The sequence below is a fragment of the Paenibacillus sp. J14 genome (assembly GCF_000518465.1).
Taxonomy (GTDB): Bacteria; Bacillota; Bacilli; order Paenibacillales; family Paenibacillaceae; genus Fontibacillus; species Fontibacillus barengoltzii.
On the sequence record NZ_JADQ01000028.1, the window covers coordinates 1 to 57,671 of the forward strand.

Here is a 57,671-nt window from a genome sequence, read left to right on the forward strand (position 1 = left end):
TGATCCAGCGATAGGTTTCGTAACCCGTGGGTCCTGCCTCGTAGCAAAACGATAGCGTTTCGGCCGGTCCCAGCTCTTTGATAAGCTTGCGTAACGCTGCCGGTGTGTGGGGAATGCTCCCGTAATAGCGTGGAGCTTCCCCGCTCACATCTGCAATNGCAACCGAAATTTTTTCTTTGGATACATCTAAACCGACGAATTTTGTGGTAGACTGCATAGTATCAGCTCTCCTTTGCTATGTAGCTCTGAAATGGTTTGGTTTATACTACACTATCCATTTTAACCTACGAGATGTAGCAATTTGGAGGGCTGTCTTTGTTTTACGTTCATCTTAGCTAGAACGGGAAATGACGCGGGAAATCGAAAATAAGGTCTTTTGGGTCCGTTAGAACTCTGCGGAAAGGAGCAGAGCAGGGAGCACGGTGCACAGTGTACGGAGTAGGGAGCGGGGCACAGGGCACGCCTTTTATACGCATGGTTCGAGCCATCGCAGGGCAAACCAGCTGCTGGTAGTTGTCCCAACCCCGCTTTTTTCAACGTACTAGACAGTAGGTCCGATAACGTTCCCTTCCACTGGCAACCAATAGATGCTGTTTTTGAACTAATTTGTGCAAAACACGTCTAGCGTGTCGATCTGAGATCCGCAAATGCTCTGACAGTTCCATTGGACTAAAGGGTCGCAACAGTCGTCTCGCAAAACGTACTGTTTCTGCCTCCAGCCAATCTAAATTTGGTTGTACCGCTAGGGTTATGAATTTGCCGACCAAAGACAGGACCAGCTGTTGGCATTGCTTGGGTTCCTCTACGATTGACAAGTAAGCGACAGGGAGTAACGTCCAGCCATCCAAGGCCAATAAACTGTGACGCCAACACAAATCCTTAAAACGCCGGACGTCTAAATCTCTTGCATGGGGGCCGTATCCTTGAATCTCAATCGCCCCCTTAGCTATGCCTGCCCCTGGAAGATAAGCGAGGTCCAAGTATCGATAACCGTTGTTAAAGTCACGCACCTCCCATTCCGGATACAAATGATCAAATTGCCCAATGGCCGGGAACCAAACGAACCTCAAAAACTCCATAGTGCCGTGCCCTAACCCCTTTTTGAGGAGCTCCAATCGTCTAGGATTCTTCTCTTCCTCCATTTGTTGTGTCATCCACGCATCAAACGCTTGGTCAAATTTCATCCCAATTACCCCTTCCTCCATTTAAAAATAAAAACGCCGTCCCGATACCTCCCTGCCCAATCAGGGTCGAGGTATCAAGACGGCGTGTGCTTCACGTCCGATTTAAGAAATAGTTTATCGTGTTAATCACATTCAAGCAATGGTTTCTCTATGAGGTCCCTGCAGCATGATCCTTCTAACGGACCGAGAGGACCTTATTTCATCCATAGTCTTACGCGATAATTGTTAACGGACACCAGTGACGTTATTTGGTGCAAAATCGGGCATAGCCGACGAGAAACCAGTCAATAAGGGCTCTCTGGTCCGTTAGCCCGGGAAATCGTCCGGGAAATAGCAAATAGCGTCTTTGTGGTCCGTTAGAGCCAGCGTACAACAAGAGACACTCTACTCCTGCAACTGCCGCAATACTGTGATTTCCACCCGGCGATTTTTTGAGCGGCCTTCGGGTGTGTCGTTGTCGGCGGCGGGGCGGGTGTCGGCGTAACCGGCGTATTGGAAATGCTGCGGATCTAACTTCTCCTTGTCCACGAAAAACCTCAGCACCGACAGCGCTCTGGCTCCTGACAGCTCCCAGTTGTCCTTGTACTTCGAGGCGTACACAATCGGGAGATTGTCCGTATGGCCTTCAATGCTGATGACCGTGTCAAGCTGTCGGAACAAGCTGGCGAGCTTGGCGAGTGTTTTGGTGGAGCCGCTTTTGAGATCAGCCTTACCGGTGTCGAACAGAAACCGGTCGTCTAATGTGATCGAGATGCCTTGGGGCAGGTCAGCCACATGGATTTGATCCTCCAGCGAATTGTCTTTGATGTAACTCTCAATGAGCATCATCAAATTGGCGAGATCTTCCTCCTGCTTGCGAAAAGCAAGCTCCCGTTCTGTCAACGGAGCCTGCCCGCTGCTGTCCGCTTGACCTGTCGTGCCTTGTCCTTCGCCTTGCTTACTGCCATTTTCGGCTGAAGCCGGCGGATTTTTGTGAGTGTACCGGTCGGCCGTCCCTGTAATTCCACTGCCTAACTCCAGGATGGAATCGCCGCCTTTGAACGTGTGCTGGAGGGAGGAGGTCACGACCTCATATTTTTCCACGTCTAACCGGCTCATGGCGTACATCATCACGAAAAAAATCAACAACAGCGTAATCAAATCCGCATAGGTGATCATCCAGCGGTCCTTCGCATCGCTCCGCACTGAGCGGCGTGCACGTCGGCGAGATTCACGCGTCGAAACGTCCGGCTCGTTCATTTTTTCCGATTTACTGGAAAATCTCATAATTCATTCTCCTCGGAGGCTTGAATGCGAGAGCTGCTTCCGAAGCTGACCGGTTTCTCTGCCGGACCGTTATCCGACAGAAGACGCGCGGTTTCCGCAGTATAGGATTCCAGCTTTCGCCGGACAAGCAGTGGATGGTCGCCGTTTTGGATCGACAAGATTCCTTCCAGCATCATTTCCATCCGGTCGATTTCGTCATCGCCGCGCGCTTTAATTTTGGAGGCGATCGGTAGAAAGATCAGGTTGGCACTAGCTACCCCATACAACGTTGCCGTAAAAGCAAGCGCAATCGAAGGCCCCAATGCGGTTGGTTCGGATAAGCTGCCAAGGACGTGGATAAGCCCCATCACCGTACCGATGATCCCCATTGTTGGGGCGTATCCGCCGGCCGATTCGAAGATTTTGGCGTAGCCGTCATATTTTTTTGATACCGCATCGATTTCCAGCTCCATGATTTGCCGTACCATTGACCGATCTGTTCCATCCACCACCAGTTGAATCCCCTCGCGCAAAAAAGGATCCTGATGCTCCGCCGCCTTCTTCTCCAAAGCCAATACGCCTTCGCGGCGGGAAGTGGAGGACATGTCCACGATATCCTCGATCACGTCGTCCTGTGCCGGGGATTTGCTCATGAACGCCAGTGCCAGTGCCTTCGGCACCGTTCGCAGCTTGGCAACCGGGAAGCTGATCAACACGGCAGCAAAGGTGCCGCCAAACACAATTAAAGCGGCTGTAACCTGCAACAGACCGCCTAGCTGACCGCCTTCGAGCGTAAATCCGCCAACAAGGGCGGCGAGACCAACAATGATGCCTACCAACGTTGCAATATCCATGAAATATGAACAACTCCTATCTTCGACTTACCGTTTGCATCTATAGGATGAAAAAGGTATAATACATGGGAACACCTATTCCTATTTTGATAAATTTAGGAAGGGCGCAGGCGTTAAGCTTGGTTTATTCATCGGAAGGATGACGATCCTAGTTTATATGTAGAAACAAACTTCTTGAGTAACCAAACTCATGTCATAAATAAAAATAATGTCAAATGACGCCTCTAGTATTCCATTTTAGACGATAGGGTGATGTTGGACAATGAGTGAAATCGTGGTTAGCGACAATAAATTCGAGCTGATCTCCGAATATACGCTGCAAGGCGACCAGCCGGAGGCGGTGCGTCAATTGGTGGAAGGCGTGCTGGCTGGGAAAAAGCACCAAACACTGCTCGGGGCCACGGGGACGGGTAAAACGTTTACGATCGCGAATACGATAGCGAAGCTCGGACGACCCACCCTCGTCATTGCGCACAACAAGACGTTGGCAGCGCAGCTGGCCAGCGAATTTCGTGAATTTTTCCCCAAAAACTCTGTTGATTACTTCGTCAGTTACTACGACTACTACCAACCGGAAGCCTACATCCCTTCCTCCGACACCTACATTGAGAAAGATTCCAGCATTAATGAAGAAATCGATAAACTGCGGCACTCGGCGACCAGCGCGCTGTTCGAGCGGCGGGATGTCATCATTGTGGCGAGTGTGTCGTGTATTTACGGTCTCGGTTCGCCGATGGAGTACCGTAATTTGGTGCTGTCTCTGCGGGTAGGGATGGAGAAGCCGCGTAATCAAATTTTAAGCCGGCTGGTGGATATCCAATATCAACGGAACGATATCAATTTCGTACGCGGTACGTTTCGGGTGCGCGGCGATGTGCTCGAGATCTTCCCGGCTTCCCATGGGGAGAAGGCGATCCGCGTGGAGTTTTTTGGCGATGAGATTGAGCGGATTACGGAGATCGACGTGCTGACCGGCGAATTGGTTGGGGAGCGGGAGCATGTGGCGATTTTCCCGGCGTCTCACTTCGTGACCCAGGAAGAAACGATGAAGATTGCCCTCCAGAACATCGAACGTGAGCTGGAAGAGCGGTTGGCGGAACTCCGCGCGCAAGGCAAGTTGCTGGAGGCGCAGCGGCTGGAGCAGCGGACGCGGTACGACATCGAGATGATGAGAGAGGTCGGCTTCTGCTCCGGGATCGAGAACTACTCCGGTCCGTTAACATTCCGTGAGCGGGGGGCGACGCCGTATACGTTGCTGGATTATTTTCCGGACGATATGTTGATTGTCATCGATGAGTCTCACGTCACACTGCCGCAGATCCGGGCAATGTACAATGGTGACCAGGCGCGTAAAAATGTGCTGGTTGAACACGGATTCCGCTTGCCGTCGGCGCTGGATAACCGGCCCCTAAGATTCGAGGAGTTCGAGGAGAAGGCGACGCAGCTGATTTATGTCTCGGCGACGCCAGGCCCTTACGAATTGGAGCATTGCGATACGATGGTCGAGCAGATTATTCGTCCGACTGGCCTGCTGGATCCGGTCATTGAGGTGCGGCCAACGAAGGGGCAAATCGATGATCTGATCGGAGAAATCCGTGACCGCATCGCTAAAGACGAACGCGTGCTGGTAACGACGTTAACGAAGAAGATGGCTGAGGACTTGACCGATTACCTCAAGGAAGTTGGTATCAAGGTAAGGTATCTTCACTCTGATATTAAAACGCTGGAGCGGATGAGTATTTTGCGCGACCTGCGGTTGGGAACGTTCCATGTTCTGATCGGGATCAACCTGCTGCGGGAAGGTCTGGATTTGCCAGAGGTTTCGCTGGTGGCGATTTTGGATGCCGACAAGGAAGGCTTCCTCCGTTCAGAGCGCTCGCTGATTCAGACGATTGGCCGGGCTGCGCGGAACGCGGATGGCCGCGTGCTGATGTACGCTGACACGATCACGGAGTCGATGGATAAGGCGATCAAGGAAACCGAGCGGCGGCGCAGCATCCAGATCGCGTACAACGAGAAGCACGGCATCACGCCGCAGACGATTCGCAAGAAAGTCCGCGATGTGATCGAGGCAACCAAGGTCGCAGAGAGCAAAGCGGATTATCTGGCCGATGCCAAAGGCAAGATGTCCAAGCGCGACCGCGAAGCGATGATCGCTCGTCTCGAAGCCGAGATGAAAGAAGCGGCCAAGAACCTGCAATTCGAGCGCGCGGCCGAGCTGCGTGATGCGATCCTCGAACTGCGGGCGGAGGCATAAGCGTAGGCGAGCTGGCGCCGTTTAGCAATATGAGCCAGCCATAGGTTAGTCAAACAAGATTGCTGACCTATGGCCCTGGTTTGGGGCGGCTCATATGGGACTCTTAGGTTGTAAGTTGCTGTAACGGAACGGAGAGACCTTATTTGCTCTAGAGAGCAAGGTTTCTCGTTCTAACGGAACGAGGAGACGCTATTTTGCTTGATAATGCACTAAACGTCGTTATAGCTGGTGAATAAGGTCTCTGGGTTCCGTTAGGACGGGAAATATCCAGGAAATCAACGAATAACGTCGCTACGTTCCGTTAGAATCCGGGCGCCCTGGGAGTGGGGCGTCGGCAAACCAACCCTATGTGAATAGCATCGTGATGGGAAGCCGATTTTTGGAGAAGAAAAGTTAAATCAAGTTTAAAAATCGGGTTTTCAGCACCGAGAAGGTTGGATGAAGGAGGGAGTGAGTAGCGGAGCGTAGGCGGGACTACGTGAGCAACGGAGCGACCGACTGAATTCAAGATTCGACGTCGAAATACTCCTATGAAATAGCCTCGTGATGGGAAGCCGATTTTTAAACAACCTATTAATAAGGGAGATGAAGTTGTTGGGTCGCGAGAACATAGTCATCAAAGGCGCCAGAGCGCACAATCTGAAAAACATAGATGTCACAATACCGCGCGACAAGTTTGTCGTGCTTACGGGGTTGAGCGGCTCCGGCAAGTCATCGCTTGCCTTCGATACGATTTATGCCGAAGGGCAACGCCGTTACGTGGAGTCGTTGTCTGCGTACGCCCGACAGTTTTTGGGGCAAATGGATAAGCCGGATGTGGATTCGATCGAAGGATTGTCCCCAGCCATCTCCATCGACCAGAAGACGACGAGCCGCAACCCGCGTTCGACGGTAGGGACCGTTACGGAAATCTATGACTATCTGCGTCTGTTGTACGCCCGGATCGGGCATCCGCATTGCCCGGAGCACGGTATTGAGATTACGTCGCAGACCGTTGAGCAGATGGTGGACCGTATTATGCAATATCCGGAGCGAACGAGATTGCAGATCTTAGCTCCTGTCATTTCCGGCAAAAAGGGCGAGCACAAAAGCTTGTTCAGCGAAATCGCCAAGCAAGGCTTCGTTCGGGTTCGTGTGGATGGTGAGCAGCGCGATTTGTCGGAAAATATTGAACTGGAAAAGAACAAGAAGCATACCATCGAGGTCATTGTCGACCGGATCGTAGTGAAGGAAGATGCACGCAGCCGGCTGGCCGATTCCATCGAAACGGCGCTGAAAATGTCCGGCGGACAAATCCTCGTGGACATTATTGGCCAAGAGGAGCTTCGTTTTAGCTCGAACTATGCTTGCCCGATTTGCGGATTCAGCATCGAAGAGCTGTCGCCGCGGATGTTCTCGTTTAACAGTCCGTACGGGGCTTGCCCAGAGTGCGACGGACTTGGCGTGAAAATGATCATCGACAAGGACTTGCTCATCACGGATCCTTCCAAATCGATTGAGGAAGGCGCATTTGAGGCTTGGGCGGGCGGCACCTCCAACTACTATCCACAGTTTTTGAGATCGGTATGTGAGCATTTTAATATCCCGCAAAATGTACCGGTTTCCGAATTAACGGAAGATCAGATGGACAAGTTGCTCTATGGCACAGGTGATGTGAAGGTAAGGTTCCGCTATGAGAACGATTTTGGCATGACCCGGGATGCCTATGTCACGTTTGAAGGGATTATCCCTAACTTGGAACGGCGTTACCGGGAAACGGCTTCAGAGGGGATCCGCGAGTTCATCGAGCAGTTTATGGGATCCAAGCCTTGTGGTACCTGTCATGGTCACCGTCTGAAGAAAGAGGTTCTGGCCGTAACGGTAAATGATCAGAACATCGCCCACGTGACGTCATTGTCGATCGGCGAAGCCCAAGAGTTCTTTGGGAACTTGGAGCTGACGGATAAGGAAAAATCCATTGCCAACCTGATCCTGAAGGAAATCAATAACCGACTTGGGTTCCTGGTGAACGTCGGCTTGGACTATTTGACGCTTAGTCGTGCAGCTGGAACCTTGTCCGGCGGCGAAGCGCAACGCATCCGGCTGGCGACGCAAATCGGCTCTAGCCTGATGGGCGTCCTGTACATCCTGGACGAGCCTAGTATCGGGCTGCATCAACGGGATAACGATAAGCTGATCTCGGCGTTAACCCACATGCGCGATCTCGGCAATACATTGATCGTCGTTGAGCATGACGAGGATACGATGCTAGCCGCGGACCATATCATCGATATCGGGCCGGGGGCAGGGATTCACGGGGGGCAAGTGATCTCGCAAGGGACACCTCAGGAAATCATGAACGATCCGCGTTCCTTAACGGGTCAATATTTGAGCGGCAAGAAGTTTATCCCGGTACCTTTGTCTCGGCGGAAGCCGGATGGCCGTTGGTTGGAGATCAAAGGGGCGAAGGAAAACAACCTGAAGAACATCAACGTGAAATTCCCAATCGGTGTGTTTACGGCGGTGACCGGGGTATCCGGCTCCGGTAAGTCGACCCTGGTCAACGAGATTTTGTATAAAACGTTGGCTCGCGACTTGAACCGGGCGAGAGTGCGTCCAGGCCAATACAAGGAGATCAAAGGCCTTGAGCATGTGGAGAAGGTCGTCGACATCGACCAGTCTCCAATTGGGCGCACGCCGCGATCCAATCCGGCAACGTACACCGGAGTGTTTGACGATATTCGCGATCTGTTCTCGCAGACGAACGAAGCGAAGGTACGCGGCTACAAGAAAGGCCGATTCAGCTTCAACATTAAAGGTGGTCGCTGCGAAGCCTGCAAAGGTGACGGGATCATCAAAATTGAAATGCACTTCCTGCCGGACGTTTACGTTCCTTGCGAAGTTTGCAAAGGCAAGCGATACAATCGCGAGACGCTGGAAGTCAAATATAAAAACAAGAGCATTGCCGATGTGCTGGAGATGACGATCGAGAATGCTACGGAGTTCTTCCAAAACATTCCGAAAATTCATCGCAAGCTGCAAACGCTGATGGATGTTGGTTTGGGGTATGTGACCCTGGGGCAACCGGCAACGACGTTGTCCGGCGGGGAAGCCCAACGCGTGAAGTTGGCATCGGAATTGTATCGCCGCAGCACCGGCAAAACGATTTACATTCTCGACGAACCTACCACGGGCTTACACGTCGACGATATCGACCGGTTGCTTAAGGTGCTTCATCGCCTGGTTGACTCCGGTGAAACAGTGCTTGTAATTGAGCATAACCTGGACGTAATCAAGACGGCCGACTATTTGATCGACCTGGGGCCGGAAGGCGGCAGCGGAGGAGGAACGGTGATCGCTACCGGCACGCCGGAGGACATCGTGAAGGTGGATAAATCCTATACCGGCCGATACCTGGCGCCGATCCTCAAGCGGGATACGAAACGCACCGCCGAACTTAATCAAGTCGAAGAGAAAGATCGGGAAGTCGTATAGTAGAGAAAAGAGCAGCCTCTATTGAGAGGTTGCTCTTTTTTTTTGGTGCGGCCGGAGCCTCTTTTTGCCCCTCTTTTTGAGGATTATCCCGTTGCATCAGATGGGAACGATCTCTGAACGAAAGGGATAATTGTGGAAAAGAGGCCACAAAGATAAAAAGAAGGCCGGCCCCATAGGGGACCGGCATTTTTTTTCAATGATATCGAATGAAGCTGTTAATGTCCCTCCGCTTACGAGGCGATTCCCGCAGCTAGAATTTGGTTCAGCTGTTCTTGGAACGCCGGAACTCCGACGCGTCGAACGAAATCATGGAACGATTCGGAAGCATTGCGATTCGTTTTGTAGAATAATAGCAACTGCTCGAGGACATAGGCGACCTGGTCGCCTTTGACGCGACCTTTAAGCGCTTGGTTAAACTGGGCTTGCGGCCCGTTAGCTCCACCGCCTAATGTCCCGCCTACAGCAATATCAAATGCGTCAACCATACCTTCCGGCGTCTTGATCAGCGAACCCTGCAAGCCGATATCGGCGATATGTTTTTGGCCGCAAGCATTCGGGCAGCCGATAAAGTGGATGCGAACCTTTTCGTCCAGTTCAACATGTTCATCCAGATATTCTGCAACTTCAGCTGCGCGCCGTTTGGTTTCGACGATGGCCAAGTTGCAAAATTCATTGCCTGTGCAGGAAACGGTCCGGCTCATAAAATGCTTCGGAAACGGCGTTAACCGCTGAAGAACCGGCGCTTGGAGCGCTTCTTCCACTTTGTCGTCCGGAATACCGCTGATCAAAATATTTTGCGACATCGTAGTACGGATTTTGCCCTCGCCGTATTGGTCAGCCACATCGGCCAGCTGCTCCAGCTCATCGGCGTTCAAACGACCCACGGGTACGTTAAGGCCAATATAGTTCAGCCCTTCTTGCTTTTGCGGATGCACTCCGTCGAAATAGGCGGCTTGCCAGCCGACGGTCTTGTCTTCCCCGCGCGACTCCAGCTCACCTACCAGCTCGATTAATTTCTCTTTAAATTTCTCCGGCCCCCAGTCTGCGACAAGAAATTTCAAGCGAGCGTGGTGGCGTTTCTCCCGATAGCCATAATCACGGAATATCGTGGTGACCCCAATGGCCACTTTCAGCACTTCCTCAGGTCTAACGAAAATGTCGAGCGGCTTCGCCAAATGTGGCTTTGCGGATAAACCACCGCCGACCATGACATGAAACCCGATCGTCTCTTTTCCGTCAATCACCTTAACCGCGGGGGTAAAGGCCAAGTCATTGATTTCCGCTTGCGCATTATTGTAAATGTTTGCGGAGATCGACATTTTATATTTTCGCGGCAGGTTGGAGAAGTCACGGTTCAGCAGGAAGAATCGGTTCACTTCCTCCACGATCTCCGTCGTATCGATTAATTCGTCCTTGTCGATCCCGGCCAGCGGATTCCCTACAATGGTACGCGGGCAGTCACCGCAGGCTTCGAACGAATACAGCCCCACCTGATCTAGACGCTCGAAAATATCCGGCAAGTTCTCCACCCGCAGCCAGTGGAACTGGATGGCTTGCCGTGTAGTTACGTCCACCAGGTCACGGCCATACAAGCGAGAAATTTCCGCCAGCGCACGTGCTTGCTTCGTGGTCATGATCCCGGTGTTGATGCGCACGCGCATCATGAAGTGACCGTCTTTTGGCTTTTGTTGATATACGCCGGCCCATTTGAAGCGATCCATATCGTCAGCAGGAATCGAGTCGTAACCTTTCACTGCGTATTCCTCAATGATGGTGCGGATGACGTCCAGCCCGTCTTTTTCCAGTTTAACGAACTCGAATTTGTTTAATTTCTCCGGCTCTTTGGTCCATATCGGTTCATAAGCCATGCGATAACCTCCCTATGTTACGTTTGGGTAAAGAATCCTCAATGGATTCCGTTTATTAATTCCGACAATAAAACTCTGAATAAGGTTATTTTTCATGGTACCATAGAAGCCTAAGAGCGTAAACAAAGAAAAGAATTTTCTGGCATAAGACTTCCTTATGAGCAACTAAAGATCTGGTGATAATGTATTTGTCAATGATATCCTGCATAAAATAAGGCTTAAATCTGGCAGCAAACACGTAAATTCAGCGAAAACTTTGACAAAATCTTGTCTTTCCTCTTGCATCCGAACCGGAGGGAAGATAACATAGAAGAAGAGTTGTGATTTCGTGGATTTCAAGAGGAGGTTTCGCGATGTTGCTCCAAGCAGCGGAAGAAACAGCAAAAACAACGAATTTTAACGGGTTCGATATTTTTATGATTTTGTTTACGATCGTGATTTTTATTGGCGTGATCCGTCTGTTGAGAGAGCGTCCGAAGAAGAACCTGTTCGCGATCGCTTTCGGGATCATTAGCTTGCTGGTCTTTTTGGCATCGGATGCAATTATGATTAAGACCTGGTTTAGTTAAGCAAAGCAAGCGATACATATTTCCTTATGTGAAATAAGCCAAGGCACTTTATTCTTGATAAAGGAATAAGGTGTCTTTTCAATTTACAGGATCTGGATTATAATAAGAGCCAGGTGAAGCACACCTTGACATCTTTTGGATGGCGAGGTGTGTTTTTTATTTGCAACAAATGGATGAATTTATCAGAAAAGCAAGAAGAAAGGAGGTTTTTGGGGAGTGGAAGCGAATATGTGAAGATACATATTTTTCCTTTGAGGGAAAGTTGAAGACTAGGTGTGGGAGTGATGAATGTGAAAAAGATGCTGGTGATAGGGCTGGTTGGATTGATGTTGGTCAGCTTGATTCCGGGTAAGCCTCATCTTCATGCCGCTTCCGGAGGGTTCCCAGATGTTAAGGAAGGGCACTGGGCTAAAGCGGCGATTGAGTCGGCTGTAGCTAAAGGTTATTTTAAAGGCTATGCAGATGGAACCTTTAAACCAAATGGAACCGTAACTCGAGCTGAGTTTGCTGCCTTATTAGCACGGGTAGCTAAAGCAAAGGAATCGGAGGAATCAGAGGCGTCAGGGCACTCGTTTTCAGATTTAGCGGGGCATTGGAGCGAACCTGAGGTCGAACGTGCAGTAGCCCTTGGTTTTATTCAGCCTAGCGACTATCCAAATGGGTTTCAGCCGAATACGCCGATCACCCGCTTTGAAATGGCCAAGTGGATGACATCAGGCCTGGCAGCCAACAGCGATGACTTTAAACAGGCGTTGGAGGACACTAAAACAACGGTAATCCCGGTAAGAGAATATTTTAAACCGGGGATCCCTGAGTCGAAGTCTTCCTATGTTGCCGTTGCCTTAGGGACTAAGTTGATGAGCGGGTATCCGGACGGTACCTTTGGATTGGATAAGAAAGCAACCCGCGCGGAGACCGCCATCATTCTGCAGAATTATGAGCAGGTGAGTAGTAGAGAAGCGGGGAGTTTTTTGGGATTAAATGAATTACGAGAAGTCGGAACTCAACGCACAAATATGGAAACGATCAGTCCATTTACGACAGGGAATAATCCCTTGACCAATGTAGTAGATAAAACGCTGACGTTCCGTAACCATGCTGGCAGTGTTAAACTTCGCAACTATATCATTACGGATAGTGAGGACTTTAAGGATATTAAAAGTATTTACGCACCATTATTTATTGATCAAACCGATTATGACGCCCGTTTGGATCGACCGGGAAGGTACAGAGCCTACATTCAAATTACTATCTATCCAAAAACAAAGGATTTTGATTTGGGCCATTATATGAACGGTTCAATTTATGGGCTGGTCAATGGGAGTAGAATTGCAAATACGAAACTAACGGAAAAATACGGGTATCTTACATTGCCTAATATGTACACAAAGGAATTTTTTAAAGAGCATAATTCCAGTGACGGGATAACATTATGGGTAGAGACTATTCTCAATATTAAAACATCTCCGGGTGATCAACTTACTACAGACGACGGTTCTTTTTCCTCATTAAGACTTAAATAAGGGGCGAAAATGAATGAAAAAATGGAGTGTCTGGTTTTTATTACTCACTCTATTGGTCTTGCCCTGGAATTTCGCAAACGCTGCATTTGAAAATGGTTATCCTGCTTTAGGTATTGAGGTTTCACCTGTTGGGCCAGCACAAATGCAAACTGTTAGAGTAGAGGTAAGTGGTGATGCTACAGCTCGACCAAAGGTAGTTTGGGTGCAAAGCGATACAGATATTTGGACGGCTACCTTTGATGATGGAACTCGCGTAGATACGGGTACACATGGTCGAGGCACCAGTGCAGAGCCCTTAAGACAACGAATTGATTTCACTCTCGACTTATCATCGTATGCACCAGATTCTTTGGAAGACGTTCTAGGAAATAAGTTCTTGAAATCATTCATTAAAGATTTGTCTATTGATGATATGGAATGGAGAGAAGAAAAAAGCTATGAGCCAGTCGGAGCCAAGCCAGTTTTTCAAAAGGGAAGCACTAATGCTACAATCAAAGTTTGGACTGGATATCCGTTAATCGTTAGTAACAAGTATAAATATTCGACCCGGTATGATGGTGAAGATAAGTTTATGGCCGAGTATTACGTTCCTATGAAAGTTATATTTAGTGGCTACGTGGTTGAGAAAAAGAGAATGCGTGTGCTGGATAACGCTACGTTGGCGGTAGGCCAAACCAAGGACTTGAAGGCTCAAGTTAATACCTTAGAGTACAACATGTCCGACTGGGGCGATAAATGGTTTGATGTTACTTCAGCTAGCGAGACCTCTTGGTCTTCTAGTAACACTAGTGTGGTAACAGTTGATGGGAACGGAAAAGTGACAGCGAAATCACAAGGAACCGCCATTATCACTGCCCAATGGAAAAAGGGACCATACTGGTTATACGGGTCAGCTACCATAACTGTAGGAACCGGCGGGGGAGGTCCGGGCATTCCCACAGACCCGACACCACCTCAATGCACACAACCCACCCCCAGCGGCAATGTCATCGATGTACCGTTAAATGACCCTGCAGTGAGTGCGGTCATTAAGGCGGATAGTCGGGGGGCGGAGCGATTTAACGTGCTGGATGGGATTCCTACATCCGAAAGCTTATATGGGAATGTCTTTGCCAAAAGCTACTTGTCAAAGAATCGATTCGTGGAGATGGCCGGGAAGTGTACTTTTGAGATTACGGTAAACCGGGAGTATACGTTAACGTGGGACCCTGGCAAAGAGGTGGAAGGGCCGGATGGCACAACCCATAAGGAGCCGGATCCCCAAACGGATACGGAAACCGTAACGAAAACATACACCATCGAACGTCAATATTCCTATTGGGTTATTGATAACCTCGAGGTATACAAAATTAATGAGGCAGCTTTGCAGAACTATGCGTTTGAAGGCAATGGCATTCGAATACAGCCTACAGGGTATACTCCACCGTCATACTCGACGAGTTTAACGCACGGGTTCACGCCGCCGAATCCAGAAAATCCGGTAGAAGCGCCTCCCGGAAGTAAATCTGGGGGAACGGAAAGACCGGATGTGAGCGGGGAGGACTTGAAGTCTTTTGCTGAGAGTGCCGTGGAAGAAGTGAAGGTCAAGAATGATACCTTGATCTTTAACGGAAGTACCATTATGAATGGCGCTGAAACGAGTCGATCGGGGGCGCGGCCCGGCCAGATTCCCTCAGCACCGCAAATCAACGAAAATGTGCTGTATAGTCCAGGTCATGTGATCCCGACTAGCAAGACGAATAAGGCGAACCAGCCTAGTACCGGCACGATCTATTACGGGCTGATGAGCGGCAACATCAATGGCGGCGCGGACAAAAGCTTCCCTATTAACGGGATCAACAGTGTAACTGTACATACGCCCGTAGTGATATACCCCGGTGTCTCCGACGACAAGGCGCATAATCAGAAGACGACGCCGGCGGCGGGGCGGTCGGCGGTGATTTTGGATCGGCCGTTTACCGTCACCATGCCTAACAGTGGCCAACATACCAACTACTTGGGATATGGAAACAGGGACTATTTGAAGTATATCGGCAGCAAGCAGGTTCGCTTCCCGTTTGATGTTTATGAGGGAGCGAAAGCGAGATTTTATCCGAAAAATACCTGGATCGAAGTGGACAAGACCCGGGAGCAGTTTGACTTCTATCTGCCTGTTTGGGTGGATGAAGGGTTTTATACCGTGGAATTCCGCACCATTGCACACAATGCGCCAGCCGGGGCGACGGAGCAAACGAATGCCAACTTGAACCTCACGCATCATATCGCTTACGGCACCGTGCCGGTTGATGTGATTGGGCGGGTGTTCGATTTCAAAATGACGGATATTGCCGATTACAACTGGGAAGGCGTGTTTCGGACGGCTCCGGGAAGCCCGGTGCCCACCGGGGCTGCTTACTGGGTTGGACTCAACGGGATTGATGGAGCCCCAAGAGGCAATACGCCGCAGTATACGCTGCCGATCCGACCTGGCAGTCATCCGCTTTACAAAAACGCAGTCATCAAAACGGGTTATCACTTCAAATTTGATCTAAAAACCAAAGGAAATATGTTTGGGCCCTTAGATCAAATCGTGATCACGCCCACGTTTGATTTCATCGATGCCGAAAGCGGGAAGCGCCAGCCCGTCGATCTGTATTACCATACCGGCAACCGGAGTTATGTTCGGATCGGATCTGCCTTAGATCAGGTGCAGCGCTATGTGATTCTTAACGAACGCCTGCGGAATGTGCCGATCGAGGAACTGACGGATACCGCGCTCTATAAATACGATCACGACTACACCTTTGACCAGGTGGCCGGGATCGGACGAAGCCAGTTCGTGCAGTGGTTCATCCAGAAGCAATCGATGCAAAAAACACCCGTCGGCAGCCTGAGCCTGCTGCGGTTACCGGAAGGCGTTCGCACGCTGATCGGTCCGAAGTCAGGAATCCCTGCAGGCGTTGATCCTGCTCGGGTGAATGCCGCAGTACAACGATGGTACGGCGAGTACAGCCTGCCAGCTGAGCTGTACGCGGTCCCGGCGGGGACGAACGTAGCGGAGTATGGACGGACGCATAGCGGGTTGACGGATCGATCGGAGATCTTTTTGAAAAAAGGCTACATCGTGGTGAACTTCAACATCGAGACGGTGCGAAACGGGGAGCTGGGGAAGCCGTATCTTCAATACATCCAAGCGCCGCTGATGAACCAGTGGACGGGCATGGAAGGTTTTGCGCGGAGTGTGGTAGACCCTTACGGTCGGCGCTTCACGTTGAAGGATGGGGATGTGGCGTTTTACCATGCGGACCTGTCGAGTCGGGATGATTTCAGACCATTGGTGACGCATTAGCTGAAGGGATAATGAGTTAGGGAGCCGGGTTGCTCTGAGATCGAACGGTTTTTTCGATGCAGGGCTTCACGGTTCTCTTATTTTCGGCAAGTTCTGCCCACGATTTTGTGCAATCTATGATACAATATTCTAGTCTATTTTCAGGCAAGTGAGATGTGGGAGGACCATGAAGTGAAGAAGCCATGCCCGTTTATCGCCGTGGAGGGCGCCATCGGAGCCGGAAAAACCACGCTGGCCACGATGCTCGCTGAGCGGTTTGACTTTCCGCTGTTGAAGGAGATCGTGGAGGAAAATCCGTTCCTGGACAAGTTTTATCAAAATATCGAGGAATGGGCGTTTCAGCTGGAAATGTTCTTTTTGTGCAACCGGTACAAGCAATTGGAGGATACGGTAAAAAACTACGTGTCCCGAGGGCTGCCGGTCGTGTCGGACTATCATATTTATAAAAACTGGATTTTTGCCCAGCGGACGCTGCAAGGGGACAAACGGGAGAAGTACCGGCAGATTTATCATCTGCTGACCGACGATCTGCCAAAACCGAATGTAATTGTGTATATCCAGGCGGAACTGGCGACCTTGTTAAAGAGAATCGAAAAACGCGGCCGCAGCTTTGAGCAGGACATCGATCCCGGCTACCTGGAGCGGCTGATCGAGGATTATGAAACGGCGATTACACAGATTAAAGCGCGTGAACCGGAGACGGTCGTGATTACGATTGATGGCAATACGCTGGATTTTGTGGAGCATCCGGAGCATTTTGAGCAGATCGTTGCGCAGATAAAGGAGCACTTATAAAAAATGAGTCATGAATTGTACATCCCCAAAGACGCCTTAATCACGGTAGCGGGTACCGTTGGCGTTGGCAAATCCACGTTGACGACTGCGTTGGCAGCTCGGCTTGGCTTTCGCACTTCGATGGAGAAGGTTGATAATAACCCGTATCTGGAGAAGTTCTATCAAGATTTCGAGCGATGGAGCTTTCATCTGCAGATTTATTTTCTAGCAGAGCGGTTTAAAGAGCAGAAGGCGATCGTTGAAGCGGGCGGCGGGTTCGTTCAGGACCGTTCGATTTATGAGGACACCGGGATTTTTGCCAAAATGCATGCTGATCAAGGCACGATGTCCAAGACAGATTACGAGACGTACACGAGTCTGTTTGAGGCGATGGTGATGACGCCGTATTTTCCGCATCCGGACGTGCTCATTTATCTTGAAGGGAATCTGTCCTCCATTCTGAAGCGGATCCAGCTGCGGGGCCGGGAAATGGAGATTCAGACGGACGTCTCCTACTGGGAGCATATGCATGAACGGTATGCGAAGTGGATCGAGGAGTTTGATGCCTGCCCGGTGCTGCGGCTGAATATCGATGAGTACGATGCAACAGATGAAGCGTCGTTGGACGAAATTATCCGCCAAGCGGCAGAAATCATTCATGCGTCGCGGGCGAAGCGAAACGGTTAAATATATATCATGAGGTCAATGGGAGCTGAGGCTACTGTTGGCTTCTTTTTTTTGGTGAGACAAGGGTGGGCTTGGCTTCGGATAGGAGAGGTGCGTTTGGGGGGGCTTTTTGATGATTATCCCGTTGCATCAGAGCTTGGGGACAGAGAATGCTGGCGATAAAAGAATAGCTTGCGAACCAGGCTTCCTCATGTCACTCCCTCTCCTGATATCCCTCTTTCTGAACGAAAGGGATAATGGCGTAAAAAGGGGCGTCAGAAGGGGGATAAAGGCTCTGAAGGCGGGCGCCATGTTTTTCCTTGCGAATGGATGGAAAAGCTAGAGTGCACGGGCAATGTCTGCTAGAATATATAAGTTGATAATTCGCTTAAATTTTGAATTTTTGCAATCAAGTAGAATAGACGCCGGCTGCGGCCGGATTGGGAGGACATACATGAGCAAGACGACGTTAACGCGGCAGGATGTGGAGCTGCTGGCGCCGGCCGGCGATTGGGATTGCATGCGGGCGGCGGTGGCGAACGGGGCGGACGCGATCTTTTTTGGCGTAGAGAAGTTTAATGCCCGGGCGCGGGCGAACAATTTCCGGATGGACGAGCTGCCGGAGATTATGGCTTTTTTGCATAGTTATGGGGTTAAGGGGTTCCTGACCTTCAATATTCTTGTGTTCGAGGACGAGCTGCGGGATGCGCAAGAGTTGGTTGAGGCGTGCATCAACGCGGGGGTGGATGCGGTTATTGTGCAGGACCTCGGGTTGGTGAAGCTGATCCGCGAGTTGTCGCCGGATTTTCCGATTCATGGCTCGACGCAGATGACGATTACGTCGCCAGAAGCGGTGGAGTTCGTGAAGCCGTGGAATCTGGAGCGCGTGGTGCTGGGCCGGGAAAACAACCTCAAGCAAATCAAAGTCATCGGGGAGCAAGCCAAGCTGCCGATGGAGGTATTCGTGCACGGGGCGCTGTGCGTGTCCTACTCCGGTCAATGCTTGACGTCGGAAATGTGGGGCGGACGCTCGGCGAATCGCGGCGAATGCGCGCAAGCGTGCCGGCTGCCGTACGACCTGATCGTCGACGGGGAACAGAAGCCGATGGGCGATGTGGCTTACCTCTTGTCGCCAAAGGATTTGGCGGCCATCGACATCATGCCGGAGTTGATTGAGGCGGGCGTGACGTCTTTTAAAATTGAAGGGCGACTGAAAAGTCCGGAGTACGTTGCCAACGTGGTGAGCAAGTATCGGAAGGCGATTGACCGTTATTTTGACGGGGATGATACGCGTCCGTCGAAGGAGGAGATTCGTGAGCTGCAGCAGAGCTTTTCGCGCGGCTTTACGCATGGCTTCCTGGAGGGGACGAACAATAAGAAGCTGGTCGACGGGACGTTCCCGAAAAGCCGGGGCGTTTACCTCGGCCGCGTAGAGAAAGTGCTGCGCGACGGCGTTGTCTGTAAGCTGGAGGCGCCGCTGAAACGCGGGGACGGGATTGTGTTTGATGCCGGAGATCCGACGCAAAAAGAAGAAGGCGGCCGCGTCTACGACCTGCGCCGTCAAGGCGTGAAGCAGGAAGGTGAAGCCGGAGAGGGTTGGATCGTCGATATCGTGCCGGGACGTAATGACGTGGATTTGCGCCGCGTGCACGTCGGGGATCGCATCTGGAAGACGAACGACCCGGCGCTCGACAAGCGGCTGCGCCAGACGTACGAGACCGAGAAGCCGTACCGCGTCTTCCCGGTGCATGTGCGGGCCGTGGGCCACGCCGGCGGGCTGCTGAACACCTTCTGGACGGATGTCCAGAAGGGAACGACGGTGCAAGTCGACTCGGAGCTGGAGCTCGAGGTCGCGCAAAAACGGCCGATGGACGCCGCCCTGCTCGAAGAGCAGTTCGGGCGTCTCGGCGGCACGGTGTTTCAGCTCGAGAAGCTGGATGCGGAGCTGTATGGCGACGTCATCCTGCCGATCCGAGAGCTGAACAGCATCCGCCGGCGGGCGGTGGAGCTGCTCGCCGCCGAGCGGCCGAAGCCGCCCGTGTGGACGCGCACACGGGCGGCGGGGGTGTTGGACGCCCCAGCCGTGGGCGGGGCGTCTTCGGCGCCGCTGGCGCCGGCGGCGGCAGCCGCTGCGGTTGCGGGGCAACCGCAGCAGGCGCAGGGCCGCGGGCCCGCGGCGCCCGTGAAGCACGGCGAAGCGCAGCTCGCCGCGCTGTGCCGCAGCCTGCCGCAGGTGCAGGCTGCCTTGGAAGCCGGCGTATCGTTCATCTACGCCGACTTCGAGTTTATCAAGCAATTCCCGGCAGCAGTTGAAGTCGTTCGCGCAGCCGGAGCTAGAATCGCGCTGGCGACGCCGCGCATCCACATGCCGGGCGAAAACGGCTACCACAACAACATCCTGCGTCTCCAACCCGACGCGGTGCTGGTGCGCAACACCGGGGCGCTGTATTACTACCTGCGCCACCGGCAAGAGAACCCGTCGGCCGTGCATCCGCGGTTGATCGGCGATTTCTCGCTGAACATCGCCAACCACCTGACGGCCGAGCTGTTCCTGGAGGTCGGATGCGACGTGGTCACGCCGTCCTACGATTTGAACATCCAGCAGATGGTCGATTTGCTCCGGGTCAGCCCGACGGCTGACATGGAGATTGTGATCCATCAGCATCTGCCGATGTTCCATACGGAGCACTGCGTGTACTGCACCTTCCTCAGTGAAGGAACGGACTACACCAACTGCGGGCGCCCGTGTGAAAAGCACCGCGCTTCCCTGCAGGACCGGATCGGCATGTCCCACCCTGTCCGCGTGGACGAAGGCTGCCGCAACACGGTGTACAACGCCATCGAACAGTCGGGCGCGGAGTATCTGAATCATTTTCTCGAGCTGGGCGTGTCCAAATACCGTGTTGAGTTCCTCGAAGAAACGCCGGAGCAGGTGCATGAGGTCATCGACCTCTACAACAAAGCGTTGCGTGGAGAAATCAGCGGCACCCAGGTATGGAAAACCCTCAAAGCGACCAACCAGCTTGGTGTCACGCGCGGACAGTTGGTAAAATAAAAAACGAAGGGAGTCCCCGTAGTTCGCGGTAGTTATACCGTAGGGGGCTCCCTTTTTGCTGTAACACGAGAAAATACCATTACTTAACAAGTATGGTATAATATTAGATAAGCAATAGAATAGGCTTGCAAGGGCGGTCGGCTACCTCTCATTCTCTAGGAAGGGAGGGATGCCAAATGGAAGTTTATCAAGCATTAACGCTAATGATCTCATTCGCGACATTAATGGTCCTGATACTTTCCTTCCATAAACACAAATAGACCGCCCTCGGCAAAGGAATCGGTCTATTTGTACTGAGATCCTACACAGCCTGCCGCCCTTAAAAGCGGCTATTGCCCGGAGCCGTGCCCTGTAAGCACGGCTCCTAAATAATTACTTTCATTGTATCACAATCGATACAAAATATACACGTTTGCGAACTTTTTTGCAGAGGAGCCCAACATTACTCGTACTCATCCGATTCGCTCCTATCTTCCAAGGTTTGCGAGATTTAAGGGGTGGAAGGATGTCGGACAAGCTCATCTGTATCGGTGAGTACTTCCGTGAGGAGGGAGGCGCCAAGCCTGAAACCGTATTTAAACACTGCCATCGAATGCATGTCGTTAGCTTGTGCCTGCAGATCCATCAGGTATTCCAGTTCGCTAAATTCTTCTTCGGTCAGCTTCTTACGCCATGATTCCGTAAGCTCCGAGATTTGCCGGCATAGAGGACGATACTTCGGATCTCGGGAGACAATCATTTCGTCCGGCAAAATATGCCCGGTATAAAGCTCTTCAATCAGACTACTCATACGCATCCTCCTTATTGATAGAGAGGCAGCGCCTTGAAAGGGAGGGCAGCACATGGTAGCATATTTATGCGGCCTTCCTTTGGAGGGTTGCCTCTGGGGGGAAGTGGCGTCGTTCTTTGTGGGATGGGCGCCGCTTCCTTTTACTTTTGTTCGGACAAAAGCAGTTTCAATCCCCGCCGAATTGCTTCTGCTTTAGTGACATTATGCTTGTCGCAATATGCAATCAAAGCGTTGTTCATGTCTTCCTCAAAGCGCACCTTGATACTGACATTCTTGGGATTGTCCTTCTTTGGCCGTCCTGTTCGTGGACTCAGAATGCTCACCTCACTTTCCGTACTCCACAAATTAATACTACTTTTTGCACCCCTAAAAGTCAAACAGAAAATTCCAGAATATTGAAGAAAAACACCCTGCAAAGACACCTGTTTTCCTATCAAATACAACTTGTGGAAGGTTTGTGAACTCGCCCGCCAAAGGGGTGATAACCGATCTTTATCAATGATCAAAAAATCGCTGATATGCTATAATGAAAGCGTGAACAAATGAGGTGCAGCACGGGGTTGATAGAGGTTAAGGAACTGCGCAGCACCTCGTTTTCCAATCTTCGCTCACAAACTTTTAGGAGGGTGAAAGTGATGTTTGAAGGTTTCCTCGAGATGCAGTCTGTCGTGACTCGTGTACACGGACAATTGGAAATCGACGGCGAACACGAATACCGCAAAATCGAGTTCGGCACCGAACGTCTCCTGCACACCCCGGAGCCGGGCAATCGCATCCGCAACGAGGAACAACTTCCTCAGCGCTTCACATGGCGGAAATTTTGGATCCAATAATTCCATACTAAAATCTGCAACAATCAATATTCGTATAACTTAAGTTGGACTCGGGGGAATCCCTGGGTCCTTTTTGCTAACGGTCTATTTGGGATATGGTATAATGACACTAGTTAAATCATTTATGTACGAGGGAGCCATCATTTTATGAAAATCCGGAAAGCCATTATTCCCGCAGCCGGGCTGGGAACGCGTTTCCTGCCTGCCACGAAAGCCATGCCCAAAGAAATGCTGCCCATCGTCGATAAGCCGACGATTCAATATATTGTAGAGGAAGCCGTGGCTTCGGGGATCGAGGATATTATTATTGTAACCGGTAAAGGGAAACGGGCGATTGAGGACCACTTTGACGCTTCATTTGAACTAGAGTATAACCTTAACGAGAAGGGCAAGTACCAATTGCTTGAAGAGGTCCGCAAATCATCGGAAATGGCGGATATTCATTACATTCGTCAGAAGGAACCAAAAGGTCTTGGACATGCCATTTGGTGTGCGCGCAAGTTCGTCGGTGACGAGCCCTTCGCGGTATTGCTTGGCGATGATATTGTGGAGTCGGAAGTCCCTTGCCTGAAGCAGATGATCGATGTATATAGTGAACATCAGGCTTCCATCGTAGGGGTTCAACCGGTGAGCTGGGATGAGGTATCCCGTTACGGGATCGTTGATCCGGCGGCGGTTCGGGATCGCGTCTACGAGGCGAAGCAACTGGTGGAAAAGCCAGAGGTTGGCCAAGCCCCATCCAATCTGGCGATTATGGGACGTTATATTTTAACACCCGCGATTTTTGACATCCTGGACAACCAGCGTATTGGAGTTAACGGAGAAATCCAATTAACCGACGCCATTTCACGGCTCGGCGAAACTGAACGAGTATTGGCCTACCACTTCGAAGGCACCCGCCACGATGTCGGCGAGAAGTTGGGCTTCATCAAGACTTCGATCCACTACGCCCTCGAAAATCCGGAGCTCCGCGATGAGTTGATTAAATATATGTCAGAGATTATCTTGGATAGCTTAAACTAACAAAAAGCCGGCCTTTCCTTAAGGAGAGACCGGTTTTTTGCTGTAAGTATTTAGAATGTTAGGTTAGCTAACTGCTCAATCGATGCCTTTTCGGATGGATCAACCTTCAGCAATCGGTCGTACACCGCTTGGTCGGTAGCTCCTGTCTTCTGCAAAGCAGCTAGGTACCAACGGGCAATTTCGCGGTTTGTACTATCGGACAAATCATCCTTAATTCCAACTTTGAAGATTTCAGCTGCCTTGGCCGGTTCATTCATCATAAATTGCATTTTACCAGCATTTAGGACCATCGGCTGCGTAATCTCAAACGGATTCCCCTGCATTTGCCCCTTAGGCAACGTCTTCAGATGCTCTACACCATCGACAACATGCTGATAGGCGGCTAATCCGGTTTGGAAATATTGCTCTTTCTGAGCGACATCCTGTTCGCCAAGCTTTTGATATCCAAGCTCATAGGATTGGACGATCAGGGTTTCGTACCAGCTCATATCATAAGCATAACGATCTGCATTATCGCGGTAAACCTCATAAGCCTTGTCGTATTCGCCTTTGGACTGGTACAGCTTAATCAGTTGTTTGTACATATCCTTGTTGAAAGGCTCTTTTTTCAGCGCATTCGTGAGGAGAGTTTGTTCCTGATTGTAGAATGCCTCGTCTTTCGTCTGATCAAACCCGGCTTGCAACAGAGAGCTTAAGTACAGTACCGCATCGGGTTGGCCGCTGCGTTTCTTGAGCGCTTTATCCAAAGGAGCCTTGATCTCCTGGAAATCTGTGCTGGTCGCGATCAATTCTTTGCCTTTGGCCGCAGCACCGACGGCTTGAATATTCCGGATCGATACAAAGATCAAGATCAGGGAAGCGACCACCATGATCGTACTGTACAACCCGCGCATCATTCCCGGTTTAACGGTGAATTTTTCGACCGGTCGGCTGTCCATCGCTGCTGCCATCCCTGCAAGCCCCAGGAATACTAAGATGCCCAGGAACACATAGCTCATGTTAAAGTCCATCAAGCTGTGCATCAGGATCGAAAGGACAATAATAAAGTAAACGAAATAGGATTCTTGTTTCTGCTCATCTGCTTGAATATATCCGCGAATATACTTATAGAAAATAAAAGCCAAAAATGCGATCAACACAAGGAAGCCTAAGAGGCCTACCTCAACCAAGTACTGCATCACAAAGCTGTGTGCTTGACGGCTGGTGTATGGGTTGTTCTGGTATTTTTCATAGATCGACGCCCAGGCACCGCCGCCGGCCCCAATAATCGGATAGTCTTTGACAACCTTCGCTGCATCCTTATAGAAAGTCATCCGTTCCAGGAAGCTGTGCTGCTGCAGGTTAAGGTTCTCCAGGCGTTCCCCGATATTCCCCGGCAATATATGCTTCAGGTTCGTCCCGAGGAATAACGCAGCTAAAACAGCAACCGCAAGTACCGAAACGAGAGGCAGCCACAAGCTGGCAAGTTTCTTGCTTGCCCATTTGCGAGTTCCGTTCTCCAATCGAGGAGCGACAAAGCGTTGAATCAAGCAAGCGATGGCAGCCAACACGATGGAAGCGGCCAGGACGTAAAACCAGCCCTTGGCCGGGTCGCCGATTTGTCCCAGATGGAATTGTTGCCCCAGCTCTGTGACAGGCTTGGCAATGACCAGCGTGCCCACTCCGGCAATGAGACAGTAGACGATCCAGAGAATCTGCTTAGCTGGTTTCAAGAACAACAGTAAGATGATAAATACGATCGGCAAGAAAACCAAGCCGCCCCGGGATAACGTGAGTAGAATCGAGAGGGCCATCGGCACAAGCATGAATGCATGAATAGCTTGGCTATACCATTTTTTTGATCGTGTAATCGCGAAGACAGCAACAAAGAAAAATGCCATCAAAAACGCCGCATATGTATTCGGGTATTGGAATACGGAAGCGAGCCGTGGGCCATTCGCATCCACCCAAATGGCTTGGGTATATTGCCCGTTTGCGACTGTACCTGAAAACCAGCCGACGAGGGCCGACACAGTTTTCCCTTGTCCCAGCCAGTTGAACAGGCCAAACAGCACAATGATATATCCAACGGTGATCACCGTCGTTTCAATGACAAGGTTCGACTTGCGATTTTGCAGCAAATACAATGAAATGACAAACATAAAGGCATAAAGCGACTGAATCAGCACCATATTGGAAGCAAAGTACTGGCTTGCTGCTGAAATTAGTGCGATAATGTAAGTTATGGGAATAAGCAGAACGAACAGAGCCGTCCAATCCCGCTGGTCTTCCAGCTTGAGGCTCTTGAAATAGGTTGCAACCCAACCTAACATCAGTAGACTTCCGACAAGCACCGCCCAATAGAGGGGTCTCTCGAAGTCTAGGACAAGCCCGTTAAACAGCCCAGCTTGGAACGGCGCCCAAACCAGAAACAAAATCAACCCAATCATCAACACCAACAATGCCGCAGGTAACTTCTCCCGATTTCTCGACGCTGCGGCCATTTTCCCGTATACTGGTTTCGACACGTGTTTAGCTCCTTTGCGAATAGATACGACAATAATTTTAGCATAGATGATAGTGCGGAGCCAGATTTACATTATTTCACAATTGAGCTGTTGCTTTAGGTGTTATTTTATGGAGGTTATTTAATGAGTTTTTGGAAAAATAGACTGTTAATATGGCAATTTGTCAAACGTGATATTAGTAGTAGATATAAAGGGTCTTATCTGGGGATGTTATGGTCCATATTAACACCACTATTCATGCTTGCCATATATACTTTTGTTTTTAGTGTGGTTTTTCAGGCAAGATGGAACATTAATACAGAGAGTAAAATAGACTTTGCGTTTATTATCTTCTCGGGAATTATTGCATTCAATGTGTTTTCTGATGTAATACTTAGATCTCCAAATTTGATAATTAGTAATGTGAATTTTGTCAAAAAAGTTGTTTTTCCTCTTGAGATTTTGGTCGTTGTCGCGGTAGGATCCTCTCTATTTTTAGCCGGTATTAATGTATTAATCCTTGTTTTAGGGCAACTTTTCCTTAGTGGGATTATCCATTGGACAATTATTCTTATTCCACTTGTCCTACTGCCATTAGTATTGATAACCCTCGGGTTAAGTTGGTTTATTGCTTCCTTAGGTACTTATTATCGCGATATAAATCATATTATAAATTTGATTGTTTCGGCTTTGATGTTTTTGAGTCCTATATTCTATCCTGTCTCTAATATTCCAGATAATTTAAAAGGATTATATAGCTTAAATCCTATTACTCATATAGTGGAGGATATGCGAAGAGTGATAGTTTTTGGGCAACTACCAAATTGGGAATGGATATTTGTGGGAAGTATTATAGGATTAATAATATCATTTTTGGGATTAAAATGGTTCAACAAAACAAGAGGAGGGTTCTCAGATGTCCTCTAATATCTCCATTTCCGTTAAAGATGTGAGCAAGTGCTACAGAATATTTGATCGACCTCAAGATCGCTTGAAACAAAGCTTTGTTAAAAATAAGAAGTATTATAAAGAATTCTGGGCTTTGAAAAATGTTTCATTTGACGTATTTCGTGGACAAACTGTCGGGATAATTGGTCGCAATGGTTCTGGGAAAAGTACAATTCTCCAGATCATAGCAAATACACTTAAGCCCACATCAGGAGAAGTGGCTGTGAATGGTAGAGTGGCTGCTTTGCTTGAACTTGGAAGTGGGTTTAATCCCGAGTTTACCGGAAGAGAAAATGTGATCATGAACTGCACAATTATGGGATTAAGTAGTACAGAAATTCAACAACGCTTGCCATTAATTGAGGAGTTTGCTGAAATTGGTGATTTTATTAATCAACCGGTCAAACTATATTCTTCGGGTATGTTTGTAAGACTGGCATTTGCTTGTGCTATAAATGTTGATCCGGATATTCTCGTTATTGATGAAGCACTAGCCGTAGGAGATATGCGATTTCAATTAAAATGTATGGACAAGATAAAGTCTTTCCAAAAAGAAGGGAAGACTATACTTTTTGTTAGCCATGATTCCTACTCCATTCGTAATATTTGTGACGAGGCGATCTGGATGATGGACGGGCATATTTATCGACGTGGTGATGCTAAGGTGATCATTGAAGAGTACCAAGATTATATGAAGGCAGATAATGAGGTACAAGTTCAGAATGACGATGATAAACCTGAGTATGAAAATAATAATGACATCCTTAACATTTCAAAGGTAAACATCGTGGGGGATGATAATAATATTGTTCCTTTTAAGGAACCAATCACAGTGGAAATTCACTATACACTTAAGGAACCGGTTAAACAGTTGTTGGGCGGAATTGCGATTTATGATAATCAAAACAACTATATTTGTGGTTTGAACACTAAATTGAGTGGTTATTCCCTTCAGGACGAACCGGGCAATTATATATTGAGATTGAAATACAATGAAATGAATTTAATGCCGGGGACTTACTTTATTGATGTAGGTTTCTTTGAAAGTGCGGGTATCATCCCTTTGGCTTATCAGGGGAGGGTCCAATCTTTTAGAGTTGTTTCCGGTGAATATGTTGCCGAGGGCATGATTTATCTGGATCATGATTGGCTCTTGCTAGAGGAGGAGTAAATCATTATGCAAAAGTATGATCATGAGCTTGACATGACGTCGGAAAACTCAGCAACCCTGGTTTTGAGAGAAATCAAAATGGGTTCAAAAGTTCTTGAACTGGGACCTGCAACAGGTTATATGACCCGTTATATGAAAGAACAACTTCATTGTTCTGTATATTGTATTGAGTATGATTCGATATCTGCAAAACAAGCGTCTGTATATTCTGAAAAGATAATTGTCTCTGATTTGGAGAAAATTTCAGTTTGGACCAAGCAACTTTCAGGTGAAAAATTTGATTATATTCTTTGCGTGGATGTATTAGAACATTTGAGAGATCCTCATAGAGTTCTCAAAGAAGTAGTTCAATACCTCGACGAGGAAGGCACTGTCATCACCTCGATACCCAACATTTCCCATAATGCTATTATTATGAGTTTATTGCAAGGTGAGTTCAAATATAATCAGCTTGGATTGCTTGATAACACTCACGTTAAATTTTTTACTAAAGAGTCAATTATAGAAATGCTTGGGGAAGCAGGTCTAGAGATAGTGAAAATGAATGCAACAAAAGCTAGACCTGAAGAAACAGAATTTCATAAACGTTATGATGAGTTTCCAGAGTCAATTCAAGATCTTTTACTTAGTAATCCTGAAGGACATGCTTATCAATATATTTCTGTGGCTAAAAAAATGTCGTCATCTCACAAGGATAGTATTGCGTCGTTTCCGATCTCAACTATCGAGCCTATTTATGATCAATTACAGGTTTTTTGGAGTGAAGATGGCGACTTTTCTGAAGAGAAATCAGTAAAATATCACATGCATTATGACAATAAGTACCATGTCTATAAAATTGCTATACCTTCAGTATCTATGAAGAAACTTCGGATAGACCCTGGTTCTTGGTCTGCATTTATTGATATTAAGTCTATTAAACTTGTAAAAATAGATGGCAGTAATATAAGAATAATTCAAGAATCATCAGCTGATAATGGATTTGCTCATTTATTTGTAGCTAATCACTTGACTGTAATCGATAAGGAAAATGAACTTAAAGTATTTGCGTCTAGCAGAGATCCGCAAATAATCTGGGATTTTCCAGAATTATCTGTAGAGGGTGCTTTTGAACTTTGGATCGAGCTTTCGGCTCTAAAAGGTAGTCTCCTTGTCGCCCGTATGGAGTCTGTGATTTTGGATTATAACACTCGTATAGGAAACTTAGATCAACAATATAACAGTTTAAATAATGTATATCGCACTCTAGAGGAAAAATATGAGCAGTTATCAAGGGAGCTAGAAGTAGAAATTGAGGAAAAGGGTGTTTTGTTAGAAGAACATCAAAACCAATTAGATAAGTTACATCAGGAACTGGAAACAGAGCAAAAAATGAATGTTCAATTAAGAACATTGGTTGAAGAAATCGAAAATTCAAGATCTTGGCGAATGACAAAACCTTTACGCCATGTAGGATACTTATATAGAACAGTTAGACACAAAGTATCGAAATTTATTTCGCTTGTAAGTCGGCGTCAGTTCATTATGGAACAGATACCGTTGCATAATCTAAAGAGTATTGATAAGGACCTGTGGGAGAGTATAGGCGTGGATCCGTCGTTTATCTTGAGGGGAAAATTTCCTACCGGCTGGGTCCTTATGAAAGCAACCACATTGACGGAGAACGATATGCCTTTGAAATTATATTGGGATCGTGGAAACGGCTTATCTGAGCAGGATAGTGCTAATGTTGGCACAGTTACTCATGGGCCTCAAAAGGAGCAAACATTCAAGGTACTAATCCCAAATGATGCGATCTCCTTACGTCTTGATCCAGGTGAAGAACCTAATCGATTCTTACTGAGAGACTTAAGATTTATAAAAATAAGTAAATATCATGTTTTTATTGACTCCTTAAGAAATTACACTCGTATGCGCGGAGGAATTATTCGATCCTTACTTCCATTGTCTCGTAAAGCAATTTCTATTTTAAAAAGATCCGGATTAACCGGGTTGAAAAGCCAAGCTAAACGTGCATTGGGTTTATCGAAGACAGACTTAACTCAAAATTATCAAAATTGGGTTAAAGCCAAGAAGCTAACAGTTAATCGAATACAGGAGATCAAGCATGAAATCAGTCAGTTTAGCTACAATCCGCTGATATCAATCATTGTCCCTGTTTACAACGTAGATGAAAAATGGCTGAGAAAATGTATAGAATCTGTACGAAATCAATTGTATCCAAATTGGGAATTGTGTATTGCGGATGATGCATCCCCCAAAAAGCATATACGAGAGGTGCTAAACGAGTATATGCAATTGGACTCGAGAATTAAAGTTGTTTTCCGGGAAGAGAACGGGCATATTTCCGAATGTTCAAATTCTGCATTAGCTATAGCAAATGGTGAGTTTGTCGGTTTACTAGATCATGATGATGAATTAGCAATAGATGCTTTGTACGAAAATGTAAAACTGCTGAACAAGCATCCAAATGCGGATTTAATTTATAGTGATGAAGATAAAATTACGGAAGAAGGGGAGAGACATTCACCTTTCTTTAAACCGGACTGGTCACCGGATCTGTTACTTTCCCAAATGTATATTTGCCACTTTAGTATTTATCGTAAGAGCATTATCGACCAGATTGGTGGATTCCGTAAGGGGTACGAAGGAAGTCAAGATTATGATTTGGCTTTACGATTTACGGAAATAACAGATGCCATTTATCACATACCTAAGATTCTTTACCATTGGAGAACCATACCAGAGTCAACTGCTTCGGGGGCAGTTGCAAAAAATTATTCTGATGATTCTGGTTATAAAGCCTTACAGGATGCTGTAATAAGAAGAGGCTTGAACGCTAAAGTTGAAAGAATAGATATTCCTAACGCTTATATTTTACGTTATCAGCCTATTGGTGACCCCTTGGTATCTATAATCATTCCTACAAGGAATATGGCGGATATCCTAGAAAAGTGTCTGATTTCTATTTTCACAAAAACTAATTATCCGAATTTCGAAGTTATTATTGCAGATAACGGGAGTAATGAAGAGGAGACCATTCAACTTTTTAACAAATGGATGGAGAAAGAGCCTAATCGTTTCAGAGTGATACGAATTGATATCCCGTTCAACTATTCAAGGATAAACAATAATGCGGTTTCCGAAGCAAAAGGCGATTTAATTCTTCTCCTTAATAATGATGTTGAGGTAATAAGCGAGAACTGGATTACGGATATGGCTGGACAAGCAGTACGAGAGCAAATTGGTGCTGTAGGAGCATGTCTACTGTATCCCGACAATACCATTCAACATGCTGGAGTAGTACTTGGCATTGGAGGAGTTGCTGGTCACAGCCATAAATACTTCGATGCTGAAGATTATGGGTATTTTTCAAGATTGAGGTTAATCAGTAACTATTCCGCTGTTACAGCTGCTTGCCTAATGGTGCGTAAATCCATATTTGAAGAAGTTGGGGGATTGGAGGAGGACCTACAAGTTGCATTTAACGATATTGACTTCTGCCTTAAAATCAGAGAGAAAGGTTACTATAATATTTTCCTTCCACAGGTGAAGCTATATCATTATGAATCCAAGAGCCGAGGACATGAAGATACCCCAGAAAAAATAAGACGATTCAATAGTGAAGTAGATTATATGAAGAAAAAATGGGGTACCCAATTGGAGAACGATCCTTTTTATAATGTTAATTTAACAAAGGAAAGAGAAGATTTTAGTTTGGGGTTTATTAGATAATTGTCTAATTTGATAGAAAGGACATCATATGTACCATAAGATAAAGAACTACTTCAGTAGACCGATTATTGGAACGTTGACACTTTTCTTTATGATAGTATGTTTATTCTTTTATAAGATTTTTATTGGGCAGATTTATTCACCTACTAATCTTTTGTATGCCATGCCTCCTTGGAGTTCAGAAAATAGCTCAGTTGTAAGTAGTGGGGCACTAATTTCTGATCCTATCGATTCTTTTTTACCGAGTGTGCAAGTATTTAAAGATAGTATTATGCATGGAAAATTAGCTTTGTGGACATCAGATCACTCTATGGGTGTTTCAACAGTCGTAGAAACTATTAGCTTTTTATTTTCGCCAAATACGTTAATATATCTAGTCTTTCCATTAGAATATGCAAGTAATATTGATCTGATGCTTCGTGTGTATATTTCATTAGTAGGTATGTTTTTATTTTTATATAAATTGAAAATGAATGTTAATGCTGCGCGATTGGGTGCAATTATTTTTTCATTTTCACTACCTATGGTTGTTTGGTTAAACTGGCCACATATATGGGTTTCTTGCCTGGCTCCATGGTTGTTTTTAAGTGTTCAAAATATATATGAGTCTAATCGTAAATGGATTCCGATAGCGAGTTATATTATTGCTTGCATGATTAATGGTAATATGCCTGCTTATGCAGCTTATTATCTTTATGCAGCTGGTGCATATTATGTTTATCTAATAATTAGAAAAAGTGTAAAAACTAAAAGTTATAGATTCTTTTTTTCAAAATCTATTGAATTTTCAGTATCGGTAGTATTAGGAATAGGAATGGCCTTTGCATATATCTTTAACTTTTTAAAATATATGAATGGTATTGGATTTATAGAGCAAAGAGAAGGTTCATTCCACTCCTTTGATTCAATGAAGTATTTAATAGCTCTATTTGATCCAAAGTATTTTAGTAGTTTAGAATTACCGACAATTCATATTAATGAATATAGTAGCTATTTTGGTGTAATAACTCTTTTTATTTTCTTTTTTTCTTTTGTTTACTGTTATAAACGTCATTTCAGGGAACATTTATTCTGGGCCATTTCTGCACTTGTAGTAGGTTTGGTTATTTTCGGAAGTCCATTAACGGAGTTGTTCTCACACCTTCCAGGAATCGGAACCTCATTAGCTACACGATTAGTTGGACTAATGGCGTTTTTAGTAGCTGTCACTTCAGCATATATTTTTAGTTATTTATTCGATAAATCAGAGAACAATTTAATGTTTACGAGTATTTTGTTTTCTGTAATGGTTGTAGGGATATTACTATTTACTGGAATGAGGTCTCTTGATGAGTTTAAGATTAACTCAACATTATTAATATCAGTTTTTATATTGCTATGCGCAGTTATTCTGCTAACTGTAAGTGCATTAAATATAAAAATAAAAAAAGCAGTAATGAGTCTTTTAGTCATACTTTTAGTAGCTGATGTGTTTAGAGCAGGGATGAACTATAATCCAACAGTAGATAGAAATAGCGCATCATTGAATCCAGAAACTGAAATTACTAATTTTCTGTCAGAAAATTTGGGAAATCAAAGATTTGTAGCATTAGGGACTTGGAATGTATTTCCTAACACATCGGTGTTTTATAATATTATGGACTTGAGAGGGCATGGTTTCTTTCTCAGAGAAAATAGGATTAAAAATTATCTTCTAGCTATTGATTCTGAAAGTTATATTACTGATACAAGGACTGGCTTCAACAATATCACAAATTATAATCTACTAAATACTGCTTCAGTAAAATATATAGTTTCAGAAAATGGCATTGGCGAAGAGATGCCTCAAGCATTATTAGATGTTCAGAAGTTTGTCCCGATAGGTAAGATTTTACCTGATACATTAATTGAACAGAGTTTTATTAGCAAGAAGAGTAATCTAGCTTCAGTTTCAATTCAATTTGCAACATATGGTCGTAGCTTTAAATCAGAAAAAGGAAATATTCAGTTTCAATTATTAGATAAAGATAACAAGGTGATTAGAGAAGAAAATATAAGACTATCTGACTTAAACGATAATGAGTTTTATTCAGTGTCGTTTGAGCCTGTTAACGATTCTCTGAATAGTCAATATAAATTTAGAATATTCACAAATGATACGAACACTGATAATGCACCTACAATCTGGTCCTCGTCAACAAAAGCTTATGAGGAGGGAAGCTATTATCTCAATGGTATTGAACGGGATTCGACATTAATGTTTAAATTAGGGTTTTTCCCCGAAGGTTTGATTAAGAATACTGAAAAAGTAAGTGGAGAGTTAGTTTATGAGAATTTAAACGCACTTCCGCGTGCTTATTTGATTAATAAAGTACAATATATTGAGAATTCTGAAGAAATTCTTTTACAAATGTCTGAGGGGGGAGCCCTTGAGAAGGCATATGTTGAAGAGCCGCTAGAAGATGAGATTTTTTCAACTGATCAAGATTCAAAGATCACTGCTGTTGAGAATCTTGTTGACCAAGGTGATAAGATTACCATGGAGGTTAATGTTGAAGAGCCGCAATTTTTAGTATTAAGTGATAATTATCTTGAAGGATGGTCCGCTTTTATTGATGGAAAAGAGGCTAAATTATACCGTGCCAATTATTTATTTAAGGGAATTGAGGTGCCAGCAGGGAAGCACAACGTGACTTTCAAGTATGAGCCTAGATATTTCAAAACTAGTATAATGGTGAGTGTTCTTTTTTATTTGCTTGGAATTAGCTACTTCATTGCTCTGGCTCTGAGCAAAAAAAGAAAAAGATCATCTATGAACGAGGTCTGAAATGAAACGTTATTATCGGTATATAGGAGTAGCCATTGTCATTTTTTGTTTGGCATTCTTCGCGAAATACCTTATCGAAAATTTCAATAAACTCCCCAAAATTAATTGGGGAGTTTATACATGGAGCAGTTTAGTTCTAGTTATTGTTATTTATACGTGTAACCATTTGTTAGGAAATTTGGCATGGGCTAAACTGATTAGGTCGACTGGTGAATCATTATCTCTAAAAAATGCAATCATAATATTCTCATTATCCCAGTTTGCCAAGTATATTCCGGGGAATGTAGCACAGCACATTGGAAAGGTAACTCTTGCTAAGGCCTACAAATTGAAAATTCCTAATATTGTTACTTCAATGATAATGGAAATCGTATTGCTGGTGGCTACTGGTGGTTTATTATCAGGTATCTTTTTTCCTTTTATATCAAAGCAATATTTTAGTGAAATTATTGGCATTCCTCCTTTATGGAGCTTTATAGTCATTCTATTTTGCGTTATTGCATCACCGTTTTTATTATTTTGGTTTATTAACAACAAACGGCCCCGCTTTCTAAAGAAAAAGATCGGAGAAGAAAAAATACTTATCCCTCACACTAAAGTGATTATCGAATGTTCTATCTATTATGCTCTAGGTTTCATATTAATGGGTTTGTTAACCGGAATAATTGCAAGATCAATTTTGAATATTGATGGGAATTACTTCATTTTATTAACAGGTATTTATATTATTTCTTGGATTGCTGGATTCTTGATGCCTGGTGCGCCTGCAGGAATGGGGATAAGAGAGGTTATTCTTGTAACTGTTTTATCTCTTGTTTTTACGCCTGAAGAGACTGTTGGATTAACTGTTATAATGCGCTTTATTTCAGTAATAGGGGATTTTCTGATATTTATAGCTGCTTTAATAATGATATCTATCTCAAAAAAAGTGTCGATTGATCAATAAAGCGCAGGAGGAAATATGGAGAACAGTCAGAAAACAACCGTTTGTTATTTTGGATCTCACAAAAAAGATTATTCAAGAAATAATATAATAAAGAAGGGATTATTAGAAAACGGTATAGAGGTAATCGATTGTAGTTCGAGAAGTAATGTTCTATTAAGGTCATTTGTATTATTTGCAAAATTTCTAAAAATCAGAAAGAAGATCGATGTAATTATTGTTTCAGAAATGAGTCATGCTGCTATGCCGTGCGCCAAATTTCTAAGTGCATTATTCGGCAGGAGAATTATTTTTGACCCATTGATTTCAGCCTATGATACAATTGTAGAAGATCGGAAAATTATAAAAAAGGGTTCTTTATTGTCGAAAATTATTCGGTCTCTGGATAAAGTTTGTATGAGAATGTCTGACATTGTTATAGCAGATACCGAAGAACATGTAGAATACTTTTCTGAGCAATTAGGGGTTCAAAAGAGTAAGATCAAAGTAATTCCGGTCGGGGCTGATACTGATATATATTATCCTTCAAGTTCAGATTTGAAAAACAAAGGGAAATTCTCAGTGCTATTTCAGGGTACTTATATCCCCCTTCACGGTATTCAATATATCATTGAAGCAGCTAATCAATTAAGAGACCACCCGGATATTCATTTTACATTGATTGGAAAAGGACAGGAATACGAGAATATAGTAACTAGAAGTAAGGAATTACAGTTAAAGAATATTACATTTGTTCCTATGATCCCTCAAGATGAACTGAGAATGCAGATAAATCAATCTGATCTATGTCTTGGGATATTTGGAGAAACTTGTAAGGCCAAAAGAGTCATCCCTAATAAAGTATACCAATATTTAGCATGTTCAAAGCCTATTATTACTGGGGAAAGTCAGGCTGTCAAGAAGTTGCTTCAGCATAAAAGAAATGTATATTTCTGCGAAATGGCGAACTCAAGTTCGTTATCAAGTGCTATCTTAACTCTAAAAGAAGATGCTTCTTTAAGATTAGAGATTGCTGATAAAGGGTATGAGTTGTTCCTAAATGGCTTAACACCTAAGCATATTGGTAAAAGCTTTGCAGAAATTATTTTTAGTTTATTGAAATGATGCAATTCATTTGGAAATGAGGGGTACAAGTGAAGCTTATCATTCAAATTCCATGTTTTAATGAGGAGGAGACATTACCGATTACCATTCGTGATATTCCTAAGAAAATCCCGGGAATTAGGGAGGTAGAAGTTTTAATTATCGATGATGGGAGTTCGGATAATACTGTTGAAACAGCAAAACGATTGGGAGTAAACCACATTGTCCGATTCCCTAGAAATAGAGGTCTGGCCGAGGCATTCAAAGCAGGTATTGATGCATGTCTTAAATTAGGGGCGGATATCATTGTTAATACGGATGCTGATAACCAGTATAAAGGTAGCGATATACCCAAACTTATTGCTCCAATTCTTAACGGGTCTTATGAAATGGTTATTGGGGATAGAAAGACTGACACGATAGATCATTTTTCGAAAACCAAGAAGTTTTTTCAAAGATTCGGAAGCAGTGTGGTTAGAAAATTATCAAGGACTGATGTCCCAGATACTACCAGCGGATTTAGAGCATATTCAAGAGATGCGGCACTCAAACTAAATGTAGTATCAGAATTCACTTATACGCTTGAAACAATAATTCAAGCAGGTCATAAAAAAATAGCTGTAGGGCATGTAGAGATTGGAACTAACGGAAAATTGAGAGAATCCAGATTGTTCAAGGGGATATTTAATTATATGCGAAGATCGGCAAAGACCATTATCCGCATATATACTATGTATCGCCCTATGAGAGTATTCATGACGGCCGGTTTGATATCTGCCTTGATAGGAATACTGATTGGTGTTAGATTTTTATTTTTTTATTTTGGAGGGAGTGGCAGCGGTCATATCCAGTCTCTTATTCTTGTTGCCGTTTTATTAATTATAGGGTTCCAATTAGGAACACTTGGACTCATTGCAGATCTAATTTCTAGTAACCGAAAACTGCTCGAAGATGTGTTATATAGAGTGAAAAAACTTGAATTAAATGCACACGGAGAAAATAGCGAAGTAGTTAGAGTGAATAGCAAAAAAACTTCATAAAGGTGATACTAATAATGAATATTGCAGTTATAGGAACTGGATATGTAGGTCTAACCTCAGGTGTTTGCTTTGCTGAATTAGGAAATAATGTAATATGTGTTGATATTAATGTGGAAAAGATAGAGCAGCTTAATAATGGAGTTATGCCTATCTATGAGCCCGGACTCGAAGAACTAGTCCTAATCAATAAGGCACAAAAGCGTATATCGTTTACTACGAATTTTAAAGAAGCTGTTCATAATTCTGAGATAATTATCATCGCTGTAGGTACTCCTTCATTAGCTGATGGAGATGTGGATCTTTCCTATGTTAGATCTGCAGCAAAAGAAATTGCAAATCATATAAACGATTATAAAGTGATTGTTAATAAAAGTACGGTTCCAGTAGGGACTGGTGAATTGGTAGAGAATATTATTAGAAGTACTGTAAGGGAAAAATTAGAATTTGATGTTGCGTCTGTACCGGAATTCCTTAGAGAAGGGACTGCCGTTAAAGACTTTTTTAATACTGAAAGGATAGTTATTGGTACGAACAGTGAAAAAGCTAAGTCTCTATTAGTCGATCTTCATTCTCCATTAAACACATTTATTCAAATAACGGACATTCGAAGCGCTGAGTTAATTAAGTATGCAGCGAATTCTTTTCTCGCAATGAAGATTTCATTTATTAATGAAATTGCTAACCTAGCTGAAACTCTAGGTGCTGACATAACAGACATTGCAGAAGGAATCGGCTCAGATTCAAGGATTGGCAAAAAATTTCTTGCTGCTGGGATAGGTTTTGGAGGAGCTTGTTTTCCAAAAGATACGAACGGCCTCATAAAAATTGCCGAAAAAGCCGGTCATGATTTTAAATTGCTCCAGGAAGTTGTAAATATTAATCAAAATCAATATAAGAAATTGATTGATAAACTGAAATTAGAAATTGACGATATTTGTCAAAGTACAATTTCCATATTAGGGCTCAGTTTCAAGCCTAATACGGACGATATCAGGGATGCGCCATCAATAAAATTAATTAAAGATTTATTAACCTTATATCCGGGTGTAGAAATTCGAGTATATGACCCTATAGCTATGCCAGCCGTACGTGATGTAATAGGAGAAAAAGTATTCTACTCAGAAAATATAGAGCAGGCAGTGGATAACTGTGATGCTTTACTTATAGTAACGGAGTGGAATGAATTTATTGATTTTGGTCTTGAAAGATATAAAAAACTATTAAAGCATCCTGTTATTATAGATGGAAGAAACTGCTTTGATTTAACCGATGCATCTGACCAGGGAATTACGTACCATAGTATTGGAAGAAAACCTGTTGTTACTGAATTTCACCAAGTATTTAATTAATAAAGAAAAGAGGGGTCGATTTTGAAAGGCATAATCCTAGCAGGAGGAACAGGCTCCCGGCTGTACCCATTAACCAAAGTCACCAACAAACACTTATTACCTGTTGGTAAATATCCAATGATTTTTCATGCAGTAAACAAACTGAAACAAGCAGGCATAACTGATGTTCTAGTTGTAACAGGTAAGGAACACATGGGAGATGTAGTTAATTTACTTGGTAGTGGCAGTGAGATGGGCGTTTGTTTCACCTACAAGGTACAGGATGAAGCTGGGGGAATTGCCCAGGCTTTAGGTTTAGCGGAGCATTTTGTTGGCGATGATCAGATGGTCGTTATTCTCGGAGATAATGTTTTTGCCGATGATATTTCTCCATTTGTGGACAACTTCAAAAAGCAGAAGACAGGAGCGAAAATCCTTATTCAAGAAGTGCACGATCCTAAGCGTTTTGGGGTTCCTGAATTACAAGGTGACCGTATAATATCGATTGAAGAAAAACCGCAGAACCCTAAGTCGAATTATGCTGTGACAGGTATTTATATGTATGATTACAAAGTCTTTGACATTATTAAGACCTTAAAACCTTCTGCACGCGGAGAACTGGAAGTAACCGATGTGAATAATGCATATATTGAACGAGGAGAACTAACCTTCGATGTGCTGCAGGGTTGGTGGACAGATGCAGGAACGCATGCCTCATTAGCACGTGCTAATGAACTTGCCAAAGATCTAGAGTTTGGAGAAGAGTTTGGGAAACTTAAGCTATAGAAAGGGAGGTTTTTAAACGATGAAGCTCACCTCGCTTAAGTTGGAAGGCGCGGCCTTGCTTGAACCGGTGGTTCATGGAGATCACCGGGGTTTTTTTATGGAAAGTTACAATGAGTCCATAATGCGTCAGCTTGGAGTGAATTTGGAATTCGTTCAGGATAATCAATCATTGTCGGCCGAGCCAGGGGTACTTCGTGGGTTGCACTATCAGTTGAACCCCAAAGCTCAGACGAAGTTAATTCGGGTGTTAACTGGGGCGATCTATGATGTCATCCTGGATATTCGTCGGAGCTCACCAACCTATGGCCAATGGGTTGGCGTTATTTTGAGTGAGTACAATAAGCGGCAACTGTTAGTGCCTAAAGGCTTTGCGCACGGGTTCTGTACCCTCGTACCAAATACCCAAGTTTTATATAAAGTGGACGAATACTACTCGCCGGAACATGATCGCGGCATACTATGGAATGATCCGGCTTTAAACATTGATTGGCCGGTCAGTGAGCCGTTGCTTTCGGACAAAGACCGGAGGCATCCGACATTTGCGGAGGCTGAAATGAACTTCGATTAGGAGGATTCCTTTCATGAAACTTCTCGTTACAGGCGGTGCTGGATTTATCGGCAGCAACTTTGTTTTATATATGCTGAAACAGCATCCAAATTACCAAATCATAAATGTAGATGCACTAACTTATGCCGGAAACCTGGAGAATTTGAAGTCGGTGGAAGGTAATCCTCATCATACTTTTGTGAAGGCGGATATCGCGGACGCTAAGGCAATGGATGAATTGATTGGCCGAGGCGTTGATGTCATTGTTAATTTTGCGGCAGAGTCGCACGTGGATCGCAGTATCTTGGAACCGGATATTTTTGTGAAAACGAATGTACTGGGGACGCAAGTTTTGCTTGATGCGGCGAAAAAGCACGGGGTCAAAAAGTTCGTTCAAGTCTCTACCGATGAGGTTTATGGAACGTTGGGAGAAACGGGATTATTCACGGAAGAGACGCCGCTTGCTCCGAACAGTCCTTATTCGGCAAGTAAAGCTGGCGGGGATTTGCTCGTTCGTGCTTATCATGAGACCTTCGGACTTCCTGTAAATATCACGCGATGTTCCAATAACTACGGCCCTTATCAATTCCCGGAGAAGTTAATCCCATTAATGATATCCAGAGCCCTTGCGGATGAAGCGTTGCCTGTGTATGGGGATGGTCTCAATATTCGCGATTGGCTTTATGTGGAGGATCATTGCAGTGCGATTGACCTTGTCATTCATCAAGGGCGTGATGGCGAAGTCTACAATATTGGCGGTAATAATGAGCGAACCAATTTGCATATTGTGCGTACGATTCTCGAGCAGCTTGGCAAGCCGGAAACGTTGATTAAACATGTGCAGGATCGTCCAGGGCATGATCGTCGTTATGGGATTGATCCTACCAAAATCATGAAGGAGCTTGGCTGGAAACCAAAGCACACGTTTGAAACGGGGATAAAGGAAACCATTCGTTGGTATCTAGAAAATAAGGAATGGTGGACCCGGATTCAAACGGGGGCCTATCAAGAGTATTATGCCAAACAGTACGGTCATCGTTTGGGTGATCCATCATGAGAGTGCTTGTAACCGGAGCGAAAGGCCAGCTGGGCCATGATGTTGTGCAGCTTTTCGAGAATGCTGGACATCTTGTGCTGGCATGTGATCGGGACTCGTTGGACATCATCGATGAGGCAATGTGTCTGGCGCGTGTGCAACAGTTTAAGCCGGATGCGATCATCCATTGTGCAGCATATACGGCGGTCGATCAGGCGGAAACCGATGTTGATGCCGCATATGCCGTGAATGCTGTAGGAACGCGTAACATGGTGTTAGCGGCAGAGCGAGTGAAGGCGAAGTTCTGCTACATCAGTACGGATTATGTTTTCGATGGAACTGCTGTTTCACCTTATCAGGAATACGATAATACCAATCCCCAGAGTGTCTATGGGAAGTCAAAACGAGCTGGAGAAACATTGGTTCAAAGCCTGTCTTCCGCGTTTTTTATTGTTCGGACATCCTGGGTATTTGGTTTGCATGGACATAATTTCGTGAAGACGATGCTGAAACTTGGTCAGGAAAAGCCATTACTTAATGTTGTAAACGATCAAAAGGGTTCCCCTACTTACACGGTAGATCTGGCTGCATTTCTGCTGGAATTGATTCAGACCGAGAAATATGGGATCTATCACGCTTCAAATACAGGGGAATGTACATGGTTTGAGTTTGCCCAGGCCATTTTTGAAGAGGCATCTAGCGTGTTTGGGCAAGGTTATTCGGTACGTGTAGAGCCATGTACAACCGAAGATTTTCCGCGACCAGCTCCGCGTCCTCGAAACTCGGTTATGGATCGCCTATCCATTCGCACAAATGGATTACAGGATTTGCGGCCATGGAGAGAGGCGCTTAAAGCATTTCTGATTGAACTAAAAGCTAACCAGGAGAGATAAATTCTGGTTAGCTTTTGCTATTAACCTCTGAATTACCACGATACATAGAGGGTTTGATATAATACCTACAAGAAACCATAGCAAAGGAACCTCACCCCATGAATCCAACCGTCAGCATCCAAATCGTTACCTATAACAGCGCCAAGGACATCGAAGAATGCCTGGACGCCGTACGACAACAAACCTATCCGATCCAGGAAATGATCGTTATCGATAATGCATCCACAGATGGTACGGTGGAGCGGGTACGAGCCTATATTGAGCAGACCCATGCGAACAACATCCACTTGGTAGCTAATTCAACAAACACCGGCTTTGCTCCAGCCCACAATCAGGGGATTCGCATGACGCAAAGCGATTATGTGTTGGTGTTGAATCCGGACGTACAGCTTGGAACTGAATATGTTGAGCGGCTTGTGAGGGGGATGGAACAACGTCCGGAGGTGGGAAGTGCCACAGGGTTGCTTATCCTAAAGTCGTCCCCGGATATCGTGGACAGTACCGGTTTGCTGATGAATGGGATATGGCGTGCTTTTGATCGTGGGGCAGGGGAACCGGCGAGTCGATGCAGAGCATCCGGCGAAGTATTTGGCGTATCGGGCGCCGCGGCCATGTACAGACGCAAGATGATCGAAGAGCTATCGATGGATGGCGAGTTTTTTGATGCGGATTTTTTTGCTTACAAAGAGGATGTTGATGTCGCTTGGCGAGCTAACTTGCTTGGCTGGAAAGCCTATTATTGTGCGGAAGCCGTAGCCACTCATGAGAGAGGGTGGAAGAAGGGGAGCCGTCATACGCAGCCTTTGTTCATTCGTCGGTATTCTTACATCAACCGATATAAAATGATTTATAAGAATCTATCAGGAGCACGATGGATGAAGCATTTGCCGAAGCTGCTGGCTTATGAGCTGGCGAGCAATGGATATATGCTACTAAGAGAACCTAAGGTGCTTGGGGCCTGGAAGGACTTTTTTGATAAAATGCCAGATTTGAAAAAGAAACGGCGGGAGATCCAGCGCAGAAGATTAATGGAATAGCTGCAATGTTCACCTTTTCTTCCGCTTTCTCCCTCTTTCACCTCCCTCATGCCATGATGTGCTATAATGTCGATAGATTAATTTATTTGTAGATTCGGAGCGCACATATCATGGATTTAAGTATATTGATCGTCAATTATAATACACGCCAGCTGACGTTGGACTGTCTGCGGTCGGTATACGACTCCGAGACGGTCTATCCGTATGAAGTCATTGTCGTGGACAATGCTTCAAGGGATGGTTCGGTGGAGGCAATTCAAGCTGAGTATCCGGAAGTGGTGCTGATTGCGAACCAGGAGAACACGGGATTTGCCAAAGCGAACAATCAAGGGATGGCGATCGCCAAGGGACGTTATGTTCTTCTCTTGAATTCAGACACCGTAGTGCAGCCCGATACTTTTCAGATTATGGTTTCCTATATGGATGAACACCCGGAGCTCGGGGCATCAGGGTGCAAAGTCATCCTGCCGGACGGTTCGCTGGATAAAGCGTGCAGAAGGGGCTTTCCTACGCCCTCCGCGTCTTTTTACTATGCTTTCGGATTCTCGAAGCTCTTCCCGGACAATCCGCGGTTTAACCAGTATCAGCTCGGGTATATGGATCCGAACGAGACGTATTCGGTCGACTGCCTTGTTGGCGCCTTTATGCTGGTGAGACAGGAGACGATTCGTCAGGTTGGCGGTTTGGACGAAACCTTTTTTATGTACGGAGAAGATGTGGATTGGTGCTATCGCATCAAGCAAGCGGGTTGGGGGATACATTATCATCCTGCTACATACATTGTTCACTATAAGGGAGCTAGCAGCCGGCGTAAGCCTTTCAAGATCATCTATGAATTTCACCGCGCGATGTGGGTTTTTCATAGGAAGCATTATCTTCGCAACTATTCTTGGGTAACGAATGCAGCCGTGTACTGTGGTATTTCACTAAAGTTCCTCTTATCTCTAGCAAAAAACAAATTACTCCCGGTAGGCACGATAACTCCATCGGGCGCAAACCAGCCGGAGTCGGCGGAAGTCAAAGTGGAGGTGAGATCATGATCCGTAAGAACCAACGGTTCTTAACTCAATTATATATGCTGACGGATTTTGTTTTCATCCAAATTTCCTTTCTGCTTGCTTGGTGGGTGAAGTTCGAAAGCGGTTGGATTCAGTACGAGCAGCCGCTTCCCGTGGAAATTTACGCTTTCTGGAGCGTCGTCTATGGTGCGATTGCGGTGATTGTGGGGATCTTAATTTCTTTGTACACCCCGAAACGCAAAAAGCGCTTCGCCGATGAAGCCTGGAAGATCTTGCAGGTTCATGTTGCTAGCTTGTTCCTTCTGCTGAGCTTGATGTTCTTCTTCCGGCAAGTGGACATCTCCCGTCACTATTTGGCGATATACATGACGTTCAATTTACTCCTGATCATGTTCTATCGGTATTTCTTGAAAAATGCCCTAAAGCAGCTGCGGAAGAAGGGCTACAATAAACAGTTTGTCTTGATTCTTGGAGCCGGATCATTGGGCCAACGCTTCCATGATAATTTGCGGCAATATCCTGAACTTGGCTATGAGATCGTCGGATTTCTAGATGATCAGAAAGTTTGGGAGAGAGGCGAGGCAGCTCGCTATAAACCGATCCTCGGAAGGATCGATGAGTTGGAGCGTATTCTGGAACAGAAGTTGATTGACGAAGTGGTTCTGGCGCTCCCGCTGGAGGCGCATCACCGATATGCTCGAATTATAGCCGTATGTGAAAAAGCCGGCGTAAGAACGTTAATTATCCCGGACTTCTTTGATTATTTGCCGGCCCGGCCCTACTTTGATAACTTTGCGGGAATGCCGATGATTAACGTTAGAGATATTCCGCTGGATTTGGCCGGGAACCGGGTCGCCAAGCGGATATTTGATATCGTCTTTTCGCTGCTGGCGATCATCATAACTTCACCGATCATGTTGATGGTTGCGATTGGGGTCAAGCTGACCTCCAAAGGCCCGATCATCTTTAAGCAGGAGCGGGTAGGGCTGAATCGTCGTACGTTCCAAATGTACAAGTTCCGTTCCATGCGGGTATTGCCTGAAGGGGTTGAGGACACGGGCTGGACGACCCAAAACGATCCGCGTCGCACCAAGTTCGGAGCCTTTATTCGGAAGACAAGCCTTGATGAGCTGCCGCAGTTCTTTAATGTATTGGCGGGGCATATGAGCGTGGTGGGACCGCGTCCAGAACGACCTTATTACGTGGATCAGTTTAAAGAGGAAATCCCAAAATACATGGTGAAGCACCATGTGAGGCCGGGGATCACCGGTTGGGCGCAAACCCATGGGCTTCGCGGAGACACGTCGATTGAGGAACGGATTAAGTACGATCTTTTCTATATTGAGAACTGGTCAATTTTATTAGATATCAAAATCGTACTGAAAACCGTCGTAAATGGTTTCGTCAACAAAAACGCATACTAACGGGCTATCCCATCACAAAGAAACGGTCTCTTCATTTCGAAGAGGCCGTTTTGCTTTTAGATCCTTCCATCTCCTCACCCCGCCATTCCTCGATCCGTGCCAACGTGCATCTTCCGCCAACGCCCTCGCATTTTGCGGTAACCGATGCACAAGCCTATGCTGACACAGGCGCACAGGATGAATGAAATCAGAGTTTGGGCGTATACACCAAGGCCGCCGAGATAATTCAAAGCTAGTAGATTTGTATATCGCAAAATAAAGGCATGCACCAGATAGGCGCCAAAGGAATATTTACCGATGAGGCTTAATGCGAGTCCCGCCTTGGTAGGCCGGGTGAGCAGGCGTTGTACCCCATAAAAAAGAAACGGAAGCATCGCGAGCGTGGCCCACAACATCAGCGGCTTCAGCGGCCCTGTAACGTTGGCGCTAGTCAAATAGTCGCCAGCTGCCGCGCCTTGGTTGATGGCGGCGATTTTGGTGCCGATATAGATCAGGAAAAGTACAGTAAGCGCCAAGCTGATCCCCCAGAGGGGGCGTACGGCCTTTTTCCAGCGCTCATAATACAAGCCGACCAATCCACCCAGTATGAAATAAAACGTCCAGAATAGAAAATTGCGGTCTAGGTAGCGATAGAGGGTACTTAAGATCGGTTGGTCCGATTGGAAAACACCCTTCCTCAGTGCTTCCAGCAAGAGCAAGTTGGCAGCCAGGAACACTAGAGTGACGGCCAAATTTACCTTAGCTGGTCGTTTGCCGGACAAGAGCTGCCGGAATACGGGAAACAGCAGATAAAACGGGATAATCATGACCATGAACCACAAGTGATACGAGGCTTTTCCCGTCAGAGCCAGCTCCAGCATATGCAGGAGATCTTTCCAGCTGCTGAAAATAGCATCTCCGCTGCGAAGACTCACCCAGATATAGTAGAAGATCGTCCAAAACAGATAAGGGAGGACGACCTGTTGCCCTCTTCTTTTTAAGAAGCGTCCAAATTGAAAGGATCGGTCGTAATTATAAAACAACACTACGCCGGTGATAAACACAAAGAGCGGGACAGCGAACCGAATCAATCCCAGAAAGGTTGTTCCCAAGCTGACGGATAACGGCGACATGTCGGGTTGAACGAACAATCCGGCGATAGCATGCTGCAGCACGACCGCCAGGAAGGCAATCCCGCGAAGGGCTTCAATCTCCTCCAGTTTTGCTTTTCTCTCCATAATGTCCTCCATTAGGGTTTGGCATAGAACGACCATAAAGAAAATGTGTGCATTCGTCAACCGTATTCCTGAATCTACCGGGAACTCTATGACGTTGTGAGATATGCTATAATGACCATTGACAATAAACGACATTTTTTAGGTCGAACACCTCCAAGTAGAATAGGATCATATACTCATGAAAAATAAACTTTTCTACAACCTCCTGCTGATCTTGGGCATCGTGCTGCTGGCGCTAAGCTGGCTGCCGGAGACGCCAAAGTCGGAGGAAGATGGCTTTCGAGCCCATCGTATGGTCGCGCACGCTATGGGCGGGATCGAAGGTCTGACGTATACGAACACTTATGACGCCTTTCTCGTAAACTATGATCAAGGCTTCCGCGTGTTTGAAGTCGACCTCCTGATTAGCAGCGACGGGAAGCTGGTGGGGCGCCATGAGTGGAGCCAGAAGTTTACGCAACAATTGGGACAACAGGATGAGTTGACGGAGGAACACCAAGGTTCAGTTATGAGCCACGCCGAGTTCAAGGCAGCGAAAATTCAAGGGGTGTACGATCCCTTAGATTGGGACGATGTGCTAGAGTTAATGGAGCAGTACCCGGATGTGTATATCATCACGGATACCAAGCAGTCCAGCCCGGAAGAAATTCAACAGATTTTTACCCAGATCGTTGAACAGGCCAAGGCGAAGGACCCAGAGCTCTTGGAGCGGGTGGTGCCGCAAATCTATAACCGCGAAATGTGGGAACCGGTTCAAGCAATTTATCCGTTTGCTTCGGTGATTTTTACGTTATATCAAACGCATGATACCGACGAGGAAGTGGTGGCTTTTGCGGAGGACAAGCATCTCGCAGCCGTCACAATGTCGGATACGCGGGCGAACGCACAGCTGATCGAGGAGCTCAACCGGATTGGCGTGCCCTCTTACATCCATACGATCAACGACCTCAAGACCATCGCCAAGTTCAAAAGGATGGGGGCTTACGGGTTCTACACTGACTTTTTGACGGAGGCAGATTTGGCAAAAAACACGGGAATGCTGTCCTTAGTAAACGGATTTGCGTGGTAAAAAACGTATCATGAAGGGGATCTCATAGAGGTTGCAGGTCGTCCGCCTCTCATTCTCGCGATTATCCCTTTACATCAGGGAGTGGAGAAGGTGGTCCGATCCCCAGCTAATCAGCCTCATCGACTAGAGTTCTTCGAAGATCACACCAACGATCCAATAAGCCCTCTCTCTGAACAAAAGGGATAATCACGCAAAGAGATGCCAGAAACGTGATAAGGCCCCGTCTTAGAGCTAAGAGCCGCAAGAACTGCGGCATTTTTTTGTGTTCGCATCGGACGCGAACATTGACAGGGTATCCCCGGTAACATAGACTAGAAACAGAACTGGAAATCTAGTCATGAACAGTAGTCATATATCAGATGGATGAGAGAGCGGGGCGGAGCGAAATGCCCCGTTTTTCGCGGTCCTTCTGCTGAATTTATCGTTGGAGGAATGGAAATTGAAGCAGATGATATCTGGCTGGCGACATGTGTTTAAGCTGGATCCCGACCGTCAGCTGGACGATCGGTCACTGGAAGCGGTGTGTCTGTCGGGGACAGATGCCGTGATGATCGGCGGATCGAGCGGGGTGACCTATGACAATACGGTGGACCTGCTGTCTCGCGTGCGTCGTTTTGAGGTTCCTTGCGTGTTGGAGATTTCCAATCTTGAGGCGGTCGTTCCGGGATTCGACCTTTATATGATTCCGATCGTGTTGAACGCAGGACATCAAGATTGGATCATCGGGCATCATGCCCAAGCGATCGAGCAATACGGACACCTGATCCCTTGGGAAATGCTCGTGCCGGAAGGCTATCTCGTGCTCAATTCAGAGGCGACGGTCGCTAAGGTAACGAAGGCCAAGGCCCCGTTGGAGCCGGTGCCAGCCCGGTCATACGCCCAAGTGGCGGATCGTTTGCTTCAGCTTCCGATTGTCTATTTGGAATATAGCGGGCAGATCGGAGATTTTGAGTTAGTAGCGGACGTAAGGCGGACACTGGATCAAGCACGTCTTTTCTATGGCGGCGGGGTCGTGGATGCGGAAACAGCGTACCGCGCAGCTGCCGTGAGCGATACGGTGGTTGTCGGCAACGCAGTGTACGATAACCTGGAGCGGGCGCTCGAGACGGTGGCGGCGGTGAAGGGCTCCGCTGCAGCTGAGAGCTAGAAGCAAGCGGGGAAGAGGGGACGAGCTGAAAACGCCAGCGTCGCCATCTGCGTGGAGAGGAAGGGGCTCCAGCTTTGTAACGGACACCACGGACCTTATTGCTCGGAATAACGAGCCCCGGCGCAGCTAACGGACTGAGAAGACCTTATTTGCCCAAATCTGGCCCCTCAAGACTCGGTTGGGGTGAAATAGCGTCGTCTGAGTCCGTTACATCGGGAAATCCGTGGGAAATGAACGAATAACGGCTCTGGAGTCTGTTATCAGTGATCGCAAAGACGAAGACGAAGAAGATGTGTGTCTATAAAAGGAAGGAGCAAGTTTGATGCAACCTGTGAACATACAAGAGGCGGTAAGCCGCCTGAATCCGCAGCAAAGACAAGCCGTCGAGGCGACCGAAGGGCCGCTGCTGATTATGGCCGGCGCCGGCAGCGGCAAGACGCGTGTGCTGACGCACCGCATCGCCTACCTGATCGCAACGCGCAAAGCCCCGCCTTGGGCGATTCTCGCGATTACGTTTACGAACAAAGCGGCCCGTGAAATGCAGGATCGGGTATCTCGGTTGGTAGGCGGTCCGGAGGGACGGGACATTTGGGTGTCGACGTTCCACTCGATGTGCGTGCGCATTTTGCGGCGGGATATTGAGCGGATCGGGTTCACCTCCAACTTCTCCATCCTGGATTCTACGGACCAACTGTCGGTGATTCGCAACTGCATGAAAGAACAGAACATCGACACGAAGAAATTTGAGCCGAAGGCGGTTCAAGCGGCCATCAGTGCAGCGAAGAACGAACTGATCACGCCGCAGCAGTATGAACAGAAGATCGGTGATTATTTTGAAGGTATTGTAGCGAAGATCTATATCCAATACCAGAAGCAGCTGCGCCAAAACAACTCGCTGGACTTCGACGACCTGATCATGAAGACCATCGAATTGTTTAAAGCGGCTCCGGATGTGCTCGATTTTTATCAGAAAAAATTTCAATACATCCACGTCGACGAATACCAGGATACGAACCGTGCGCAGTATATGCTGTGCCGGATGCTGGCAGACAAGCATCACCGCATCTGCGTCGTCGGCGACAGCGACCAATCGATCTATCGTTGGCGCGGGGCGGATATCAGCAATATCCTGAACTTCGAGAAGGATTATCCTGAGGCCAAGACGATTTTGCTGGAGCAGAACTATCGTTCCACCTCAACGATTCTGAATGCGGCCAACGAAGTCATTGGAAATAACACCGGACGCAAGCCAAAGAAGCTGTGGACCGACAAGGGCGACGGCGACAAAATCAAGGTTTACCGCGCGGATTCGGAGCATGACGAGGGGTATTTTGTTACCACGGAAATTCATAACAGCGTCAAAAGCGGACGGAACTACCGCGATCATGCCATTTTGTACCGGACGAACGCGCAGTCGCGGGTGATCGAGGAAATTTTGATCAAATCGGATATCCCGTATCAGATCGTGGGCGGCATTAAGTTCTATGATCGCAAAGAGATCAAGGACTTGCTCGCTTACCTGCGCGTGCTGTCTAACCCGGATGATGACATTAGCTTGACGCGGATCATCAATGTACCTAAACGGGGCATTGGCGACACAACTGTAGCGAAGCTGGCAGATGCTGCAGCGCAGCGAGGGACTTCGATCTACCGCGTGCTTGAAGTGGTGGACGATCTGGGCTTTGCCGGGCGGACGCGGAATGCGTTGGTTGAGTTTTTTGACATGATTCATGGGTTGCACCAGATGGTTCCTTACCTGTCGGTTACGGAGCTGACGGAGAAACTGCTGGAAGTCACCCAATACCGGCTGGAGCTGCAAAATGAAAATACGCTCGAAGCCCGTTCGCGGTTGGAGAATATCGACGAGTTCCTGTCCGTGACGATGGAATTCGAGAACAATAATGAAGACAAGTCCCTGGTTTCCTTCCTGACCGATCTGGCGCTGATCGCCGATATCGACAGCATGAACGATAACAGTGACGCGGAGAAACCAAACGACGACGCGGTTGTGCTGATGACGATGCACAGTGCGAAGGGCTTGGAGTTCCCGGTCGTGTTCATCATCGGCATGGAGGAAGGCGTCTTCCCGCATAGCCGGGCGTTCCTCGACGACGAGGAACTCGAGGAGGAGCGGCGTCTGGCGTACGTGGGCATCACCCGCGCCGAGGAGAAGCTGTTCCTCTCGTGCGCGCAGATGCGCACGCTGTTCGGCCGCACGACGGCGAACCCGCCGTCCCGGTTCCTCGATGAAATCCCCGAGGAACTCAAGGAGGACGGCGGTCGCGTGCCGCGCGACCGCTACGGCCGGGGCGCCGGCGTGGGCGGCGCCTACAGCGGCCGCGGCTTCAGCAGCGCCGGCGGCGGCAACTTCGGCCGCCCGGCCACGGACGCGGCCGGCGGCCCATGGGGCCGGTCCGCTGCTGCGCCTAGCGGACCGGCCGGGCGCGGCACCGCCGCTCCCATGCGGAGCGGCGTGACCGTGACCGGCGGCGGCGCGTCAGGAGCCGCCGCCAAGACCGCCCCCGGCGATTTCAGCGCCGGGGACAAGGTCGCCCACGCCAAGTGGGGCGTGGGCACGGTTGTTGCCATCAAAGGCACCGGCAACGACACGGAGCTGCAGATCGCTTTTCCCGCACCGGTAGGGGTCAAGCGGCTGCTGGCCGGATTCGCTCCGATCACGAAGGTGACCGACGGCGAGTGACCGATGGCGGATAACCGAGTATATTTGCCTCAATCCGGGGAAGGTTGAGGAGAATAGAGGTGGGGTGGGCTCCATCAGTAGAAAATAAGGGTAATTTATGTCCTTATGATCATTGAATCGGGCCTTCCTCGTGAAATAAGACCATTTTATGTTCTTATTTTGCTCCTATGGCCCAGATTTGCTTGGATTGGCTAGGGATAGCGCCATATTTTTCCCTTATTCCCCGCAAACTAGCGTATTCCCGATAAATAGCGGTAAAAAATACCCTTAAGATCATGGGCGGCACATAGTGCACTTGCCCCAATCGCTTAACCTACGGAGTGAACCCAATCGGGTTCCTCCGTTGCTATACATAACATACCTGCATGAAGGAGGGTTGTCCCTGCATGGATGCGATGCAAAGGATGGAGCAGCTCGTTGAGCAGCTGAACCGCTACAACTATCATTACTACACCTTGGACGAGCCGATCATCAGCGACAAAGAATACGACCAGTTGTATGATGAACTGACCGCGCTGGAGGCGGAGACGGGGATCACCCTGCCTGATTCGCCGACGGGGCGCGTAGGCGGCGAACTGCTGGAGGGCTTCAAGCCGCACCGCCATCTGGCTCCGCTGTGGAGCTTGGACAAAGCGCAAAACGAAGAGCAGCTGCTGAACTGGAACAACCGGGTTCTCAAGCTGATCGCTGACTACAATGGTAAAAACCCAACCACGCCATTGCCGAACCCGACTTACGTGGTCGAGCTGAAATTTGACGGGTTGACGCTCAATCTCACCTATACGGATGGACACCTTGTTCAGGCGGCGACCCGGGGGAACGGTGTTGTGGGCGAGGGGATCTTGCCCCAAGTCAAAACGATCAAATCCGTGCCGCTGACGATTCCTTACCGCGAAGGGACGATCGAGGTGCAAGGCGAGGGCATCATGAATCTATCGGTGCTCGCCAAATATAACGAGACGGCAGCGGAGCCGCTGAAGAACGCCCGGAATGCCGCGGCCGGTGCCTTGCGCAACCTGAACCCGCGGACGACGGCGGAGCGCAAGCTCAACGCGTTTTTCTACAATGTGGGGTATTCAGACAACCTGAACTTCCAGGATCATCGGGAAATGATGGCTTTCCTTAAAGACAACCGATTTAAGGTGAACCCTTATGTCACCTACCATGACAGCTTTGACAAAGTGATCGAAGCGCTTCATGAAATCGTGGAAAAGCGCCCGACCCTCGATTACCTCATCGACGGAGCCGTCATCAAAATCACCGATATGCGCACGCGCGAAGTGCTGGGATATACGGACAAATTCCCGCGCTGGGCGGTGGCTTTCAAATTTGAGGCGGAAGAGACGACAACGATTCTGGAGTCTGTGTCCTGGAACGTTGGGCGTACCGGGAAAATCACACCGCTGGCAAAGGTCGAACCCGTGGAACTGGCCGGCGTCACCGTTCAAAACTGTACGCTCAACAACATCGGCGATATCGAACGCAAAAACTTGAAGTATGCTCTGGGCACCCGCGTATTCATCCGCCGGTCCAACGATGTCATTCCGGAAATACTCGGCAAAGTGCCGGATGAACCGGAAGGCGGGGAGATCATCTACCCTGAGGTTTGCCCAGCCTGCGGTACGCCGCTGGAGCAGCGGGGCGCGCATTTGTTCTGCAACAACCGCTTGGGCTGCAAACCGCAAATTGTGGCGCGGATTACGCATTTTGCTTCCCGCGACGCCATGGATATCGAGACGTTCAGCGAGAAAACAGCCGAGCAGCTGCACGATGAGCTGAACCTCCGTGAGCCGGCTGATCTGTATACGTTGACGTTTGATGATTTAATCAAGCTGGAGCGTTTTGGTGAAAAGAAAGCCAACAAGCTTCTCCAGGCAATCGAGGTGAGCAAAGGACGCGATTTGGCTTCCTTCTTGTTCGCGCTGGGTATTCCGAACACCGGCAAATCGACGACCAAGGTGCTGGCCGATCATTTTGGCAGCCTGGAAGCGGTGATGTCCGCTACAACGGAAGAGCTGACGGCACTGCCGGACATCGGCGGAATCGTGGCTGATAGCATTGTGAACTTCTTCGCCGATCCGTTCTATCAGGCAGGTATCCGCAAAATGCTGGAGCTGGGAGTATCGCCGAAGGCCCCGGTCAAAGCCGCTGCGCCGGTGACGGACTCCTTCTTCTCCGGGAAAACGGTCGTGCTGACGGGTACACTGCATCAGATGAGCCGGGATGAAGCGTCCGAACGGCTGGAGGCCTTGGGCGCCAAAGTGACCGGCAGCGTATCGAAGAAGACCGATCTGGTCATCGCGGGCGAGAAGGCTGGCAGCAAGCTGGCCAAAGCCCAGGAGCTGGGCATCCCGGTCATCGAAGACGAGAACGAGTTGATCCGGCTGTTAAACGAAAGCGAATAGAAATCAGAACTCATAGAGAGCTTACACCAATTCCTTTTCCTATCCCTGAGCACATCTGCGGACATCCGCGGGTGGGTTCGGGGATTTTTTTGCGGCCAGCGATCACAAAAGTGACGAGAATCATGGCAAACCAGCGGCGTTTTCTTCATCATAGGGCGGTGGACCGGAGGGTTCATGATTAAAATCATCATAAAAAGGATGGAGAACACATGAATCACGATGCGTTACAGTGGAAGCCTTCGCGCTTTAATGCGCACAGCGAAACCGATGACGGCGGACTGATGCTGTATAACAGCTATACCGGAGCAATTGCCGCTTGTTCGCCAGCCGAACGGAATCAAGTTCTGGAGTGGCTGACCCCGGCCGCACCCGTTCCTGAACCAGCGCCTCCATTGTACGAATCGTTGATTGAACAGGGGTTCCTTGTCCCTGGCGATACGGACGAAATGCGGCGCGCCTTGTTTCTGCATCACTCCATGCATGCGCAGGATGCGATGCATCTGGTTTTACTGGTGACAGAGGCGTGCAACTTCCGCTGCACCTATTGTTATGAATCGTTTCCTCGGGCAACGATGCGTGAAGAGGTGATCCGGGGGCTGGAGGCCTACATGGCTGAGCGTGCCCGCACATTGAGGCAACTGACGATCAGCTGGCATGGCGGAGAACCGCTGCTCGTCCCGCATGTCATTGAACGATTATCCCGTTCGTTCATGTCCGCCTGTGAGGCGAGCGGGGCGAGATATGGCGCGGAAATGTCGACCAACGGATATTATTTGACGCGTGATCGATTTGAGCAGATGCTGGATCTGCATGTCGAGCGGTTTATGGTGACCTTGGATGGTGAAGGGGAGACGCACAATGCCCGCCGCGGCCTGAACGGAGGCGGGGATACCTATCAAACCATCGTCAACAATTTAATGTCATTAAAAAAGGTAGACCGTCCGTTTGAAATCAATTTGCGTGTGAACTTCGATAACAGCAATTTAGAGGAGGTTTCCCGGTTCATTCCGGTGCTGCGCGATTTATTTGGGGATGACCCGCGATTTCAAGTCTATTTCCGTCCTGTAGGTTGCATGGGCGGGGAGAACGACCTCAATTTGCCGATATGCGACGAGCGGACGAAAGATCGCTGCATTTGGGCTTTCAACGAGCAAGCGATCGCTGAAGGGCTTACGGTCAGTTCGTTTATCTCGGATATTTTGCTGCCGACGGGAGCGGTTTGTTATGCAGCGAAGCCCAACTCTCTAATCGTTGGTTCGGACGGCATGTTGTATAAATGCTCGGTGGCACTGGAGCAGGATAATAACCGCCTGGGCCGGATTCACGAGGACGGTACGCTGGATCTCGATTATGACAAGCTGGCGCTGTGGACAACATCCGGCGAGGAGACGGATGAGAAATGCCAGGCTTGCTTCTTCCGGCCGGCTTGCCAAGGGAACCATTGTCCGTTGTATCGGATGCGGACGGGGAACCGCCCCTGCTCTTATGAGAAGCGTCAGATCAAGAAGACCTTGCGCACAATCTGGCTGCAGGCGCAGCGGGAAGTGATGGCTTCTGCTTCTGAAGCCTAGTTTTACTAGAGTTCCTGTACACCCTAGCAAGGAGGTGATAGGCATGAAGGTCATCCGTTCCGCGGCACAGCCCGCACACGTCAAAACCGGCCGGGTATCCAAATCCGTTCCGGGTAACCTGAGCTAATCTGATCTCGCTCATCTATAGACCGATTCTCTAAGCAAAAACTGCTAAGAGAATCGGTTTTTTTTACCAGAATATGAAACTATCGATACTTGCATACGTTATTATGGTAGAGTCATCATTAAAAAACATTCATTTGGAGGTCGTAATGAAGAGGGAGAAGTTCATGAAGGGACTGCTGATTGTATTGGCCTGCATGCTGTTCGCAGGTTGTACCAGCCGCCCTGCACAGGAGAAGGAGCAGACGTCCAGCTTTAAAATCATGTATTGGGATGAGCAGTACTTTTTTCAGCAGTATGGTGATTTGTTTGCAATTAAACATCCAAACGTGAATATCGAAGTGGTCAACACGAACAGCATCTACAACAGTTCAAATGGCGAGCCGATCGATTATGAGAAAGCTTTCTCGGATTTCGTCGATAAGGAACAACCGGATGTCATCCTCTTGGATTCCAGCAACTACGAGAAGTTCGTGAACGACGGGAAGCTCATGGAATTAGATACGTTCATCGCGCGGGATAAATATGATACGGAGAGCATCTATCCGGCGCTCATCGAAATGCTGAAGGAGCAGGGCGGCGGCAAATTATACGGATTGGCCCCGACCTTTAGCGGCAACGCGATTTTTTATAATGCCGATTTGTTTGCGAAATATGGCGTCGAACTTCCACATGACGGGATGACCTGGCAGGAAATTCTCGACTTGGCGCGTCGCTTCCCAACCGAAGGGGATAAGGATACTCGCGTCTATGGGTTTGGAGTGCAGTACGGCATGTCCATGGAGAATTTAGCTTCGTACATCGCCTCCGCTCAGGGATTGCAGTTCTTGAATCCGGACACGATGAAGATCACGATCAATACGGATTCCTGGAAACAAACTTATAAGCTGGCGATGGATGCAATCGACTCCAAAGCGATTTATATTCCCGACGAAAATGGCTTCCAAGGCGGGACGATGGAAGAGTACTATAAGAGCCGGCCTTTCTTGATGGGGAGGGTGGCCATGTCTGTGGAAAGCACCTACATGTTGCAAGACCTGAAGCAAGCTCAAGAGGTGATCACAGATTACAAGCCTTTCCAGCTGGGAGTTGCTGCTGGGCCGGTGGATCCTGCCGATCCTCAAACGACACGGTCCGTGTACTTTAACGATATCTTCGCGATCCGGGCAAATTCGCCAAATGCGGATGCAGCATGGGAGTTTATCAAGTTTATTAATGGTGAAGAATTCGCTAAAGTTAAATCGCGATCGCTCAACAACGGATTGCTGTCCCGGATGGGGATTTCTACTGAATTTAACGGGGTCAACCTGGAATCCTTCTATAAACTGAAACCGAAGTTTGATTCGAGTTCTAGCCGCGACTACGCGAAAATACCAGACGATTTCTATATGCAATACCAGCCGATTCTGGAGCGAGAGATGAAGCTAGCTCAGGAGAAGAAGAAATCGATTGATGAAGCTTTGCAAACAGTGCAGGATGAGGCTCAAGCGTTGTTGGACAAGGCGTTGAAGGATGAAGCGGCCAAGAAGGGCTCTGAAGGTAACGCGGAATCCGGTGCGTCCGGTGTAACTACGGATGCAGTGGAGACGTTCGAGGACTCGGGGCAATAATTGATGGGTAACCTAATCCATCTTTGAGGGGGGTTCCTTGCGGAAGCAGGGAGCAACCCTCTTTTTTGTGTAACCCGAACTTTCAAAAGATTGCCATCATTCC

The 57,671-nt window shown here is 47.3% G+C and carries 39 protein-coding genes; 32 read left to right on the top strand and 7 right to left on the bottom strand.

Annotation, left to right across the window (positions count from 1 at the left end):
* Positions 1-533: 533 nt before the first annotated feature.
* The 3 genes from M891_RS0112220 to M891_RS0112230 all read right to left on the bottom strand — a co-directional run bounded on the left by M891_RS0112220 (position 534) and on the right by M891_RS0112230 (position 3,283).
* Positions 534-1,184 carry a transcriptional regulator gene (locus M891_RS0112220; RefSeq protein WP_232228332.1) on the bottom strand — a complete coding sequence of 217 codons (651 nt, stop codon included), beginning with the start codon at positions 1,182-1,184 and terminating at the stop codon, positions 534-536.
* Between the two features lie 384 nt (positions 1,185-1,568).
* Positions 1,569-2,342 carry an OmpA family protein gene (locus M891_RS0112225; RefSeq protein ID WP_442952248.1) on the bottom strand — a complete coding sequence of 258 codons (774 nt, stop codon included), beginning with the start codon at positions 2,340-2,342 and terminating at the stop codon, positions 1,569-1,571.
* Positions 2,343-2,446: 104 nt separating this feature from the next.
* Complete coding sequence (locus M891_RS0112230) at positions 2,447-3,283, bottom strand: flagellar motor protein (RefSeq protein WP_028539045.1); 837 nt, start codon at positions 3,281-3,283, stop codon at positions 2,447-2,449.
* Positions 3,284-3,545: 262 nt separating this feature from the next.
* Between M891_RS0112230 and uvrB the strand changes: the two genes are divergently transcribed.
* On the top strand, positions 3,546-5,540 hold the full coding sequence (gene uvrB / locus M891_RS0112235) for an excinuclease ABC subunit UvrB (protein WP_028539046.1): 1,995 nt from the start codon (positions 3,546-3,548) through the stop codon (positions 5,538-5,540).
* Positions 5,541-6,125: 585 nt separating this feature from the next.
* Positions 6,126-9,014 carry an excinuclease ABC subunit UvrA gene (uvrA, locus tag M891_RS0112240; RefSeq protein ID WP_036700309.1) on the top strand — a complete coding sequence of 963 codons (2,889 nt, stop codon included), beginning with the start codon at positions 6,126-6,128 and terminating at the stop codon, positions 9,012-9,014.
* 230 nt (positions 9,015-9,244) lie between these two features.
* Here uvrA and M891_RS0112245 read toward each other — a convergent pair whose 3' ends face one another.
* Positions 9,245-10,882, bottom strand: a complete 1,638-nt coding sequence (locus M891_RS0112245; protein WP_016314090.1) for a nitrite/sulfite reductase — start codon at positions 10,880-10,882, stop codon at positions 9,245-9,247.
* Between the two features lie 353 nt (positions 10,883-11,235).
* Between M891_RS0112245 and M891_RS0112250 the strand changes: the two genes are divergently transcribed.
* From M891_RS0112250 to M891_RS26160, 7 genes are all read left to right on the top strand, one after another.
* Positions 11,236-11,451, top strand: coding sequence for a DUF2759 family protein (locus M891_RS0112250; RefSeq protein ID WP_016314089.1), 216 nt, complete (start codon positions 11,236-11,238; stop codon positions 11,449-11,451).
* A gap of 299 nt (positions 11,452-11,750) precedes the next feature.
* The gene (locus tag M891_RS23835) at positions 11,751-12,974 is read left to right on the top strand and encodes an S-layer homology domain-containing protein (RefSeq protein ID WP_232228336.1); all 1,224 of its coding nucleotides are present in this window, start codon (positions 11,751-11,753) and stop codon (positions 12,972-12,974) included.
* Between the two features lie 634 nt (positions 12,975-13,608).
* Positions 13,609-16,302, top strand: a complete 2,694-nt coding sequence (locus tag M891_RS23840) for a DUF5704 domain-containing protein (protein ID WP_232228333.1) — start codon at positions 13,609-13,611, stop codon at positions 16,300-16,302.
* Between the two features lie 153 nt (positions 16,303-16,455).
* Positions 16,456-17,097, top strand: a complete 642-nt coding sequence (locus M891_RS0112265) for a deoxynucleoside kinase (protein WP_036700313.1) — start codon at positions 16,456-16,458, stop codon at positions 17,095-17,097.
* 3 nt (positions 17,098-17,100) lie between these two features.
* Positions 17,101-17,763: a deoxynucleoside kinase gene (locus M891_RS0112270; RefSeq protein ID WP_016314085.1), complete on the top strand. Its 663-nt coding sequence runs from the start codon at positions 17,101-17,103 to the stop codon at positions 17,761-17,763.
* Positions 17,764-18,196: 433 nt separating this feature from the next.
* Complete coding sequence (locus M891_RS0112280; RefSeq protein WP_028539051.1) at positions 18,197-20,797, top strand: U32 family peptidase; 2,601 nt, start codon at positions 18,197-18,199, stop codon at positions 20,795-20,797.
* Positions 20,798-20,973: 176 nt separating this feature from the next.
* Positions 20,974-21,057, top strand: a complete 84-nt coding sequence (locus M891_RS26160; protein ID WP_368017499.1) for a putative holin-like toxin — start codon at positions 20,974-20,976, stop codon at positions 21,055-21,057.
* A gap of 230 nt (positions 21,058-21,287) precedes the next feature.
* Here the strand turns inward: M891_RS26160 and M891_RS0112290 are convergent, their stop codons facing one another.
* Positions 21,288-21,587: a DUF6809 family protein gene (locus M891_RS0112290; protein ID WP_036700317.1), complete on the bottom strand. Its 300-nt coding sequence runs from the start codon at positions 21,585-21,587 to the stop codon at positions 21,288-21,290.
* Positions 21,588-22,222: 635 nt separating this feature from the next.
* Between M891_RS0112290 and M891_RS0112300 the strand changes: the two genes are divergently transcribed.
* Both M891_RS0112300 and galU read left to right on the top strand, forming a co-directional pair.
* Positions 22,223-22,420, top strand: a complete 198-nt coding sequence (locus tag M891_RS0112300; RefSeq protein WP_016314081.1) for a hypothetical protein — start codon at positions 22,223-22,225, stop codon at positions 22,418-22,420.
* 147 nt (positions 22,421-22,567) lie between these two features.
* A complete protein-coding gene (gene galU, locus M891_RS0112305; protein ID WP_028539054.1) occupies positions 22,568-23,443 on the top strand; it encodes a UTP--glucose-1-phosphate uridylyltransferase GalU in 876 nt (291 codons plus the stop codon).
* Positions 23,444-23,493: 50 nt separating this feature from the next.
* Here the strand turns inward: galU and M891_RS0112310 are convergent, their stop codons facing one another.
* A complete protein-coding gene (locus tag M891_RS0112310; RefSeq protein WP_028539055.1) occupies positions 23,494-25,950 on the bottom strand; it encodes an O-antigen ligase family protein in 2,457 nt (818 codons plus the stop codon).
* Between the two features lie 123 nt (positions 25,951-26,073).
* Between M891_RS0112310 and M891_RS0112315 the strand changes: the two genes are divergently transcribed.
* From M891_RS0112315 to M891_RS0112385, 15 genes are all read left to right on the top strand, one after another.
* Complete coding sequence (locus M891_RS0112315; RefSeq protein WP_028539056.1) at positions 26,074-26,856, top strand: ABC transporter permease; 783 nt, start codon at positions 26,074-26,076, stop codon at positions 26,854-26,856.
* Complete coding sequence (locus M891_RS0112320; RefSeq protein WP_028539057.1) at positions 26,846-28,048, top strand: ABC transporter ATP-binding protein; 1,203 nt, start codon at positions 26,846-26,848, stop codon at positions 28,046-28,048. The genes M891_RS0112315 and M891_RS0112320 overlap by 11 nt, the downstream gene beginning before the upstream one ends.
* Before the next feature lie 6 nt (positions 28,049-28,054).
* Positions 28,055-31,783, top strand: a complete 3,729-nt coding sequence (locus M891_RS24960; protein ID WP_084628884.1) for a glycosyltransferase — start codon at positions 28,055-28,057, stop codon at positions 31,781-31,783.
* 28 nt (positions 31,784-31,811) lie between these two features.
* Positions 31,812-34,589 (top strand): YfhO family protein, encoded by a 2,778-nt coding sequence (locus tag M891_RS0112330; protein WP_084628885.1) that lies wholly within the window; start codon positions 31,812-31,814, stop codon positions 34,587-34,589.
* A gap of 1 nt (position 34,590) precedes the next feature.
* The gene (locus M891_RS0112335; protein ID WP_028539059.1) at positions 34,591-35,535 is read left to right on the top strand and encodes a lysylphosphatidylglycerol synthase transmembrane domain-containing protein; all 945 of its coding nucleotides are present in this window, start codon (positions 34,591-34,593) and stop codon (positions 35,533-35,535) included.
* A gap of 15 nt (positions 35,536-35,550) precedes the next feature.
* Complete coding sequence (locus tag M891_RS0112340; protein WP_028539060.1) at positions 35,551-36,636, top strand: glycosyltransferase family 4 protein; 1,086 nt, start codon at positions 35,551-35,553, stop codon at positions 36,634-36,636.
* Between the two features lie 29 nt (positions 36,637-36,665).
* Complete coding sequence (locus M891_RS23855; RefSeq protein ID WP_036700321.1) at positions 36,666-37,655, top strand: glycosyltransferase family 2 protein; 990 nt, start codon at positions 36,666-36,668, stop codon at positions 37,653-37,655.
* A gap of 14 nt (positions 37,656-37,669) precedes the next feature.
* The gene (locus M891_RS23860) at positions 37,670-39,004 is read left to right on the top strand and encodes a UDP-glucose dehydrogenase family protein (protein ID WP_036700325.1); all 1,335 of its coding nucleotides are present in this window, start codon (positions 37,670-37,672) and stop codon (positions 39,002-39,004) included.
* Between the two features lie 21 nt (positions 39,005-39,025).
* The gene (locus M891_RS0112355) at positions 39,026-39,769 is read left to right on the top strand and encodes a sugar phosphate nucleotidyltransferase (RefSeq protein WP_028539061.1); all 744 of its coding nucleotides are present in this window, start codon (positions 39,026-39,028) and stop codon (positions 39,767-39,769) included.
* 19 nt (positions 39,770-39,788) lie between these two features.
* A complete protein-coding gene (rfbC, locus tag M891_RS0112360; protein WP_028539062.1) occupies positions 39,789-40,337 on the top strand; it encodes a dTDP-4-dehydrorhamnose 3,5-epimerase in 549 nt (182 codons plus the stop codon).
* A 13-nt stretch (positions 40,338-40,350) separates the two neighbouring features.
* Complete coding sequence (gene rfbB, locus M891_RS0112365; protein ID WP_028539063.1) at positions 40,351-41,373, top strand: dTDP-glucose 4,6-dehydratase; 1,023 nt, start codon at positions 40,351-40,353, stop codon at positions 41,371-41,373.
* A complete protein-coding gene (gene rfbD, locus M891_RS0112370) occupies positions 41,370-42,245 on the top strand; it encodes a dTDP-4-dehydrorhamnose reductase (RefSeq protein WP_028539064.1) in 876 nt (291 codons plus the stop codon). Before rfbB ends, rfbD begins: the two co-directional genes overlap by 4 nt.
* A gap of 98 nt (positions 42,246-42,343) precedes the next feature.
* The gene (locus M891_RS0112375) at positions 42,344-43,282 is read left to right on the top strand and encodes a glycosyltransferase family 2 protein (protein WP_036700329.1); all 939 of its coding nucleotides are present in this window, start codon (positions 42,344-42,346) and stop codon (positions 43,280-43,282) included.
* A 110-nt stretch (positions 43,283-43,392) separates the two neighbouring features.
* Positions 43,393-44,322 (top strand): glycosyltransferase family 2 protein, encoded by a 930-nt coding sequence (locus M891_RS0112380; protein ID WP_028539066.1) that lies wholly within the window; start codon positions 43,393-43,395, stop codon positions 44,320-44,322.
* Positions 44,319-45,725 carry an undecaprenyl-phosphate glucose phosphotransferase gene (locus tag M891_RS0112385; RefSeq protein ID WP_028539067.1) on the top strand — a complete coding sequence of 469 codons (1,407 nt, stop codon included), beginning with the start codon at positions 44,319-44,321 and terminating at the stop codon, positions 45,723-45,725. Before M891_RS0112380 ends, M891_RS0112385 begins: the two co-directional genes overlap by 4 nt.
* A 74-nt stretch (positions 45,726-45,799) precedes the next feature.
* Here the strand turns inward: M891_RS0112385 and M891_RS0112390 are convergent, their stop codons facing one another.
* Positions 45,800-46,942 (bottom strand): acyltransferase, encoded by a 1,143-nt coding sequence (locus M891_RS0112390; protein WP_198032035.1) that lies wholly within the window; start codon positions 46,940-46,942, stop codon positions 45,800-45,802.
* Positions 46,943-47,120: 178 nt separating this feature from the next.
* Here M891_RS0112390 and M891_RS0112395 point away from each other — a divergent pair, with 178 nt between their 5' ends.
* From M891_RS0112395 to M891_RS0112425, 6 genes are all read left to right on the top strand, one after another.
* The gene (locus tag M891_RS0112395) at positions 47,121-48,011 is read left to right on the top strand and encodes a phosphatidylinositol-specific phospholipase C/glycerophosphodiester phosphodiesterase family protein (protein ID WP_028539069.1); all 891 of its coding nucleotides are present in this window, start codon (positions 47,121-47,123) and stop codon (positions 48,009-48,011) included.
* 439 nt (positions 48,012-48,450) lie between these two features.
* Entirely contained in the window at positions 48,451-49,158 is a 708-nt protein-coding gene (locus tag M891_RS0112400) for a heptaprenylglyceryl phosphate synthase (RefSeq protein WP_028539070.1), read from the top strand.
* Between the two features lie 322 nt (positions 49,159-49,480).
* Positions 49,481-51,859 carry a DNA helicase PcrA gene (pcrA, locus tag M891_RS0112405; RefSeq protein ID WP_028539071.1) on the top strand — a complete coding sequence of 793 codons (2,379 nt, stop codon included), beginning with the start codon at positions 49,481-49,483 and terminating at the stop codon, positions 51,857-51,859.
* Positions 51,860-52,245: 386 nt separating this feature from the next.
* On the top strand, positions 52,246-54,264 hold the full coding sequence (ligA, locus tag M891_RS0112410) for an NAD-dependent DNA ligase LigA (protein ID WP_028539072.1): 2,019 nt from the start codon (positions 52,246-52,248) through the stop codon (positions 54,262-54,264).
* Positions 54,265-54,473: 209 nt separating this feature from the next.
* Positions 54,474-55,835 carry a radical SAM/SPASM domain-containing protein gene (locus M891_RS0112415; protein WP_028539073.1) on the top strand — a complete coding sequence of 454 codons (1,362 nt, stop codon included), beginning with the start codon at positions 54,474-54,476 and terminating at the stop codon, positions 55,833-55,835.
* 290 nt (positions 55,836-56,125) lie between these two features.
* Positions 56,126-57,568, top strand: coding sequence for an ABC transporter substrate-binding protein (locus M891_RS0112425; RefSeq protein WP_232228334.1), 1,443 nt, complete (start codon positions 56,126-56,128; stop codon positions 57,566-57,568).
* The last annotated feature ends 103 nt before the right edge of the window (positions 57,569-57,671 follow it).

What these genes read in the sequence shown, in the direction of transcription:
- M891_RS0112220 (WP_232228332.1), bottom strand. Translation starts at nt 1,184, where the DNA reads ATGAAATTTGACCAAGCGTTTGATGCGTGGATGACACAACAAATGGAG.
- M891_RS0112225 (WP_442952248.1), bottom strand. Translation starts at nt 2,342, where the DNA reads ATGATCACCTATGCGGATTTGATTACGCTGTTGTTGATTTTTTTCGTG.
- M891_RS0112230 (WP_028539045.1), bottom strand. Translation starts at nt 3,283, where the DNA reads ATGGATATTGCAACGTTGGTAGGCATCATTGTTGGTCTCGCCGCCCTT.
- uvrB (WP_028539046.1), top strand. Translation starts at nt 3,546, where the DNA reads ATGAGTGAAATCGTGGTTAGCGACAATAAATTCGAGCTGATCTCCGAA.
- uvrA (WP_036700309.1), top strand. Translation starts at nt 6,126, where the DNA reads ATGAAGTTGTTGGGTCGCGAGAACATAGTCATCAAAGGCGCCAGAGCG.
- M891_RS0112245 (WP_016314090.1), bottom strand. Translation starts at nt 10,882, where the DNA reads ATGGCTTATGAACCGATATGGACCAAAGAGCCGGAGAAATTAAACAAA.
- M891_RS0112250 (WP_016314089.1), top strand. Translation starts at nt 11,236, where the DNA reads ATGTTGCTCCAAGCAGCGGAAGAAACAGCAAAAACAACGAATTTTAAC.
- M891_RS23835 (WP_232228336.1), top strand. Translation starts at nt 11,751, where the DNA reads ATGCTGGTGATAGGGCTGGTTGGATTGATGTTGGTCAGCTTGATTCCG.
- M891_RS23840 (WP_232228333.1), top strand. Translation starts at nt 13,609, where the DNA reads ATGCGTGTGCTGGATAACGCTACGTTGGCGGTAGGCCAAACCAAGGAC.
- M891_RS0112265 (WP_036700313.1), top strand. Translation starts at nt 16,456, where the DNA reads ATGTGGGAGGACCATGAAGTGAAGAAGCCATGCCCGTTTATCGCCGTG.
- M891_RS0112270 (WP_016314085.1), top strand. Translation starts at nt 17,101, where the DNA reads ATGAGTCATGAATTGTACATCCCCAAAGACGCCTTAATCACGGTAGCG.
- M891_RS0112280 (WP_028539051.1), top strand. Translation starts at nt 18,197, where the DNA reads ATGAGCAAGACGACGTTAACGCGGCAGGATGTGGAGCTGCTGGCGCCG.
- M891_RS26160 (WP_368017499.1), top strand. Translation starts at nt 20,974, where the DNA reads ATGGAAGTTTATCAAGCATTAACGCTAATGATCTCATTCGCGACATTA.
- M891_RS0112290 (WP_036700317.1), bottom strand. Translation starts at nt 21,587, where the DNA reads ATGAGTAGTCTGATTGAAGAGCTTTATACCGGGCATATTTTGCCGGAC.
- M891_RS0112300 (WP_016314081.1), top strand. Translation starts at nt 22,223, where the DNA reads ATGTTTGAAGGTTTCCTCGAGATGCAGTCTGTCGTGACTCGTGTACAC.
- galU (WP_028539054.1), top strand. Translation starts at nt 22,568, where the DNA reads ATGAAAATCCGGAAAGCCATTATTCCCGCAGCCGGGCTGGGAACGCGT.
- M891_RS0112315 (WP_028539056.1), top strand. Translation starts at nt 26,074, where the DNA reads ATGAGTTTTTGGAAAAATAGACTGTTAATATGGCAATTTGTCAAACGT.
- M891_RS0112320 (WP_028539057.1), top strand. Translation starts at nt 26,846, where the DNA reads ATGTCCTCTAATATCTCCATTTCCGTTAAAGATGTGAGCAAGTGCTAC.
- M891_RS24960 (WP_084628884.1), top strand. Translation starts at nt 28,055, where the DNA reads ATGCAAAAGTATGATCATGAGCTTGACATGACGTCGGAAAACTCAGCA.
- M891_RS0112330 (WP_084628885.1), top strand. Translation starts at nt 31,812, where the DNA reads ATGTACCATAAGATAAAGAACTACTTCAGTAGACCGATTATTGGAACG.
- M891_RS0112335 (WP_028539059.1), top strand. Translation starts at nt 34,591, where the DNA reads ATGAAACGTTATTATCGGTATATAGGAGTAGCCATTGTCATTTTTTGT.
- M891_RS0112340 (WP_028539060.1), top strand. Translation starts at nt 35,551, where the DNA reads ATGGAGAACAGTCAGAAAACAACCGTTTGTTATTTTGGATCTCACAAA.
- M891_RS23860 (WP_036700325.1), top strand. Translation starts at nt 37,670, where the DNA reads ATGAATATTGCAGTTATAGGAACTGGATATGTAGGTCTAACCTCAGGT.
- rfbC (WP_028539062.1), top strand. Translation starts at nt 39,789, where the DNA reads ATGAAGCTCACCTCGCTTAAGTTGGAAGGCGCGGCCTTGCTTGAACCG.
- rfbB (WP_028539063.1), top strand. Translation starts at nt 40,351, where the DNA reads ATGAAACTTCTCGTTACAGGCGGTGCTGGATTTATCGGCAGCAACTTT.
- rfbD (WP_028539064.1), top strand. Translation starts at nt 41,370, where the DNA reads ATGAGAGTGCTTGTAACCGGAGCGAAAGGCCAGCTGGGCCATGATGTT.
- M891_RS0112375 (WP_036700329.1), top strand. Translation starts at nt 42,344, where the DNA reads ATGAATCCAACCGTCAGCATCCAAATCGTTACCTATAACAGCGCCAAG.
- M891_RS0112380 (WP_028539066.1), top strand. Translation starts at nt 43,393, where the DNA reads ATGGATTTAAGTATATTGATCGTCAATTATAATACACGCCAGCTGACG.
- M891_RS0112385 (WP_028539067.1), top strand. Translation starts at nt 44,319, where the DNA reads ATGATCCGTAAGAACCAACGGTTCTTAACTCAATTATATATGCTGACG.
- M891_RS0112390 (WP_198032035.1), bottom strand. Translation starts at nt 46,942, where the DNA reads ATGGAGAGAAAAGCAAAACTGGAGGAGATTGAAGCCCTTCGCGGGATT.
- M891_RS0112395 (WP_028539069.1), top strand. Translation starts at nt 47,121, where the DNA reads ATGAAAAATAAACTTTTCTACAACCTCCTGCTGATCTTGGGCATCGTG.
- pcrA (WP_028539071.1), top strand. Translation starts at nt 49,481, where the DNA reads ATGCAACCTGTGAACATACAAGAGGCGGTAAGCCGCCTGAATCCGCAG.
- ligA (WP_028539072.1), top strand. Translation starts at nt 52,246, where the DNA reads ATGGATGCGATGCAAAGGATGGAGCAGCTCGTTGAGCAGCTGAACCGC.
- M891_RS0112415 (WP_028539073.1), top strand. Translation starts at nt 54,474, where the DNA reads ATGAATCACGATGCGTTACAGTGGAAGCCTTCGCGCTTTAATGCGCAC.
- M891_RS0112425 (WP_232228334.1), top strand. Translation starts at nt 56,126, where the DNA reads ATGAAGGGACTGCTGATTGTATTGGCCTGCATGCTGTTCGCAGGTTGT.